The following is a 55,142-nucleotide window of genomic DNA, read 5'->3' as shown; positions in this document are numbered from 1 at the left end:
GCCTTCGTCAACGACTGGAAGACCGCCGCCAAGGACACCGTCTTCCAGACCGCGCAGAACGACGAGCGCGACCGGGTGTACTTCAACCCCTCGGTGAAGCAGGCCAAGTCCGACGGGCTGCGGGCGCTCGGCCAGTTCATCTACTACGACGCCATCGTGATGCACGGCCCCGGCAGCAGCTCCGACTCCTTCGGCGGGATCCGCGCCGCAGCCATGAAGAAGGCCAAGACGCCCGCCCAGGGCGGCGACGAGGCGACCTACCTGAACGCCTTCCTGGACGTCCGCAAGGTGATCATGAAGCAGGAGGAGGCGCACGCCGACACCAGCCGGGTCGACACCGAGCAGCGGGTGTTCCTGAACGCCAAGAACTTCGACCTCAACCCGCCGCTGAAGTGGAAGGTGTACGGCGACTCGTACCAGATCAACAGCTGATCGGGTCGTAGGGGCGGCTGTTGACGGCCCGGCTTCCGTGCGGTGCTGCGGGGGCCGGGCCGTCGGGTGCTGTCGATGGTGTTGTCGATGGTTCGTCAACACACTTAATGCGCATGGTTATTACAACTCGGACACAACTGGGACGCCGTGCCCCGGCCGGTCGGTAGCGTCGGCCTCGACCCGCGCCCGTTTCCGAGGGGGAGCCATGCGCATCCGAGCGACCGTCACCGCCACCTGCCTGGCCGTCGTTCTCGCGGCGAGCGGCTGCGCACCGGCCCGTGGCGGGCCCGGACTCGCTTACGAGATCGACCGGGGCACCGGCGACGTCGAGCTGACCGCCTGCGCCGTCGACGACGAACTGCACTGGCCCGCCGCCACCGTCCGGATCACCAATCACACCGCCACCATCAGCAACTACGTGGTGCAGATCGCCTTCCTGGACAACGCCGGCCGCCAGATCACCGAGGGCGTCGCCGCCGCCAGCTCCCTCGCCCCCGCGCAGGACGCCGTCGAGCAGGCCCAGGGAACCGCGGACCCGAAAGGCCCGGTCAGCTGCCGGGTCGTGGACATCGCCCGCTACGCCACGCCCTGAGCCGCGCACTGAAACGCCTTCGGCCGCCCCTGCCGGTTCGCAGAAGGGGCGGCCGAAGGGGGCGGTCGGAGTTATGCGGTGTAGTCGTAGAAGCCGCGGCCGGACTTGCGGCCCAGCAGGCCCGCGTCCACCATCCGCGACAGCAGCGGCGGGGCCGCGTACAGCGGCTCCTTGTATTCGTCGTACATCGACTCGGCGATCGAGACGATGGTGTCCAGGCCGATCAGGTCGCACAGGCGCAGCGGGCCCATCGGGTGGGCGCAGCCGGCCTCCATGCCCTTGTCGATGTCCGCCGCCGTGGCCACGCCGGACTCGAACATCCGCACCGCGGACAGCAGGTACGGCACCAGCAGCGCGTTGACCACGAAACCGGCCCGGTCGCGGGCGCGGATCGGCTCCTTGCCGAGCGCCTCGACGGCGAACTGCTCGGCCCGGGTGGTGGTCTCCGCCGAGGTGGTCAGCGTCGGGATGACCTCGACCAGCTTCTGCACCGGCGCCGGGTTGAAGAAGTGCAGGCCGATCACCTGCTCGGGGCGGCTGGTCGCCGCAGCAAGCTTCACGATCGGGATCGAGGAGGTGTTCGAAGCCAGGATCGCGTCCCGGCGGCTCACCACCTGGTCCAGCGTCTGGAAGATCTTGATCTTGATGTCCTCGCGCTCCGCGACCGCCTCGACCACCAGGTCCCGGTCGTGGAAGTCCGCCAGCTCGGTGGTGAATGCCAGCCGCGACAGCGCCTCGTCGCGCTGCTCCTCGGTCAGCTTGCCGCGCCGAACCGCGGTCTCCAGGGAGTTGGTCAGCCGGGTCCGGCCCAGCTCCAGCGCCTCGCCACTGGCCTCCGAGACCAGCACGTCCAGGCCCGAACGGGCGAAGACCTCGGCGATGCCCGACCCCATGAGGCCGCAGCCGACTACTCCGACACGCGCGATGTCACTCACTCAGATGCCCTTCACGTGGAGCTGGGGGTCACCCAGCCGGTGGTGTCACGGCCACCGCGCCCCGGTCGGGGCCCGGCGAGTCCGCCCGGACGACGGTACTACCTGGCTTAACGCTCGTTCACCCCGGACCTGTGCCCGGCTTCGCTCTTCCGAACGGGTGAGCATCGGCGGTGCGCCCGTTCGCGCTTCGCGGTCGGGCACCAGAATGCGAACGTTCAGCCGTAGGAGGGAGCAGGCAGATGGGAACCGGATCACTTGCCGGGCAGGTCGGGCTGGTCACTGGTGCCGGGCGCGGCATCGGACGGGAGATCGCCATCGGCCTCGCCGCCGAGGGCATGGCCGTCGGCTTGATCGGCCGCACCCAGGAGACGCTGATCGCCACGCTCAAGGAGTGCGTCCGGCACGGATCGCGCGGCGTCGCCGTCGTCGCCGATGTCAGCCACCCCGGCGCCGTCCGCGAAGCCGTCCGCGCCGTCGAACGCGACCTCGGCCCCGTCGACCTGCTGGTCAACAACGCCGGGCAGGTCGACGGCGCCGAAGTGCCGATCTGGGAGACCGACCCCGCGCAGTGGTGGCAGGTCGTCGAGACCAACCTGCGCGGCCCCTACAACCTGCTGCGCCACGTCCTGCCCGGCATGGTGGAACGCGGCCGCGGCCGGGTCGTCAACCTCAACAGCGGATTCGCGCTGCGCCCCGACGGCAACTACACCGCCTACGCCACCTCCAAGGGCGCGCTGCTGCAACTGTCCGACAACATCGCCGACTCGGTCGGGCAGCACGGCATCGTGGTGCTGGACATCAGCCCCGGCGCCGTCCGGACGGACATGACCGCTGACATGCCGATGTTCCGGGACCGGAGCGAGTGGGGCTCCATTCCCTACATGGTGGCCGTCACGGTGGACGCCGCCCGCGGGCGCTTCGACGCGCTGCACGGACGCTTCCTGCACGCCGGGCGGGACAACCTGGAGACGCTGGTCGCGTCCGCCGAGGCGATGCGGGAGGCGGACGCGCGGACGCTGCGGCTGCGGCCGTACGGGCCCGATGATCCGATGGCGTGACGGTGTGCTGAGCGTTTCAGAGGAGGACGTTTTAGAGGAGGAGTGCGGCCAGGTCGGCGTCCGGGAGTGAGCCGGCCGGGCGGCCCTCTCGGGCGAAGGCGCCGGCGAGCCGCTGGAGGGCCGCGTTGACCGGGGTCGGGATGTTGTGCAGGCGGCCGAGCAGGACGATCTCGCCGTTCAGCCAGTCCGCCTCGATGTCGCCGGTGCCGCGCATCAGGCTCTGCCAGGAGGAGCCGCCGCCGCGCTGCTCGCCGTTGAGCGGCACCAGCGTCACGCGGTCGGCGCGGGTGGCCCGCTGTTCGTCCGAGGACGGGTGGGTGATCCCGGCGGCCGCCAGCACCGCCCGGCCCTCCGCCTGGACGCGCTGCCACACCTGCTCGCGCAGGTCGCCGTCGATCGGTCCGGCCACCGCCTCCAGTGCGTTGCCGAGATTGCCCAGCAGCTTCGCGTACTTCCACTCCATCACCCGGTCGGTCACCGGCGCGTCGAAGAACGAGGCGGTGAGATCGGCGGCGATCCGGTCGGCGAGGCCGTCGGTTCCCTGCGGGTAGCGGCCCAGGTGCAGCATGCCCGAGCGCGGCGAGCCCGCCGCCGAGACCCGGCCCGGCTCCAGGTGCGTGGACGGCAGCCACACGCACATCCCGTACACCCGGGCGAAGCGGCGCAGCGCGATCCGTTCGTTCTCCACCCCGTTCTGCGCGCACACCAGCGGCAGGCGCTCGCCCGCCGTGCCGCCGCCGGCGACCGGGCGGGGCGCCCACTGGTCGAGCAGCTCCGTCGAATGCTGGGTCTTCACCGCCAGCACCAGTACGTCGTCCGGCATCAGGTCGATCTCGTCCGGCCCGCCGATCGCCGGGACGGGCAGGTGGTGCGTGCCGTCCGGGGTGGTCAGGCGCAGGCCGTCCTTGCGCAGGGCGGTGAGGTGCGGGCCGCGGGCGACCAGGACCACGTCGCGGCCGCTCTGGTGCAGACGTCCGCCGATGGTGCCGCCGACCGCGCCGGCGCCGAGGAAGAGATAGCGCATGGGGTGAGCATCGCACGGGCGGGGAGCGGGAGTTGAGGCCCGGTGCTTTTGGGGGCGTCTGCTACGAGCAGAGTTCGGAGGCTGTCACCGCGTGCAGGCCCTTGGCGTCGAGTCCGTCGAGGATGGCGGGCAGAGCCGTCACGGTGCCCTGGTGGCCCATGTGCAGGGCGACCACCGAACCGGCCGCCGCCGACTTCAGAACGCGCTGGGTGACGATGTCCGAGCCCGGGTCGGTGTAGTCCAGCGGGTCGATGTCGAAGGACAGTATGTGCTGGTAGCCGACCTGCTGCGCCTGGTCCTTCACCATCTGCGTCGCGTACTGCGCCGCGGACGGCCGGAACCAGCGGCCTATCGACCCCGTCAGGCGCTGCAGGCGCTCGGCGCACTGGGCTATCTCGTCGCGGGCCTGGTCCGGGCGCATCGCGGATATGTCCAGGTGGTTCTGGGTGTGGTTGCCCAGTTCGTGGCCGCCGTCGAGGATCCGCTGCGCCATCTGCGGCTGCTCGTCCAGCCAACTGCCCACCACCAGGACGGTCAGCCGCGCCCCGCGCTGCTCGGCCGCCGTCAGCAGCGCCGTCGCGACCGCCGGGTCGCCCTGCCCGTGGAACGTCAGGGCGAGCTGCGGGCGGCTGTGCGGCCCCGTGACCACTTCCTGCGGGGTGTCCGGAGCCAGCGGGGGGAGGGTGGGGGCCTCTTCGGTCTCGGGGTCGGCGGACGGGGACGGGGACGGGGACGGGCTCGGGTCCTCCGCGAGGTGGGAGGGCTGCGGGCGGGCCGCGACGGAGGCGGCTCCGTTGCGGTTTCCGTCGGTGCCGGCGCTGCACGTGGCGGTGAGGCCGACGGTGGCGGTGAGAGCAGCCAGCCGGGCGGAGGAACGCAGAACACTGCGGCGGTCGAGTGTCATCGCGGCCCACCCTACGCAGAGCCCTCGGGGTGTGACAGCGGCTGCCGTCCGGACGAGTGGGGTTTCGGTTTCGGGTGGCGGGTCAGGGAGTTGGGTGCTCGGGGGCCGGGTGCTGGGTGGTGGGCGAGTGCTTTGTGGTGGGCGAGTGCTTTGTGGGGCGGGGTGGGCCGAGGAGGAGTGCGGCGGTGACCAGGGTGGCGCCGAGCAGTTGGAGCGGAGTGGGGGCGGTGGCGGTGAGGACGGCGCCCGAGAGGGTGGCCGTGAGCGGGATCAGGCCGCCGAACAGGCCGGCGTGCTCCGGGGTGAGCCGGGTCAGGGCCGAGTACCAGAGCAGGAAGGCGACGCACGTCATCAGCAGCGACAGGTAGAGGAAGGCGAGCAGCTCGGTCCCGGTCGGTAGACGCGGGGAGGTGGGGGAGAGGGCGGCCGTCGCGGCGAACAGCGGGACTGCGAGGGCGACGGTGTACGCCGAGACGCGTACCGGTCCGAGACGGGGCAGGAGCGGAACGGCGAGGAGGGAGAACGCGGCCTCGCAGAGCAAGGTGCCGGTGGCGCAGAGCAGTCCGACGGTGTCGCCGGAGCCGAAACCCTGGGTGAGAGCCGCACCGACCACCACCAGGGCGGCCGCCGCGAGCAGCCGGGCGGCGGGGCGGCGGCGGGCGAGGAGCGGTCCTAGGACGCCCAGCAGCAGCGGGGTGCAGCCGACGATGCTGCCGACCACTGCCGGGTCGGTGTGGCGCAACGCGGTGACCATCAGGAGGTTGAAGGCGAAGAGGCCGGTGGCGGCGAGAGCGAGGAGGAGCGCCAGTTCGCGTGCCGTCAGCCCGCTGGTGAGGCGGCCCTGGCGGCGGGCGAGAGGGAGGAGGACGGCGGCGGCGAGGGCGTAGCGGAGGGCCTGGCCGGCGGCGAGCGGGTACGAGGAGAGGGCGGCGGTGACGCCGGTGGAGCAGCCGAGGAGGGTCATGGCGGCGGCAGCTTGGAGGGAACCCGGCAGTCGCGAGCTTGCGGTGTGCGCGGTGTGCGGGGGTGTTGCGGCTGGGGCGGTGGTGGTGGGCATGGTTGTGACGCTAGGGGCGGGGTGGTCTGGTTCCCAGGGCCACCTGTGGGCTGGTGGAGAGGACCACTTTGGCGCGGGTCGGAGACGGGGACCAGAAACTTCGGGGCCTTTTCGAGCCCCGTTGATCGCCAGCAGACTTGGGGCCTGCCGCATGATGGCGGGTATGGGTTATCTGGTGGGGTCGGGGGCGTCTTCCGGTGGGGTGCGGGAGTTGTTGGTCGAGTGGGGGGAGGGGGCGGGGGATCTGGCGGGGCGGTTGACGCGGGGGTTGCGGGCGGCGGTGCGGGACGGGCGGTTGGGGGCGGGGGAGCGGTTGCCGGCGAGTCGGGTGCTGGCGGCGGAGTTGGGGGTGTCGCGGGGGGTGGTGGTGGAGGCGTACGAGCAACTCGCGGCGGAGGGTTACCTGGTGGGGCGGCGCGGGTCGGGGACGCGGGTCGCGGCGGGGGTGGCGGCGGCCGGGCCGGGGTGGGTGGAGCGGGCGGCGCCGGTCGAGCTGCGGTTCGACCTGAAGCCCGGGACGCCCGATCTCGGGGTGTTTCCGCGGGCGGCGTGGGCGGCGGCGGTGCGGCGGGCGTTGCTGGGGGCGGCGAACAGTGAGCTGGGGTACTCGGATCCGGCCGGACTTCCGCAGCTGCGTGGGGAGTTGGCGGCGTACCTGGGCCGGGTGCGGGCGGTGGTGGCGCGGCCGGAGCGGGTGGCGGTGGTGAGCGGGGTGGGGCAGGGGCTGGCGCTGCTGTTGCAGGTGCTGGCCGCCGGCGGGCGGCGGCGGATCGCGGTGGAGGATCCCGGTTCGCCCGGCACGCTGGAGTTGCTGCGGGCGCACGGGGCGCGGCCGGTGGGCGTGCGGGTGGACCAAGAGGGTTTGGTGGTGCGGGAGTTGGCGTCCAGTGGTGCGGACGCGGTGCTGGTCACCCCGGCGCACCAGTACCCGACCGGGGTGGTGCTGTCGGCGCGTCGGCGGAGTGAACTCGCCGCGTGGGCGCGGGCCGGCGGGCTGGTGATCGAGGACGACTACGACGCGGAGTTCCGCTACGACCGTGAACCGCTGGGCGCCGTCCAGGGGTTGGCGCCGGAGCGGACGGTGTATCTGGGTTCGCTCAGCAAGACCTTGGCGCCCGGGCTGCGGCTCGGTTGGGCGGTGCTGCCGGAGTACCTGGTGGAGGAGTTCGCGGACGCCAAGCGGTACGCGGATCTCGGGACCGGTGCGATCGACCAACTCGCTTTCGCCGCCCTGCTGGAGAGCGGCGGCTACGACCGTCACCTGCGCTCCGTCCGCCCCCGCTACCGGGCCCGCCGGGATGCCTTGGCGGCCGCGCTGAGGCAGCACCTTCCGCAGGCCGAACTGCGGGGCGTCGCGGCCGGGTTGCACCTGTACGCGGATCTGCCGGACGGCGTGGAGGAGGGTGCGGTGGCGGGTGCCGCGCTGCGGCGCGGGGTGCGGGTGGCGACGGTCGCGCCGGGGCGGCTGGGGCCCGGGCGGCCGGCAATTGCGTTGGGGTATGCGGGAGTTGCGGAGCAGCGGCTGTGGGAGGCGGCGGCGCTGCTCGGGGAGGCGGCGCGGGAGGTGGGTTGACGGGGTGCCGCCGCCGGGTTGTACCTCGGCGGCAGCAAATCTGACGGGGCGTCAGGTCGTAAGCAGCTGGTAGGTGTTGGCGATGGCGGCGAAGACGAGGACGAGCAGGACGACGGTCAGCAGGACGAGTTGGACCACGCCGCGCTGGTGGCGGGGGGCGTAGGCGATGGCGGCGCCGGAGGCGAGGCCGGTGAGGAGGCCGCCGAGGTGGCCCTGCCAGGAGGTGAAGCTCGCGGAGACGGCCATCCAGATCACCATGGTGATCAGCATCTGGTTGCCGCCGAGGGGGTCGTAGCCCTGGCGGCGGCTGAGGATCCAGTAGCCGCCGGCCAGGCCGAAGATCGCGCCGGAGGCGCCGATGGCGAGGCTGTTGGGGGCGATCAGGTAGACCAGGACGTCGCCGCCGAGGGCGGAGAGCAGGTACAGGGCGGTGAAGCGGAGGGCGCCGAGGCGGTCCTCGATGACCGAGCCGAGTGACCAGAGCCAGTACATGTTGAAGACGATGTGGGCGATCGCGAACGGGCCGAAGGAGGAGTCCGCGGTCGGCGAGAGGTGCAGGAAGGCGCCGGTGAGGAGCCGGTACCACTCGCCGTGGGCCACGCCGGCCTGGTAGAACGCCGATATGTCGGTGGGGTCCTCGCCCGGGTTGCGGAGCATCAGCGCCGAGCCGAGCATGCCGAACCGCTGGATGGTCTCCGGGCGGACCAGTTCGAGGACGTACGCGGCGAGGTTGAGCGCGATCAGCACGATGGTGGCGTAGGGCCGGGAGGTGATCCGGCCGCCGAACGCGGTGCGGGCCTGGCGGACGCTCTGGTGGCCGGACTTGACGCATTCCACGCACTGGTAGCCGACCGCGGCGTCGCGTCGGCAGTCCGGGCAGACGTGGCGGTCGCAGCGGGTGCAGCGGACGTGCGACTCGCGGTCGGCGTGCCGGAAGCAGGTCGGTGACGGCGCCTCGGGAGCGGGGGCTCCCGGGGCGGGTTCTGCGGCGTCCATGAACGGGCCTCCCCTGGGCGGTGGTGCTCGGCCGCGGGGCGTCCACGGCGATGATCCACGGCGAATCGGCGCTCACCCTAGAGCACGGCCCGGACGGGTGGGAGGTCAGCCCTGCCCGGGCTCCCGGCGGGGGCGGGGGCGGGCGCGGGCGAGGGCGTTCGGGCGGGGGCGTTTCGGGTCCTAGCGGCGGGTTGCGCTAAGGATGGTGAACTTCGGACTGCCCGCCACCGTACGGCAGTTGCCGAACAGCTTGCGGAGCTTGACGTGGTAGCCCAGGTGGCGGTTGCCGACCACGCGCAGCTCGCCGCCCGGGCGCAGCACCCGGCGGGCGCCGGTGAACATCCGCCAGGCGATGGCGTCCGTGGTGGCCTGGTGGGAGTGGAACGGCGGGTTCAGTAGGACGACGTCCACCGAGGCGTCGGGGATGTCCGCGAGGGCGTCGCCGACCAGGAATTCGGCGCGGGCGTCCGGGCCGAGGGCGGTGCGGAAGGTCTCCTCGGCGGATGCCACCGCCTGGAACGACTCGTCCACGAAGAGGAGTTCGGCGTGCGGGGCGGTCAGTGCGGCCGCGGTGCCGACGATGCCGTTGCCGCAGCCGAGGTCGACGACCCGGCGGGCGTCCTGCAGGTCGGGCAGGTGCTGGAGGAAGAACCGGGTGCCGATGTCGAGGCGGTCCGCGCAGAACACGCCTGCCTGGTTGGCGACTTGGCGGCCCGAGAGCACGCCGATGCCGTCCGGCAGGTTGTAGCGCAGCGGCCACGGGTTGGCCGGGCGAGCAAGCTCCGGCTGCGGGGTGGTGTGGATCAGGCGGGCCTTGCGGACCGCCAGCGAGGTGCGGGTCGGGCCGAGGATCCGTTCGAACAGCTGGAGGGTGGAGGTGTGGATCTCGGTCACCATTCCGGTGCCGACCACCACGGTGCCCTCGTGCAGGGAGGGTGCCAGGCGGTGCAGCTGGTCCTCCAGCAGCGCCAGGCTCTTGGGCACCCGGACGAGCAGGACGTCGATGCGGGACGGGGGTGCGTCCTGGGTGGTGCGGACGTCCACCAGCGCCGGGTCCAGGCCGTTGCGGGTCAGGTTCGCGGTGATCGCCCGGCCGGACAGGTACGAGTCGGTGATCGCCGTCAGCGTTCCGGCCGTCGCGGCGAGTGCCGTGGAGACGCCGCCCCAGCGGTCGCCCAGCACCACCACCGCGCCGTCCAGCGGCACCGGGCCGCCGTTCTCCGGCCCCTCCTTCAGGTACCGCAGCAGGTACTCGTCGGCGGCGTCCCAGGCGCGCAGCTGCTCGCGCGGGTTCTCCGGGAATCGGGCCAGCTCGAAGGTGCCCCAGGCGGTGGTGAAAGAGTTGTTCATCGTGCCCCCAGGCTATCGGAGGGGGCGAGGGTCACCGGACGGTGACGGCGGGGGAGGGGACGGCAGCATGCGGCGGCGGGACAGGGTGGTCGGGGCGGTTCTCGGGTCGGCGGTCGGTGACGCTCTGGGGGCGCCGTTCGAGTTCGGGCCCGCCGGGGCGTTCGGAGCGCGTTTCCCGGATGGGGAGGGAAAGCGTTTTCCGTACACCGCATCGATGTGCGGAGGCGGCGGCTGGGACCCGGGCGAGGCCACCGACGACACGCAGATGGCCGTCCACCTCGGCGAAGCGCTGCTCGACGCGGGCGGCCTGGACCTGCCGGGGATCTTCGAGCGGTTCCGGGCATGGGCCGCCGCAGACCCCAAGGACATCGGCATCCTCACCGAATGCGTTCTCGGCAATGGCCTGCCCTGGGACCTCGCCGCGCAGATCCACTTCCAGACCGAGGGCCGGGCCGCCGGCAACGGCGCCCTGATGCGCGCCGTCACCGCCGCCGTCCGGTTCGCCCCGCTGGGCCGTGACGCCACCATGGACGCCGCGCGCCGGATCACCGCCCTCACCCACGGCGACGGCGCGGCCTGGGAAGGCACCGCGATCCTGCACGAGATGCTGCGCCGCGCGCTCGACGGCGAAGACCCGCTCGCTGCACTGCCGTTGACGCTGGCCGCCGTCCGGGCCGAGCATCGTGAACGCTGGGCGGGAGTCCTCGCCGAGGACTGGCACCCCGCCCTCGCCACCGAGAGCAACGGCGCGGTCTGGCCCTGCCTGGGGTCGGCCGTCTGGGCGCTGCGCACCACCGCCGCCTTCCCGGCCGCACTGCGAGCCGTCATCGACCTCGGCGGCGACACCGACACCACCGCCGCCGTCACCGGGGCCCTCGCAGGTGCCGTGTACGGCGAGGGAGCGATCCCCGAGGGGTGGCTGACGCCGCTGCACGTCCCGCTGCCGCCGACCGAACGGGTGCTGCGGGCAAGGGAGTTGAAGGTGCTGGCGGAGGCGCTGGACGCGGCGGGGCGGACGGAGGCGGGCTGGGCGCCTGCCTGATGACGCGTCAGGCCGTGGTGAAGATCAGGCTCGCGTTGTGGCCGCCGAAGCCGAAGGCGTTGGTGAGGGCGGCGGCGGTGGTGACGGGGCGGGCGGTGGTGGTGACCAGGTCGAGGTCGGCGGCGGGGTCGGGGGTGGTCAAGTTCCGGATGGGCGGGACGAGTTGGGTGTGGAGGGAGCGGGCGGTGGCGAGGGCGGCGAGGGCGCCGGCCGCGCCGAAGAGGTGGCCGGTCATGGACTTGGTGGCGGTGACGGCGGGGCGGTGGGGGCCGAAGACGCGGGCCAGGGTTTCGGCTTCGGTGAGGTCGCCCTTGGGGGTGGAGGTGGCGTGGGCGTGCACCATGCCGATCTGATCCGGGGCGATGCGGGCCTCGGCGAGGGCGCGGCGGATGGCGCGGCTCTGGCCGTCGGGGTGGCCGGCGGTGATGTGGTGGGCGTCGGAGGTGACGGCGGCGCCGGCGAGGGTGGCGTAGGCGTGTCGGCCGGGGCGGAGTGAGGCGCGTTCCAGGATCAGGACGGCCGCGCCCTCGCCGATGACGAAGCCGTCCCGGTCGAGGTCGAAGGGGCGGGAGGCGTGGGCCGGGTCGTCGTTGCGCAGGGAGTGTGCGCGGGCCTGGGCGAAGCCGGCCAGCGGGAGGGGGTGCAGGCAGGCCTCGGTGCCGCCGGCGATCACCACGTCGGCGCGGCCGAGGCGGATCAGGTCCAGGCCGAGTGCGACGGCCTCCGCGCCGGACGCGCAGGCGCTGACGGGGGTGTGGGCGCCGGCCTTGGCACCGAGGTCGATCGACACCCAGGCGGCCGGACCGTTGGCCATCAGCATCGGCACGGTGTGCGGCGAGACCTTGCGGACGCCGGAGCGCTCCAGCACGTCGTCCTGCTCCAGCATGGTGACCGCGCCGCCGGTGCCGGTGCCGATCACCACCGCCAGGCGTTCCCCGTCCACCTCGGGCCGGCCCGCGTCCGCCCAGGCCTCGCGGGCCGCGATCAGCGCCAACTGCTCGCTGCGGTCGAGGCGTCGAGCCTCGATGCGGTCGAGCACCTCGGACGGTTCGACGGCGAGCTGCCCGGCGATCCGGATCGGCATCTCGGCCGTCCACTCCCGCTCGATGGCCCGGATGCCGTTGCGGCCCTCCAGCATGGCCTGCCAGGTGGCGGGGGCGGTGCCGCCGAGCGGGGTGGTGGCGCCCAGGCCGGTAACCAGAACGGGGTCGGTGGCGCTGTCGGATTCCATGCGCACGGTGCAGCTCCCTTTGTAGTGAGGGCACAACAAGTTCCGCCCCGGCGGTCGGCCGGGTCGTTCGGTGATGGCCACTCTGCCAAGGGGGGATGGGGAGTTGGGGTACTGGACGGGACTGATTCGCGTCCGGCGAATTTGGAGGGATCGGACAGATTGAGTCGACGGTTCGCCGGGAAGAGTCCGAGGGCTCAGGGGAGCAGGGGAGCAGGGGAGCAGGGGCTCAGGGTGCGGGCCCGGGTGAGGAGGGCGGCGAGGGCCAGTTCGAAGGCGGTGTCGGCGCGGGACGGGCCGGCGGCGACATCCTCGAACTGGTCCGCGCCATCGAGTCCGACCGCCCCCTGCCGCTGCGGCTGCGCATCGCCCCCTGGTGCATGCCCGGCGCGAGCGCCGCCGACCTGCGCCAACTCGCCGACCTGCAAGGCGAGTCCGGCCGCAACTGGCTGGTCGGCGGGGTGAAGCTGTTCATGGACGGCACCGTCGAAGGCGGCTCCGCCTGGATGGAACGCCCCGACTGCCACGGCGAGGGCACCGCCGCGCTCTGGCTCGACTCCGCCGAATACACCGACGTGGTCCGGCAGTTGGACGCCTACGGGGTGCGCACCGCGACCCACGCGATCGGCGACGCGGGCGTGCGGCACGTCCTCGACACCATCGCCGCACTGCCGTACACCGCCCGGGGCCGGCACCGGATCGAGCACATCGAGACGCTCAGCGACGAACAGGCGCTGCGCTTCGTCGAGTTGGGCGTCCCCGCGTCCATGCAGCCCACCCACTCCGCGTACACCCGGGCCGACCACACCGACGCCTGGTCCACCCGCCTCGGCGTCGAACGCGCCGAACGCGCCTGGATCTGCCGCACCCTGCGCGACAGCGGCGCGACCCTCGCCCTCGGCTCCGACTGGCCCATCGCCCACCACGACCCGCGCGGCGTCCTCGCCTACGCGCAGCTGCGCCGCCACGTCGGCACCGACACCGCGCCCGTCGCCCCCCGCCAGGCGCTCACCCCGCTGATGGCGCTGGAGGGCTACACCACCCATGCGGCCCGCGCCGCAGGCGAGTTCGACCGCACCGGCCGCATCGTGCCCGGGCTGCGCGCCGACCTCACCGCCTTCGCGCTCGACCCGCTGACCGCGCCGGCCGATGAGTTCGCCGGTACTGCCGTGCCGCTGACCATGTCCGGCGGTGTGGTGACGAACCGTCAGATCTGGGGTTCTTGTGGGTGGTTGAGGTAGAGGCTCAGGGCGGCCGCGCCCGAGAGCAGGGCGCGGCCGCGGGCGGTGAGACGGTCCTGCCAGGCGGCGAGGGTGGGGCGGACGGCATCCGGGTGGCCCGCCGAGCGCAGGCGGTGCAGGATCTCGGCCGTCCGGGCCAACCCGTGGCCGCCGCGCCGGAGTTGCTCGGCGATCAGCAGCTCGCGGACCTGGTCCGGCGTGTACGTCCGGTAGCCCGTGCGGGCGTCGCGGGACGGGGTGACCAGCCCCGCGCGTTCCCACTCGCGCAGCGTGGCCGGGCGCAGGCCGAGGCGGTGGGCGAGCGGGCCGATGTGGGTGAATTCGCTCTCGGCGACGGCCGGTTGGGCCGGTCGGGCCGGTTCGGTGGCGGCCGGTTGGGCGACGGTTGGTTGGGCGACGGCCGGTTGGGCCGGTTCGGTGGCGGCCGGTTGGCGCGGGGGCAGGTGATCGAGTGCGGTGCGCACCGCGTCCAGGGTGCGGCGGTCCTCGGCGAGGAGGGCGTGGCTCTCGTCGATCAGCCGCAGCGCTTCCTCCGGCTCCCCGGTGTTGACGGCGCACAGGATGGCGCCGGCCGCGCGGTGGCCGTGCCCCGGCAGCAGGGCCAGGAACGCGCGGAGCGCGACGGCGTGCCGCTCCCCGTACTGCCGGTACCCGTACGGGGACCGCTCGGCGGGCGGCAGGATGCCCGCCTCCTCGTAGTTGCGCACCGCCTGGGTGGACAGGCCGTGCTCCCGGGCCAGATCGATCGGCCGCAGCGCCATGATTTGAAACTTTTCTACTGGATTCGCGGGCTGAGAGCAGAAAACTTTACAACGAGAATTCAGGGATACGGTGGAAGTCATGACTCTCTGGTCTTCGCTCCGGGACGCTTCCCGTCCCTTCTCCCCGTCCGCCGTCACCGACCTGATCCCGCCCGGCACCCGGGTGCTGGCACTGGGTGAACCCACCCACGGCGTCGAGGCGTTCCTCGACATCCGCAACGAACTCTTCCGGCACCTGGTCGCCGAACACGGCTACCGGTCGATCGCCGTGGAGAGCGACTGTCTGGCGGCGCTCGCCGTGGACGCCTACGTGGGCGGCGGCGGGGAGGGCGAGCTTGCGGACGTGGTGCGGGAGGGGTTCAGCCACGGTTTCGGCGAGTTCGCCGGGAACCTTGAACTGGTGCGCTGGATGCGGGAGTTCAACGATGGGCTGGGGGATGGGGAGGAGCGGCTGCGGTTCTACGGCGCGGACGGGCCGCTGGAGATGACGGGAGCGGCGGCGCCCGGGCCCTCGCTGGTCCGGTTGCGCGACTTCCTGGCCGCGCATCTTCCGGCCGAACTCGTGGTGTCGGAGGGCGAGTTGCGGCGGCTGTGCGGGCCGGACGAGAGGTGGACCGACCCGGCGGCGGCGTTCGAGCCCGAGCGGTCCGTCGGGCGGACGGCCGAGGCCGAGCAACTACGGCTGGTCGCCGACGATCTGGCGGCGCTGCTCGCAGCGCACGGGCCGCAGTTCGCGGCCGAGGCGGACCCCGAGACGTACTGGCGGGCGCAGTTGGACGCGCGGACCGCGAGCGGGCTGCTGCGATTCCACGCCGCGATGGCGGACACCGGGCCGGACCGGTTCAACGCGCTGATGCGGCAACGGGGGCTGATGATGGCCGACAACCTCGAAGCGATCACACGCCGCGAGGCGCGGCGCGGTCCGACACTGGTCTTCGCCCACAACCTCCACCTCCAGCGCGAGGCCGCCCGCATCCCGCTCGGCACCCACTACCTGCTCAGCTGGAGCGCCGGTTCCCTCCTCGCCGCCCGCCTCGGCGAGGGTTACGCCTTCGTCGCCACTGCCTTCGGCCACCGCGCCGCCGACGACCACCCCGCCCCCGAGACCCTCGAGGGCCACCTCGCCACCCTGCCCGAGGCCCGTTCGGTCCTGGACCCCGGGCTGCTGGCCGCCGCGACGGCCGGTCGGGTGAAGCGGGGGGTTCCGGCTGATCACACGTACTTCGGGCTGGATCCGGAGGCGCTGGAGTTGCTGGACGGGGTGGTGTTCGTGCGGGAGATCCCGCGGCAGGCAGGGGTGTTCGGGGGCGGGTGAGGCGGGACGATCGGCTTGCGGCGGGCAGGCTGCGGCTTAGCCGGGGGCGGGGCGTAATTCGCGGCGGGGTGTGGCTTGGTCGGGGGCGGGGCGTAATTCGCGGCGGGGTGCGGGCGATTCGGGGAGGATGCCGGGATGCGTCGTCATGTGTGGGCCGGGCTGGCCGAGAATCCGTTGCTGCCGGTCGAGGCGGTGGACCGGCTGTTGGCGATGGGCGAGCCGGACCTGTCGCTGGAGCTCGCGGAGCGCACTGATCTGACGGAGCGTCAGGTGGTGATCCTTGCCGAGCGGGGTGTCGCGGTCGCGGGGGGCCTCGTTGAGAGTGAGCAGTTGGCTGTGGAGCGGATCGACCCGGTGCAACAGCCGGTCGCCGCGCTCGCTCTGCTGCGGGCCGGGCTCGCGCCCGTCGAATGGGCGCACGTGCTGGTCGAACGGGCCGAGTTGCGTGAGGAGTTGGCCGGGTGCCGGGCGCTGCCGCGTGAGGTGGCGCGGCGGCTGGCGGGCGACTCCGATCCTGCCGTCCCGCTCGCGCTCGCCGAGGAGACGGACGACCCGGAGATCGCCGCGCTGCTGGCCGCGCACCCGTCGCAGCACGTCCGGGCGGAACTCGGCTTCAACCGGGACGTGCCGCCCGCCGTCCTCGCCGACCTGATCAACGACCGTCCGTCGCTGGTCAGTTGTGACGTATGCGTGCGCCACGCCGTCCCATGGGTTCATCCGCCGGACTGCCCGGACCCGGAGTGCAGCCTGCCCGGCGGGGCGGCCTGCGACGGGAGTCACCAGTACGCGCGGCACACGATTCTGCGGACCGCGCTCGGGAATCCGGCCGCGCCCGTCGCCGAGGTGATGCGGTACCTGGACGCCCCGTCGCCGTTCCTGCGCGAGCAACTCGCCTCGCGCACCGACCTCCCCGCGTCCGCGTACGCCGTGCTCGCCGCCGCTCCGGAGATCTGGGTGCGGGAGCCGCTGGCGAGCAACCCCGCGATCGGGGAGGAGCTGCTCCGGCAACTCGCCGAGGACCCGTCCGTGGAGGTGCGACGCAGCGCCGCCCAGCACCCGCTGCTCCCGTTGGACGTCCTGGGCCGGCTGTGCGCCACCGACTGGCTCGGTCCGCTGCTGCTGCCGCGGATCGCCGCCGCCACGCCCGCCGAACTGGACGCGCTCGCCGGCTCCGCCAACCCCGAACTGCGCCGCCTGACCGCACTCCGCCGCGACCTGCCCGCCCCCGTCCGCGACCGGCTCGCCGACGACGCCGTGGCCAAGGTCGCCGCCGCCGTCGCGCCCCACCCCGGCCTGGACGACGGGCAGTTGAGAGCAATGCTTCGGCGCCACGGCCGCGCCGTCGGGGCCGGAATCGCGGCCAACCCCGACGCGAGTACGGCGCTGCTGGCCGAACTCGTCCGCGCCGACCACAACGTCGCCACCCTGCGTGCCCTGGCCGACCACCCCGCCGCCGACGGCCCCACCCTCACCGCCTGCCTCCGCGACCGACGCGCCCGCCGCAAGGCCGCCGCCCATCCGGCGCTGCCGCTCGCCCAACTCCTGCCCCTGCTGGACGACTCGGACCCGGCGACCGTCCAGGGCGCCGCCGCGAATCCGGCGCTGCCGGTGGCCGAGATGCTGCGGCTGATGCCGCCGGACGGGGTGAGCTGACGGGCCCTATCAAGGGGGCCGGGTGGTTCCAAGGGGGCCGGGTGGTTCGAGGCCGGGATCTGCAACGGCGAACGTGCGGAGCGCAGTTGGCCCGTGCGTTGCACGTCGAAGCGTCGCCTGTACCTGGCCGTGGTGCGGGAAATTGCCCGAGCGCTCCGGGCTGAGCCGGGCGGTGGGGTCCGCGACGACACCGACGGCTTCACCCACGCCTACTGCGTGGGAATCGCGGACCCGGAGTGGGCCGCCGAACTCGGCCCACTGCCGGCGGCTCAGTGCTCCAGGCTTCGCGATCTCGGGTCGGAGCCGGTGGGAACGGCAGCGGCCACCGCGTGATCATCAAGATCGCGGAGTCACACTGGAGTACTAGCCTCGCCCACGTGAACCACACCGATGACCGACAGTTCCCCGCCGCTCTCGCTGCCGCGCTGGCACTCGTCCTCGACTGCGACTACGACGGTGACGGCGGGATCGACTTCGAGCCGTTCCCGGCTTTCGAGTGCGCCGACGACACCACGTCCTGGTTCCGGGCCTGGACCGGGAACGCCGAACTGGACGGTGACGAGTTCCGGGTGTTCGGCCAGGACGGCAGCGGCGGGTACGCGGCGTTCTGGCTGGTTCGGCCGGGGCGTCCGGTCGTGGAGCAGCCCGTGGTGTTCCTCGGATCCGAGGGCGAAACCGGCGTCGTGGCCCGTGATTTGGGCGCGTTCCTGTGGCTGCTGGCCGGCGGGTACGGCCCGGGCGAGGCCGTCGATCCGTCGCGGCGCCGCGAGTGGACGGCCCGGCCGAGGCCCGAACTGCTGGCTGTCGCCGAGCAGTTCGCCGGGGAGCGGCGGCAGTCGCCCACCGCGGTGATCGAGGAAGCGGCCTTGGAGTTCCCCGAGTTCGACGACACAGTGGCCGAGCTCTGCTGTTGAGGCCACGCCGCGGGCAGCAGGTTGTCAGCGGTTGTGGACCGGCGGGTCGAGCAGGCGGGTCGCCAACTGGCGGGCGTCGGACGGGTCGTGGACCGGGCGGGGGAACGGGATGCGCGGGCCCTGGAGGTGCTTGTCGGGGATGGTGCGGCCGAGGGCGGACGTCCAGTCGGGGCGGTCCAGGACGACCACGTGGGCCTCGTGGTGGGCGGCGTCGTCGTTGTCGTCGTCGTGCGGGGCCAGGTGCATGCGCAGCCGGGTGTCGTCCAGCCACTCGGCGGTGATGACCTGGCGGCCCCAGGAGTGGGCGAACATCGACCGCCGGGTGTTGTTGAAGAGTCCCACCAGGAGTAGCTGGCCCACGAAGAAGTAGCCGCCGTCGTACTCGCCGAGGCCCACCGCGAGCAGCGGGCTGCTCGGGTGGAACGCCAGCGCGCTGACGTGGTGCTCGCACTTGATCCGGCGCAGCAGCCGGGCCCGTTCGCCCGTCTCGAACAGGCCGAGCGTCAGGGCCTTGCCGTACTTGTCCGCGCACGCCACGGCGAGCAGCCGGCGGGCGGGGTCGGCGACGGCGAGGACGGGCTCGCCGAGGGCGGCGAGCTCGTGAATGGCGGTCATGCGGGTGAACTCCGTTGGCGGGCTGGGTCAGTGGGGCGGGGCGCCGGTCCAGATGACGTCCTTGCGCTCCATCCGGGTGCCGTGGGTGAACTGGAGACTGAACGGGTTGGCCGAGGCGTTCGGCAGCCCGTACGTCTCCTGCCCGGTGGCCTCCTGGCCGGGGTCGAGGTTCTGCGGGAGAGCCTTGTACTGGCTGCCGCCGTACAGCGGGTGGAGCAGAGTGCCGTGCGAGTCCTTGACGATCAGCAGGCCCGAACCGTACAGCGACAGCTGGGCGTTGGTGGTGTTGACGACGGTGACCCGGACCTGGACGAACGTCGCGTCCTCCGGGAGCGGGGCGCCGCCGCTCCGGCTCGGAGTGACGAGGGTCGGCTCGGACATGGTGACCTTCAGGCCGTCCGGGTACGTGTAGGAACCGCCGAACGACAGGCGGCGGGCCCGCTCGTCCGCGGCCTTCGTCTCCTGCTCGGTGGCGCGCTGCCTCGCCCGCTCGTCCACGAGGCGCTGCCGCTCGGTGTCGTCGCGCCGCTGCTCCTGCACGCGGCGGTGTTCCTCGCGGACGCCGGCCTGCACGGCGACGATGGCGAGTCCGCCGACGCAGAGGGAGGCCACCACGCCGATGAGGCCGAGAATGGTGCCGGTGAGCGCCATCGCCCGGTTGGTGGCGAGGCCCTTGCGCGACAGGCTCAGGCCGATGAAGCCGAAGATCACCGCGAGCAGGGCGGGCAGCCAGGCGAGCCAGAACAGGATCAGCGGCAGGCTGAGCACGAGCCCGACGATTCCGAGCACCAGGGCCGTCACGCCCATGCCGTTCCGCGGCTGCGGGGCCGGAGGCGCGTACGGCGGCCAGTACGTGCCGGTGGCGCCAGGGGCCTGGGGCGGGCCGGGGACCGGAGTCGGAGTCGGTGCCGGATACGGCGTGGGCGGTGCCGTGTTGGGGTTCGGTGCGGCCCACGGGTTGGCGGATGGCGGGGTGTCTGCGGACGGGGGTGCGGGCTCGGCCATGGCCTCGGAGGCGGGCTCGGGCATGGCCTCGGAGGCGGACTTGGGCATGGCCTCGGGCGTGGGCGCGGGCGCGGGCTCGGCCGTGGCCGCAGGCGCGGGCGCGGATTCAGGCTTCGCCATGGAGACGAGCTCGGGCTTGGCCTTGGCCTCCGGTTCGGGCGTGGAGACAGGCTCGGCCTCGGCCTCGGCCTCGGGCTCGGGCTCGGGCTCGGGCATTGCCATGGAAACGAGCTCGGACTTGGCCTTGGCCTCCGGCTCGGGCGCGGAGACAGGCTCGGCCTCGGGCTTCGCCATGGAGACGGGCTCGGGCTTGGCTTCGGCGTCCGGCTCGGGCGCGGAGACAGGCTCGGCCTCGGGCTCGGGCTTCGCCATCGAGACGGGCGCGGGCGTGGCCTCGGACACCGGCCCGGCAGCAGCTTCGGGCGCCGGCCCGGAAGCAGTTTCGGGGCGGTCGGGCGGGGTGGGGACGGTCATGCGGCAGCACCTTGGGCTTCGGGACGGCGGTGATCGGGCATGCCGATCGCGACCAGGCAGTCTCCCGTGAATCGCGGCCGGTAGGCGAACCGATTTTCGTATCGTCCCACGAGCGGCGGGAGGTCCTGAGAGAGGGTCAGGCCGGGCCGAGATACGTGTGCACCACGGCGGGCTCCCCGGCGGGCGTCAGCCAGTTCGCGGTGGCGGTGGAGACGAACTGCCAGCCGGCCCGCTCGTACAGCGCGATCGCACCCGCAGCGCCGGACTCCACCTCCAGCACCGGCCGCCGCCCGCCCTCGATCGCCGCCTGCGCCGCCCGTTCCAGCAGCGCGCCGGCCAGACCACCCCGCCGCGCCGGAACCCCGACGAACAGCCGTGCCACGGCAGCGAGTTGGTCCTCCGGGAGTCCGACCGCCGCCGCCAGGACGGGCCCGCTGTGCGTGAGGGCCACGTGGCCGAGCACCTCCGGACCGTCGGCGGCGACCCACACGCCGAGCAACTCCGTTGGCGTCAGCCAGTGTTCCGGTTCGGTCGGCCAGTAGGCCGGATACCCGTCCGACTCGTACACGCCGGCCAACGCCCGTACGCAGAAAGGCAGATCGTCGTCACGTCGCGGGCGGATCACGGGTTCGGGCATGGGCCGATCATGGCACAGGCCGGCGCGGCGGACCGGCCCGCGTCAGGTGGTGCAGGCGAGCAGGCGGCCGTCCGCGGTGCCGATCAGCAGGCGGCCGGGGCCGGGGACGGTGAGTGCCGTCGCGACCGCCGTGACCCGGCCGACGGTGAGCGGGGCGTGTCGCAGGACGGTGCCGTCGGTGGCCGAGAGGGTCACCAACTCGGCGTCGTCGTAGGCGACATGAGCGATTCCACGGTCGAAGTCGGCGTCCAGCGCGAGGGCTGGGCGGTCGGTGCGGAAGACCCAGCGCGGCGTGCCGTCGGACGGGTCACGGCGGACCACGAAGGAGCCGCCCGGTTGCAGGCCCTGGCCGTGGTGGACGGTTCCGGCGTGGAGCAGGTCGCCGTCGGGGAGTTCGACGCCGGGGCCGGGCAGGTGGGTTTCGGTCGGGTCCCAGGACAGCGGGAAGCGCTGTTCGAGCCGGCCGACCGTGCGGAAGGGCCGTTCGGCGGCGGGCAGGCGCGACGGGTCGGCCGTCGCAACCCACCGGGCGGGCCGGGGCGGGTGCGGCGAGGTGTACACCAGGCGGCTGTGCCGGATCCGCAGATCGCGGTGCCAGAACGGGGCGATCACCGGGAGGCCGTCCGCGCACGCCAACAGCCCGGTGTTGCGCCGGGGTTGATACTGCGCGAGCCGGGAGCCGTCCGCGAGGGAGAGCTCGGTGACCGACCACGGTTCGGCGCTGCGGACGAAGACCGACTGCCGCTCGGGGGCGACAGCGAACTCGCCTGCGCGGTCCACCCGTTCCGCCGACCAGGCGACGGCGTCCGATGGTGTGCGGCACTCCAGCACCCCGGGCAGCGCCACCAGCAGGCGCCCGTCCGGGAGTTCCTCGACGGCGCTGACCGGACCGCGCGGCGCCCATCCGCCGTGCAGGCCGTCCAGCAGGCGGCGGGCCGCCTCGGCGCCGTCCGGGCGGGGGACGGGAAGACGCGGTCCGGCCAGTTCGGCCGGCGTGACGGACCCGGGGGCGACGGTGCGCCAGTCGGGGCGGTGCAGTACGGCGCGGTGGCCGTCCTGCCACGCGGCGCGGTCCTGCCAGTCGTCCGGCGGGGCGAGCAGCAGCCGCAGCGACTGCCCGTCCAGCCACTCCAGGCCGAGCACCTCGCGACCCGTCCAGTCCTCGAACAGCGAGACGTGCGCGCCGGATTCGAGATCCAGCAGGAGCAGCTCGCCCTCGAAGGAGTGCCCGCCGTCGTACCGGCCGGTGCCGATCGCCAGCAGCGGCAGCTCGGGGTGGAACGCCAGCGCGTGCACGGGGTAGCCGGAGCGCAGCAGGGCGACGCAGGCCAGGTCGCCGGTGCGGTACACCGCCACCGGCGCCGGCCGCCCGTGGCGGGCCAGGCCCGCCACCGCGAGCAGGGCGCGGCGCTCGTCCGTCACCGCCACCGCAGGGTCGCCGGCCTCGGCGAACGGCCGGTCGGCGAAGCGGCGTTCGATGCGAAAAGTGCTGGTCACGGAGGTGATCCTAGAAGATCGTCCGGAGCGGGAATCTTCGTGGGGGAACGGTAGTTGGGGACTCCGGGTCGACATGCGGCCGGATGATCGAAGTGGACGGGGGAGACGGCCATGGCGTACCAGGGCGGTGCGGTGCAGGGCACGGTGGCGGCGGGCTTCGAGGGCGTGCGGGACGAATTCGCCGCCGCGCTGGGCGAGATGAACGCCTCTCCGGAGGCGCAGCTGGTGGTGCACGTCGACGGGCACCGGGTGGTCGACCTGTGGTCCGGCGACGGGACGGAGCCGGACACGCTGATGAACGTGTTCTCGATCTCGAAGGGCGCGGCGCACCTGGTCGTCGCCCTGCTGGTGCAGGACGGCGTGCTCGACCTGGACCGCGAAGTGTCCTCGTACTGGCCGGAGTTCGGCGCGCACGGCAAGGATCGGCTGACGCTGCGCGAGCTGCTCGCGCACCGCTCGGGCGTGCCCGGGGCCGACGGAGGCTTCACCGACGAGGAAATCGCCGACGACCGGGTGGTCGCGGCCCGGCTGGCGGCCCAACGGCCGTTCTGGGAGCCGGGATCGGCGTACGGCTACCACGCGTTCGTGATCGGCGCGCTGACCGGCGAGGTGGTGCGGCGGGTGACCGGCCGCTCGATCCAGCAGATCTTCGAGGAGCGGATCCGCGCACCGTACGGGCTGGACCTCTACCTCGGCCTGCCCGAGGAGTTGGAGCCGCGCCGGGCCGAGACGCTGCCGCACCTGCCGACGCCGGAGGAGGCCGAGCGGCTCGCGGCCCGCAAGCTCGACCCGAACAGCATCCTCGCCGTCGCCGGCAACCAGAACGGGCCACACAAGACGGAACTGGTGGACTTCGCCAACAACCCCACCGTGCGGGCCCTCGGGCCGGCCTCGTCCGGCGGCGTCGGCACCGCCCGCGGCGTGGCGGGCATGTACTCGGCGGCGATCGGCGAAGTGGACGGCCGGGCCCAGCTGTTGAAGCCGGAGACCATCACCGAATTCGCCCGCCCGCAGTTCCACGGCACCGACGTGATCACCGGCAACGAGGACGTCTTTGGCCTCGGCTTCGAGGAACTCACCGCCCTGTTCCGCCCGTTGGGCCCCGAAGCCTTCGGCCACAGCGGCGCCACCGGCTCCCTCGGCTTCGCCGACCCGGGCAGCGGCCTCGCCTACGCCTACACCCGCCGCCGCTTCGGCTTCCCGTCCCGCTACGGCGCGGGCCCGGAGAACCACAAGCTGATCGCGGCCGTTTACCGGGCGCTTCAGGCAAACTGACGCAGCATCAGAAGCGCAACAGGCCGGCTCCCGTGGGTGGGGCCGGCCTGTCGCGGTTGCGGGGGAGTGTCAGGAGCGACTCTCGACCTGGACGGCGGGCTCCAGCGGGGAGGCGATGTCCTGGGGCTTGCTGCGGGACGCCCAGTCGCGGATGCCCATCAGGACCATGACGAAGAAGATGCCGTAGACGATGCCGGAGAAGTACAGCTCCGAGTGGATGGCCAGCGGCACGCCGACCAGGTCCACGGCCAGCCAGACGAACCAGAACTCGATGTAGCGGCGGGCTTGGCTGTACATGGCGAGAATCGATCCGATGAAGATCCAGGCGTCGGCGAGGATCATCCACCACGGGGCGCCCGGGTAGAACGAGGCGTCCTTCCAGTTGAGCACCGCGCCGAACGCGGCAGTGCCGAGCACCATCGCGCCTATCAGCAGGGCGCGTTCGGTCCAGGTCGCCCAGCGGACGTTGATGACGCCTTCCTGCTCGCGGCTGCGCTTCCAGGTCGCCCAGCCCCAGGAGGCCGACATGATGATCACGACCTGCCGGGCGGCGTTGCCGCCGAGGTGCACGTTCAGGCTGGCGATCAACAGGAAGACCGAGCCGAGAATCTGGACGGGCCAGGCCACCAGCGAACGGCGCAGCGCCAGCCAGACGGTGGCGAGCGCGAGGATGTTGCCCAGGAAGTCGGACCAGTAGACGGGGAGTCCGAAGAAGCTGAACTGCTCGTTCAGCCAGTTGAATGCGCTCATTGCTCACACCTTTGTTCGTTCGGAGCGAGGAGGGGGAAGAGCGGCCGGGCCCTGCGAGGGAGGATGCGGGGGCGGGGCCGGCCGGGCACGCGGGCGTTGGGCGCAGACGTGGGTGTGGGGGTGCGGGTGCGTGCCGTGCAATGGGAAGGGGGGAGGGGGCGCGAGGAGGGGAAGAGCGGCCGGGCCCTGCGAGGGAGGATGCGGGGGCGGGGCCGGCCGGGCACGCGGGCGTTGGGCGCAGACGTGGGTGTGGGGGTGAGGGTGCGTGCCGTGTAATGGGAAGGGGGGTGGTCGGCCCCGCATCGGGGGAAGCGGGGGCGGGGCCGACCGGCTCGTGGGGTACGGGCCGCGAGGCCGTGCGTACCTGAAAAATAACGAAGTTGACGAAACGTCAGCTGAGCGCAGCGGCCCGAACGCGGCAGCCGTGCGCCGAGTCCAGCAGCGCCTCCGAGCGGCGGACGTCCGCCTTCACGGCGAGCAGTAGCTCGTCCACCGAGGCGAACCTGACGGTGTCCCGGATCCGGGCGACGAACCAGAGGGCGACGTGCTCGCCGTACAGGTCGTCGGAGGTGTCGTGGCAGTACACCTCGGTGTGGATCCGCGGGCCGTCCTCGAAGGTGGGGTTGGTGCCGATGCTGATCGTCGCGCGGTGCACGGCGCCGGAGGCCGGGCGGGCCAGCCAGCCGCTGTAGATGGCCGGTGGCGGGACGTCCGCGTCGGGGTCGGGGGAGATGTTGGCGGTGGGGAAGCCGAGGCCCCGGCCCCGTCCGGCACCGTGAACGACGGTGCCGGACAGGCGGGTTGGCGAGGGCGAGGGGTCAGGCATGGGGGGACAGCTCGCGGAACTGGCTGGTGTGGAAGACCAGCGGCTCCACGCCGGGGAACAGTTCGGCGGTGAGCAGCTCCATCAGGACGATCTCGTGGTCGCCGCCGTCGTACACCGCGCCGACCCGGGCGGTCAGCCACAGCGCGGCGCCCTCGATGAGCACCGCGCCGTCCGGCGTGGCCTGCCAGTTGGTGCCCTCGAAGCGGTCGCCCGAGCGGGCGGCCAGCCGGCGGCAGAGCGTGCCCTGGCCGTGGCTGAGCACGCTGAGCCCCAGCACCGGCAGGTCGGCGAGGCGCGGCCAGGTGGTCGAGGTGCGGGCCACGCTGACCGCGATCATCGGCGGTTCCAGCGATATCGACACGAACGAGCTCGCCGCGAACCCGTCCGGCGCACTGTCGCGCAGTGCGCCGATCGCGACCACGCCGGTGGGGTACGCCCCGAAGGCCTGGCGCAGCGTGGCCGCGCTCAGGTCGCCGGTCGGTCCGGGCAGCGTGGCCGCGCTCAGGTCGCCGGTCGTGCTCGGCCGAGCGGCCGTGCTCAAGTCACCGGCTGTCGTGGGGTGGTGGGCAGGAGTGGCCATGGCCGTCGTCGTCCTCTCGTCGCTAAATGGCGCGAATGGCGTGGGTGGCGTGGGTGTGCGGGCGGGGAGGGTCAGCGGCGGTAGCGGGCGGCCGGGTGGCTGGCCGGCAGGGCGCGGTCCTCGGCACCGGTCAGGCGCTCGCGCAGCGACTCGCCGTCCGTGTACTCGCCGCGGAACACGCCGCGCTTGCGCAGGATCGGCAGGACCGACTCGACGAACTCGACGGTGGAGGCCGGCTGCACGGGCGGCGACAGCAGGAAGCCGTCCAGGTCCGCGCCCTCGGCGAGCGCGCAGATCTCGTCGGCGATCTCCTCGGCGGTGCCGACCACGGGGCGGGCGCCGACGCCGTGGGTGTGCCAGTCGGCGAGCACGTCGCCGACCGTCTTGTCGGCGAACCGGGCGACCTGGGTCTGCGACATCTCGGTGGACAGCTCGCTCATCGGGGTGTCCGGCGCGTACGAGGACAGGTCCAGGCCGGTGAACATCGCGTACGAGGCGACGGTGACCTCCGGGCGCTGCGCGTCCAGGATCCGCTGCCAGCGGCGCTCGGCGTCCTGGGTGCTCGCGCCGACCACGCAGGAGAACGCCGACATGATCTTGACCTGGTCGGCGGCGCGGCCGGCCTTCACGGCCTCCTCGCGGATCGCCTTGGTGTGGCCCGCCAGCTGCGCGACGCTGCCGCTGCCGACGAACATGCACTCGCCGTGCCGCCCGCCGACCCGGCGGCCCGCCGGGGACGCGCCGGCCTGGAACAGCACCGGGGTGCCCTGCGGGGAGCGGGCGGTGTTGCCGTAGCCGTGCGAGCGGAAGTACGGGCCCTCGTGCTCGACCAGGTGCACCTTCGCCGGGTCGGCGAACCGGCCGGCCTTGTCCTTCTCCAGGGCGTCCGGCTCCCAGGAGCCCTCCCAGTACTTGTAGACCAGGTCGAGGAAGTCCTCGGCCATCGCGTACCGGTCGTCGTGCGCCACCATGTCCATCCCGAACGCCTTCACGGCGGTGTCGGCGGTGCCGGTGGTGACGATGTTCCAGCCCAGCCGGCCGCCGGACAGCTGGTCCAGGGTGGCCAGGCGGCGGGCGAACCCGTACGGCGGCTCCACCAGCACCGAACCCGTCACCACCAGGCCGAGGTCGGTGGTCGAGGCGAGCAGCGCCGAGGCGATCACGAACGGGTCCAGGCGCGGCAGGTCGAGGGTCTCCTCGGTGGCGATCGGCGGGCGCACCCCGTTGATCTCCGACCAGCCCCAGGCGTCCGCCAGGAACAGGAAGTCCAGCTTGGCGTCCTCGCAGAGCTGCGCGACCTCGCGCCAGTAGCCGAGAGTGTCGAACAGGTGTCGACGGCTGTCGGGGTGGCGCCAGGTGGCGGTGCCGCTCGCGTTGGTCTGGGCGTTCTCGAACAGTCCGAGCTTGAGGCTGCGCATGGGTGTTCTCCGTTGAACTGATGCTGCGGGTGACAGGAAAGTCTGTGGGACGTCAGTGAAATGACGGTAAATCAGGAAGGCGTGGGGGTGTCAGGGCGCAGTGGGGGAGTCGAGCTGCGCCGCGTACGGCATCGAGGACTGCGCGCCGAGCCCGGTGACGGCCAGCGAGGCCGCCCGGACGGCGCGTTCGGCTGCGGCGAGCAGGTCGGTGCCGCGGGCGAGGGAGTCGGCGAGTGCCCCGCAGAAGGTGTCGCCGGCTCCGACGGTGTCGACGGCTTCCACCTCAGGGGCGGGCAGATGGACGGCGGGCCGGCCGGGCTGCTTGACCAGCGCCCCGTCCGCGCCGAGCGTCACCACCACGGCCCCGCAAGGCAGTTCGGCGTTCTCCAGCAGTTCGCGGGCGCCGTCGGGGCCGGTCGGACGCTCGACGCCCAGCAGCGAGGCGAGTTCGCCCAGGTTGGGGACCAGGACGTCTACTGCCGCCAGCACCTCCCGCGCCACCGGGCGGGCCGGCGCCGGGTTGAGGACGACCGTGCCGCCCTGCTGTCGGGCCCGGAGCGCCGCGGCGGCGACCACCTCGGGGGCGATCTCGTGCTGGAGAAGCAGTACATCGCTTGCGGCGCTTGCCAGTTGCTCCGGCAGGTCGGCGATGGCGAGTGCCGCGTTCGCGCCCGGGTTGACCACGATGGTGTTCTCGCCCGCGCGGTCGACCACCACCGAGGCGATCCCGGTGCCGGCGTCCTCGGCCGGGAGCACCGCCGCGACGTCCACACCCTCGGCGGCCAGCGCCCGCAGGATCGGTTCCGCGTCCGCCCCGACCCGGGCCACCAGCCGCACCCGCGAACCGAGCCGGGCGGCCGCCACGGCCTGGTTGGCGCCCTTGCCGCCGACACCCTCCACGAAGCCCTCCGCGAGCACGGTCTCGCCAGGTCGCGGCAGGTCCTGAACGGTCAGCACAAGATCGCGGTTGACCGAACCGACGACGGTGATGGACGGCATCTGCGCTCCTTGGGAGCTCCTTGGGAGATCGATTTCCCACACTCTGGCCCAGCCCTCGCCGACCGTCAAGTACCCTCGTGCTGCGCATTCCGCCAGCTCGGACATACCGGTCCGCGGCCGCCCGATCCGAGACCGCGCCGACATCGTTTCGACACCGAAATCGTCGGCGCCCACCGCCGACACCATTCCCGACCGGGGAGGACCCCCACGTGACAGCGCCCCGACTCCTCGACGTGGCCGCAGCCGCCGGCGTCTCCCGCGCGACCGCGTCACGCGTCCTGGCCGGCACCCCGCGCAACGTCGACCCCGAACTCGCCCGCCGCGTCGAGGACGCCGCCCGCGAACTCGGCTACCGCACCAACCACTCCGCGAGAGCGCTGCGTACCGGCACCACCGGCACCGTCGGCGTGGTCGTCCCCTCCCTCGCCAACCCCTACTTCGTCCAGCTCGCCGACGCCATCGCCCAGCAAGTCCGCGCCGCCGGCGGGCAGTTGGTCGTCTCCGATGCCGCGAACTCGACGCAGATCGAGGCCGAACAGATCGAAACCCTGCTCGGCGGACGGGTGGACGGCCTGGTCGTCGTCCCCGTCTCGGCCGCCGCTTCCGGTCCCGCCGTCCGGGCCGCCGCCAAGCGCGCACCCCTCGTCCTGTTCGACCGCTGGGCCAGTGGCTCCGGGACGGTCGCGGTCACCCTCGACAACGCCGCCGCGATGCGCCTGCTCCTCGACCACCTCGACACCCTCGGCCGCCACCGGATCGCCCTGGTCGCCGCCGACCAGGCGTCCTCCTCCGGCGCGGAACGCCTCGCCGCCTTCACCGCCGCCCGCGGCGACGACGCCACCACCGTCCTGCTCCCCAGCTTCACCACCGACGCCGGCCGCACCGCCGGGCGGCGGATCGCCGCGCAACGGGACGGCATCGACGCCGTCGTCTGCGGCGCGGACGTCCTCGCCGTGGGCCTGGTCTCCACCCTGCAGCGCTCGGCGGTGTCGGTGCCCGGGGAGATCGCCGTCACCGGGTTCGACGACACCGAGATACTCGAACTTCTCGACCCGCCGATCACCTCGATCCGCCACCCGCTCGCCGCGATGGCCGAACGCACCCTGACCCTCCTGCAGTCCCCCGCGCGGGAACGGACCGAGACCGTGGAGCGCTTCGTTCCGCAGCTGGTCGTCCGGGCCTCCACCGACGCGAACGCCTGACGGCGCGCCGGGCGGGCCCGGCCCAGGTCAGCGGGCCGGCTCAGGTCAGCGGGCCGGGGTGGCTGAAACGGCTGGCCCTGCGGTGGAGGCGGTGGGCCTCCTGCCGGTGGCGGGGTGCGCGCGGCACCGCCACGGTGGTGGGGCGGGAGAAGAACCACCGTTTGACGCCCTCGATCAGGACGAGGTAGACGACGACCATCGTCACCAGGGCGAGGAAGAAGGCGGGCGGCAGAGCCGTGAATCCCAGCGTCGCGGCCAGGGGCGAGAGCGGGAGCGCGACGCCCAGGGCCACCACGCCGAGCGACGCGGCCAGCAGCGGGATGCTCGGGCGGCTGCGCAGGAACGGGATCCGGTGGGTGCGGATGGCGAAGATCACCAGCGTCTGGGTGGCGAGGGATTCCACGAACCAGCCGGAGCGGAACAGCTCGGGCCCGGCGTGGAAGACGCCGAGCATCACCCAGAAGGTGAGGAAGTCGAAGAGCGAGCTGACCGGGCCGAAGCACAGCATGAAGCGGCGGATGAACGAGATGTCCCAGTGCGCGGGCGCGCGCAGCTGCTCCTCGTCGAGCCGATCGGTGGGGATGGTGAGCTGGCCGGTGTCGTAGAGGAGGTTGTTGAGCAGGATCTGCGAGGGCAGCAACGGCAGCACCAGGGAGGCGCCGGCGGCGCTGAACATGTTGCCGAAGTTGCTGGAGGTGCCCATCAGCACGTACTTGATCGTGTTGGCGAAGATCCGCCGGCCCTCGGCGAGCACGCCGAGGTCCTTCTCCAGCAGGACGGCGTCGGCGGCGTCCTTGGCCACGTCGGTGGCGCTGTCCACGGAGACGCCGATGTCGGCGGCGTGCAGGGCCAGCGCGTCGTTGACGCCGTCGCGGAGGAAGCCCACGGCCCGGCCGCTGCCGCGCAGGGCGCGCACGACGCGGGCCTTGTCGTCCGGGGAGACCCGGGCGAAGACGGTGGCCCCGGCGGCGGCGTCCTGCTGCCCGGCAGCCGGACGCACCGGGCCCGGCCGGGTGAGGGTCCGGTGCGTCCGGCTGGAACTCCTGCCAGCCGGGGCTGCGGGTCAGTGACCGGCGGTCGGCACGTCGGCGTGCTCGGCGCGGGCGGTGTCCCGGTGCTCGGTGTCGCGGGCGGTGTCCTGGTACTCGGTGTCCCGGACGACGACGACCGGGCAGGTGGCGTGGTGGACGCAGTGCTGGCCGACCGAGCCGAGCATCGCCCCGGTGAAGCCTCCGTGGCCCCGGCTGCCGATGACCAGGAGTTCGGCGCCCTTGGCGGCGTCCAGCAGGACGCGGGCCGCGTTGCCGCGCTCCACCCGGCGGCTGATCTCGACCGGGTGGGCCGGGTCCTTCTCCTCCTCGGTGACCTGGGCGAGCGTCTGCTCGGCGGCCGTGGTGAAGTCCGCGTCGGTCAGCGTCATTCCCCAGCCGTAGATGGCCGGGAACTCCCAGGTGATCACCGCTTCCACGGCGGCACCCGTCAGGGCCGCCTGCCGTACCGCCCAGCGCAGGGCGGCCCGGGACGACTCCGAGCCGTCCACTCCCACCACGATGCGCCGCTGCGCCGTGCTGCCGGTCCCGTTCATGCTGGTGTCCTTCCGATCGGTGGGTTGTCGGGTTGCGTGGTTGCGCGGTGCGGTTCAGCCGCGCAGGTCGAAGACGAGGCGGGCGGCGACCTTGCCGTCCAGGACCTCGGTGATGCAGGCGTTGACGTCCTCCAGGCGGCGGCTCTCCCGGATCACCCGGGTGCGGCCGAGGGCGTGCAGGGCGAACACCTCGGCGAGGTCCTGGCGGGTGCCGACGATGGACCCGACCACCTTGGTGCCGTTCAGCACCGTCTCGAACACCGGCAGGGTCAGCTCGCCCTCGGCGGGCAGCGCGACCAGGACGAGGGTGCCACCGCGCCGCAGCGCGCCGTACGCGGCGCGGAAGGAGTCGTTGCTGACGGCGAGGGCGATCGCCGCGTCCGCCCCGCCGAGCCGCTGCACCTCGGCGGCGACGTCCTGGACCCGGGCGTCGATCACGTGGTCGGCGCCGAGCTCGCGGGCGAGGGCCAGCTTGTCGTCGGTGACGTCGACCGCGACGGTCTCGGCGCCGAAGATCCGGGCGTACTGCAGCGCCAGGTGGCCGAGGCCGCCGATGCCGGAGACCAGGACGCGCGTGCCGGGCCGGGCGCCGGAGACCTTGAGCGCCTTGTAGGTGGTGACGCCGGCGCAGGTGAGCGGAGCGGCGTCCAGCGGGTCGACCCCGTCGGGGACGGGGACGACGTAGTCACCGTGGGCGACGGCGTACTCGGCGTAGCCACCGTCCACCGAGTACCCGCTGTTCTGCTGGCGGGTGCAGAGGGTCTCCCAGCCGTCCACGCAGTGGTCGCAGCGGCCGCAGGCCTCGGCGAGCCAGGGGATGGCGACCCGCTCGCCGACCCGGACGTGCCGGACGTCCGCGCCGGTCGCCTCGACGATGCCGACTCCCTCGTGCCCGGGGACGAACGGCGGGTTCGGCTTGACCGGCCAGTCGCCGCGGGCGGCGTGGATGTCGGTGTGGCACAGCCCACAGGCCTCCAGCCGGACCAGCACCTGGTGCGGTGCCGGGGCCGGCACCGGCCGGTCCTCGATGACGAGCGGTGCGGTGAAGTCGCGGACGACGGCGGCCTTCATGGTGTTCCTGCCCTTCGTACGGAACGGCGGCGGTTTCCGGTCCGCGCCGGTTCTGCTGTGTCTCCATCCCACCGCCCGGGCCCGCCGTTCACAGGGGTCGAGCGGTGCACTCGCGGCGGGCTGAAGGTCCCGGGCCGCCGAGGGCCGCTGGTCACCGGGGCTACGCCGGGTCGTGCGGGACGACCGCCACCGGGCCGTGGGCGTGGTGGACGACCGCGTGTGCCAGATGCCCCAGGTGCGGCGCGGCCAGCGGATGCGCGGGGGCGCGCCGGCCCAGCACCACCAGGGCCGCGCCGCGCGAGGCCTCCAGCAGGGCCCGGGACGCGCCCCAGCCGGTCACCTCCGCCACCGTGCGCACCTCGGGGAACTTCTCCTGCCAGGGGGCCAGCGCGTCCTGCAGGCGGACGGTCTTCGCCTCCACCAGCGACCGCCGGATCTCCGCCGGTTCGATCGGGGCGTCGGTCCGCAGCGGCCCGTGCGGCTCGGCCCCGCCCTCCAGGGCCCGCAGCACGGCCCCGCGCCGGGCGGCCTCCTCGAAGGCGAACCCGAGGACGGCGCCGGACGGCTGCTCGCCCCGCATGCCGACCACGACCTCGCCGGGGCCGTCCGGGTCCGCGGCGCCTCCCGGCACCAGGACGACCGGGCACCGCGCCTCCGCGGCCGTGCGCAGCGCGACGGAACCGAGGAGCCGCCCGGCGAGCCGGCCCGATCCCCGGGAACCGAGCACCAGCAGCCACTGCTTCTCACCGGCGGCGGCCAGCACGGACCACGGCTCGCCGGGGACCGCCTCGCAGGAGACGTCCAGCCCCGGCAGGGCGTGCACGAGCTCGGCCCGGAGCGTCGTCGCGAACTCCGGCAGCGCGTGCCCGGCCGGTTCGCGGTGCCCGAAGGCGCTGCCCGACGGTGACGCCACGTACAGCAGCCGGAGGGCGACGCCGCGCCGGAGCGCGTCGGCCGCCGCCCAGCGGGCCGCTGCGGCGCTCTCGGCAGAGCCGTCGACACCGGCCACGACGGAATCGCACATGGGAGGACCTCCAGGGGGTGCGGATGGTCCGGGCGGCGGTCCGCCCGGCCTCGTGCTCCCGTCAGCGTCGCCGCGGCCCCGGCCGTCCGGACAGGGGTCGGAAGCCCCCGGCGGGTCCCGAAGGTCCCGCAGGCCGTCGCCCGTCCGGGACGGCCTCGCCGGACCGCCCGCACCGGCCCCCGACCGGGCGGGACCATGGGCCCGGCCCGGGGGCCGGGCAGGCACTGGACTCGGAGGGTGCACCTCGGCCAGGATGATCATGGACCCCCGGCGACCACGCCCGGGGCCGCCCCGAGCAACGGAGAGCAGGGACACCGCCATGGGCACGTTCGTTCTGGCCGGCACCGACGGTTCGGCCGAGAGCACCGCCGCAGCGCACTGGGCGGCCGACGAGGCGCTGCGCCGCGGCCTCGCCCTGCGCCTCGTTCACGCCTGGACCTGGGAGGACGACCTGCACACCGACCCCAGCCAGCCGGAGTCCGTGCGCACCCTGGCGGAGCGGATGCTGGCCGACACCGCGCAGCAGGTGCGCGAGGCCCACCCGGGGCTGGAACTGCACACCGGCCTGCTGACCGGCGGCGAGCCCGCCGCCGACCTGGCCGCCGCGGCGGCCGAGGCGGAGCTGCTCGCCGTCGGTTCGCTGGGCCTGGGCCGCTTCGAGGGCCTGCTGGTGGGGTCGATCGGCCTCGACGTCGCGGCGCGCTGCGAGGTGCCGGTCGTGCTGGTACGGGCCGCGCAGCCGCAGCCGGGCGAGGCCCCCGGCGAGGTGGTCGTCGGGATCGACACCCACGCCCCGGCGGACGCCGTCGTCGAATTCGCCTTCCGCGCGGCCGAGGCCCGCGGCGCGGTGCTGCGCGCCGTCCACGGCTGGACTCCGCCCCCGGTCTGGGGCTACGCGGGCGGGGTGGCGCCGGCGACCGAGGCCGAGCAGTTCCGCGTCCTCGAGGCGGAGCTGCTCACCCAGGCGCTCGGCGTGTGGCGGGCCAAGTACCCGCAGGTCACGGTGGTCGAGGACAGCCGGATCGGCAGCGGTGCCGGGGCAGTGGTGGACGCCTCCGCCGGCGCCGCCCTGGTGGTGGTCGGCCGCCGCCGCCACCGCCTGGGCCGGGTCGCCCACGCGGTCAGCCACCACGCCAAGTCGCCGGTCGCCATCGTCCCCCACGACTGACCCGCCCCACCCGCCCGGCGGGTGTCCGGACAGCAGAACGCCCCGCTCGGCCAACCGCCGTGCGGGGCGCTTTCGCTGCCCGGCCGCCGGTCGGGCCCGGGCCTCGTCGACGATGCCCGTTATCAGCGTAACTGCCTGACGGAGCGTCAACTTGCTGTCCCCTGGCCCTGGTTGAATCACACCACCGACGGTCGGCGCGGGTCCGTCGGGTCGATCGCGTGCTCGTCGAAGAGCTGCTCCAGCGCCTCGTGCCCGTGCGCGCGACGGAAGGCGATCTCGGCGGACGTCACCGGCAGCAGCCACAGCACGCGGGCCTCGCCGCCACCCGGCAGCGGGCAGTGCTCCAGGGCCGGGCCGTGCAGGTACGGGAGGCTCAGCAGCAGGTGGTCGCAGGCCGAACCGGGCAGCCACGGCTCACCGATCGGGAAGCTGTGCTCGATGCCCAGACGGTGCGACGCGTGGTAGGACGCCACCATGGTGAGCAGCTCGGCGAAGCGCGGGTCTTTCCCCGCCGCGGTCAACACGAACTCCAGCCCGCGGCCGTCGCCCAGCAAGTCCGCGCCGCCGGCGGGCAGTTGGTCGTCTCCGACGCCGCGAACTCGACGCAGATCGAGGCCGAACAGATCGAAACCCTGCTCGGCGGACGGGTGGACGGCCTGGTCGTCGTCCCCGTCTCGGCCGCCGCCTCCGGTCCCGCCGTCCGGGCCGCCGCCAAACGCGCACCCCTCGTCCTGTTCGACCGCTGGGCCGGCGGCTCCGGGACGGTCGCGGTCACCCTCGACAACGCCGCCGCGATGCGCCTGCTCCTCGACCACCTCGACACCCTCGGCCGCCACCGCATCGCCCTGGTCGCCGCCGACCAGGCCTCCTCCTCCGGCGCGGAACGCCTCGCCGCCTTCACCGCCGCCCGGGGCGCCGGCACCACCACCGTCCTGCTGCCCAGCTTCACCACCGACGCCGGCCGCACCGCCGGGCGGCGGATCGCCGAGCAGCGCGACGGCATCGACGCCGTCGTCTGCGGCGCGGACGTCCTCGCCGTCGGCCTGGTCTCCACCCTGCAGCGCTCGGCCGTGTCGGTGCCCGGGGAGATCGCCGTCACCGGCTTCAACGACACCGAGATACTCGAACTCCTCGACCCGCCGATCACCTCGATCCGCCACCCGCTCGCCGCGATGGCCGAACGCACCCTGACCCTCCTGCAGTCCCCCGCGAGGGAACGGACCGAGGACGTCGAGCGCTTCGCCCCCCAACTGGTCGTCCGGGCCTCCACCGACGCGAACGCCTGACGGCCTGCTCCGGCCCTGGGCAGGGGACTTGAGTATCCGTACTCAGGCAGGGCCGGTCGGGGGCGGACGAAACTGTTCGGGCACGTCGGGATTTCGGAACCCGACGGTCTCGGAGGGGAAAATCATGAAGCGTACGACTTTCGCGTGGGTCGCTGCAGTGGCGGCACTCGTGGTGGCGGCGGGCCCGGCGGCCGCCGGACAGGACGGGGAGCCCGACCACGGCATGCCCGGCACGGGCGAGATCCTGCCGCACCCGGGGCCCGACGGCCTGATCTGGATCCCGGACTGGATCGGCAACGGTGGAGCCGTCACCGGCGGCGCCAGCCCCAACGGCCTGCCGGTCGTCGTCACGGTCGGCTGCCAGGGTGGCAGCGACGGCGCGGGTGAAGTGCGGGTCACCTACCGGCCGGAGTATGGCGACACCACCCCCGTGAAGTTCACCGTGCCCTGCCCCGCCGACACCGTCGGCCGCGGCTCGGCCGTGGTCACGGCCGAACAAGGCCGGGCCTTCTACGTCGGGGTCTTGACCTCGGCCCCCGACGTGCACTGGGGGCTGACGGTCGCGCAGCCGGAGTCCTGACCCGGCAACCCGGGCCGCACCGAACTCCGGCTTCGGCGCGGCCCGGCGCCCGGGCCGTCTGCTCCCGGCCACCGGATCGCCGGGCCGACCGTCAACCGGCGTGCAGCGAGCCGATGTGACGGTGCGTCAGTTATGCACCCTCGTCCGGCCGGCGGATCGGGCTCATGGCCGCATCGGGGCGGCGGGGGCGGCCTCGGTCACCACGTCCAGGGACTCGGCGTCCCAGCCGGCGGTGCCGTCGGTGAACACGAGGTTCTCCTCCAACTCCCCTTCCGGCGAGGCCTCTTCCGTCCCCGCCAGGAACACCGCGACGTCGTCGTTCGGAGCGGGCGCGGCGCCGACGGGGTGCACTGACAGGAGTGCCAACTCACCGTTCGCGCGAGCGACCAGCAGTTCACCGCTCGCGGTGGCGGCCAGCGCGGACACCGGGACGCCGTCCGGGTGCGGGTGTTCGGTGGACTCCCGTGCCTCGACGTCGAGTTCGAGCAGCGAACCGGTGGGCGTGCCGATCCACAGCACACCGGGCCGGGCGTCCCAGGCGAGGTTGTGGTGCGGCCACGCCTCGGACGGGTCCTCGGCGAGCGTCGTCGTCAGGACGTTCCGCAGCGAGGGGAACGCGAACACGTCCAGCGACTCGACGTACGCGTTGCCCCGGACGGCGAGATGCCGCCCGTCCGCGCTGAACAGCGGCGTGTCGTAGCCGTCGACGTGCAGGATCAGCGCGTGCCGCTGCACCCGCATGCCGCCGTCGGTGCCGCCGGGCCGGGCGAACAGGCAGAAGGTGGCGGACTGGTCGCTGACCAGCGTGACGAGGAGCTCCCCGGACGGGTGCGCGCCGACCCCGGTGTCCCAGTACGGGCCCTTGGCGGTGGCGCCGGTGGCGAGATCGAGAACGTCCGAGGTGTCGCCGGACGGTTTCGCCCACAGAGTGCGGCCGTCCGGGCTGAACGCCAGGTGGTGGTAGACGGCCGTGACCTGCTCGGGTGCCGACGGCCCGTCGGGCGTCCAGCGCGTCAGGGTGGAGCCGTCGGCGACGACGAGCAGCGGCTGCTCGGGATGCCACGCCAGCGGGGGAGGGACGTTGGCGCGCCACCGGTCGGCCGGGTCGAGTTCGGGCGCCAACCCGAGGTCCACCGGGGTGAGTTCACGCAACCGCCCGCCGTCACAGTCCCAGATCCGGACCAGCCGGCTCTCCCGGGCAGTACCGGCCACCAGTGGGAGCCGGGGGTGGCGGGCGAGCTGCTCGACGGGGCGCCGGCCGTCGGCCGACAGGTGGGCCAGCAGGGCGAGTTGGGTCATAGCGGCACCGTAGTGGCCGGGCGTGACACCAACACGGCGTGCTACGCGGGAAGGTCATGGCCCATCGCCCGCAGGACATCGGCGAGCCACACCAAGTGGTGCCCCGTCGCGCGATCCTGGTCCGCCAGCAGGGCCGTCAGATGCTGCCATGACTCCGAGAGCTGCCCGATCGTCAGGATCTCCGGATCCCTGGCGACGTCGTACAGCGCGTCCGAGGGGACGGACCAGAAGTACTCCTTGTCCAGGAGGACGGAATCACCCGCCGCGGCGGCTTCCACGCGGCTCAGCAGCACGTCGAACGACTTGCGCAGGTCGGCGAGGGAGATGGACAAGGGCTCACCAGTCATGAGCGCCATTATGGCGGACCGGCGTCAGAGCGCCGCGGTCGGCCGGGTCGAACTCGGGCGCCAACCCGTCCTCCACGGGAGTGAGTTCGCCCAACCGCCCGCCGCCGCCGGTTCAAATTTTCCGGGCGCTCTGACCGGGCCGTCTGTCATCCTCGGGCGCGTGCCAGCCCGTAACCGCCGCCTGCCGCGGCACCTGTCGTGGCCGCTCACCTCGACGGACGTCTGCTCCGCCCTCGGTGAGACGCCGTCCAACGCCCTCATGCTCCACTTCGACAACGTTCCCCGGACGGATGGAACCCTCCTCCGGGCGTCGTGGATGCCACCGATCGGCTCGAACTACGGCACCGGCCTGTGCCCCGACATGTGGTCGAGCGTCTGGATCACCATCGCCACCGTCCCGAGCGGAGAACGGGCCGCCGCCCGCCGGATCCTGCGCGAGCAGGTACTCCCCGCACTCCGGGAGTGGGTGGACAAGGCCCGGCACGGGTCCGAAGCCTGGGCGCTGAGCAGGCACAGCATCTCCTGGCGGCTCGTCGACCAGTCCCTTCACCTGAGCCGTGATCAACAGCCGTACCAACCGGTCGAGCTTCCCTGAGACCGCCGTCCTCAGGGCGTCTGTGCGCCCCGGAACTGGTTCATGTTGGCCTGGATCTGGAGCCAGGTCGGGTCGGCGGGAGAGGCCTCGGTGACGGTGGTGAGGTCGTCGTCGGTCCAGGTGCGGGTGCCGTCGGTGAGGAGCAGGTCGCTGTCCTCGGGGGCCTCCTCGGTCGCGGCGAGGAAGCTTGCGGCGTCCTCGGCCGCGGACCCGGTGGCGGGCGCCGGGTCGTGGTGCGCCGACAGGAGGACCAGTTCGCCGCTGTCGAGGGCGAGCAGCAGTTCGCCGTTCGCGGTGGCGGCCAACGCGGTGAGCGGGGCGCCGAGTCGCAGGTCGTGTTCGACGTCCGACCGGGCCTCGACGTCCAGTTCGAGCAGCGTCCCGTTGGGGGTGCCGATCCACAGCAGGCCCGGAGCGGCGCCGAAGGCGAGATTGTGGCGCGACCACTCGCCGCCGCCCTCGGGCTCCTGGAAGGAGGTGCGCAGCACGCGGCGCAGGGACGGGAAGGCGAAGACGTCGACCGATTCGGTGTACGCGTTGCCGCGGATCGCGAACAGCCGCCCGTCGGGGCTGAACAGCGGGGTGCCGTAGCCGTCGCAGTCCAGGACCAGCGTGTGCCGTTGCACCCGCATCGCACCGCCGTCCGGCTGGGCGAACAGGCAGAAGGTGGCGCCCTGGTCGCTGGCCAGGGTGGCGACGAGCGCGCCGGAGGGGTGGGTGGCGACGCCGGTGTCCCAGGGCCGGGCGGGGCCGGTCACCGCGCCGGTCGCGGGGTCGAGGACGTCCGAGCCCGCCCACTCGTCCTCGGCGGACGGCGTGGCCCACAGGTGTCGACCGTCCGGGCTGAACGCCAGCACCTCGTACGCGGTCGCGGCCGGAAGGCGCACCGGATCGGACGGGCCGTCAGGGCTCCACCGCAGCAGCGACTCCCCGTCGGCCACCAGCAGCAGCGGCTCCTCCGGATGCCAGGCCACCGCCGGCGGCGCGTCGTCCCCCCAGGGGGTGCTGCCCGGCTCGACGTCGAGCGAGGCGAGCTCACGCAGCTGCCCCTCGCCGCAGTCGTAGACGCGCACGGTGCGGCCCTCGGTCGCCGTACCGACCGCCAGCGGCAGGCGCGGGTGGCAGGTCAGCCGTTCCACCGGGTGGTCGGCGTCGTCCGACAGGCGGGCCAGTACTGCGAGTTCGGTCATGACGGCAGGTTAGGCCGCGCATCCGACAGCCGGCGCCGAAGAAATGCGCTGGCCCCACCGACGCGCCGTGGGTCAAGGTGGGGCCCGATGACGACCGGCAACGCTCCCACGGGTGAGGGCGCCCCCGAACCCGACTGGTACAACGACGACGAGCCGGGCCGGCGCTACGCGCACCCCGACGACCTGCTGGGCTCCCTGCAGAACGGGCACGGCGCCGGGGCCATCCGCTGGGTGAGGGCGCCCCCGAACCCGACTGGTACAACGACGACGAGCCGGGCCGGCGCTACGCGCACCCCGACGACCTGTTGGGTTCCCTCCAGAACGGGCACGGCGCCGGGGCCATCCGCGCCATGACGGAGCCCGGCGCCGCCGCGCCATGACGGAGCCCGGCGCCGCCGAGCCGTGGCGGACCTGGGCGCCGGACCCACCTGCGGACGGTGCGCAGGCCACCGGCCCGATCCGCCCGGTCTGCGCCCCGCCGACGGCCGAGGTGGGCGCGCTGCCGGCCGGCCCGGGTGACGCGCCGCTGCCCGATCTGCTGGCCGCGTGGAGGCGCAAGTGGGAGGCCGACGAGTGGTGCGGCTTCGCCCCGCTGGCCGATGCGATCGCCCGGTACGGGCTGGCGGCGGCCGAAGCGCTGCCCGCTCTGGGCGCGCTGTGGAAGTGGACCCCGCACTCGGCCGAACGCACCGCCGTCCTGCGGGCCGTCGTCGCCGTCGCCCCGGTGGCCAGTCGGCGGGCGTTGACGCAGGGGCTGTGGGACTGCGAGTCCGGCGTCCGCCTGCTGGCCGCCACCCGGGTGCCGCTGGGCCGGCGGGCGGTCGCTCGGGTGAAAGCGCTGCGTGACGACCTCTTGGAGACCGCCGAGGTCCGCCGTGTGGCGGCCGCCAGGCTGACCGCGGCGGGCGAGTGCCGGCGAGAAGGGCAGTAGGCGGCACACCGTTCGGAGCGGCAGCTGCAACCATCACCCACGGCCTGGTACGACAGTAAGCATTGTTGCATGATTTTGCTGCGCTGCGTATATTCATGCTGGGCTTCAGGAGGGAATGCCATGGTATTGCGAGTTGCCGTCGCCGGAGCGAGCGGGTATGCGGGCGGTGAGGTGCTGCGCCTGCTGCAAGGGCATCCGGAGGTGGAGATCGGGGCGCTGACCGGCGGCTCCAACGCGGGTCAGCGCTTCGGCGCGCTGCAGCCGCACCTGATCGGGCTGGCCGACCGGGTGCTGGAGCCGACGAACGCGCAGACGCTGGCGGGGCACGACATCGTGTTCCTCGGTCTGCCGCACGGGCAGTCCGCCGGGATCGCTGCCCAGCTCGGCGAGGACGTCCTGGTGGTCGACCTCGGCGCCGATCACCGGCTGAGGTCGTCGGCCGACTGGGAGCAGTTCTACGGTTCCCCGCACGCCGGCACCTGGCCCTACGGCCTGCCCGAACTGCCGGGCCACCGTGACGCGTTGAAGGGCAGCAAGCGGATCGCGGTCCCGGGTTGCTACCCGACCGCAGTGACGCTCGCGATGTTCCCGATGTTCGCCGCGGGCCTGGCCGAGCCGGAGGCGGTGATCACCGCCGCGTCCGGTACGTCCGGCGCGGGCAAGGCCACCAAGACGCACCTGCTGGGCAGCGAGGTGATGGGCTCGATGAGCCCCTACGGCGTCGGCGGCGGCCACCGGCACACCCCGGAGATGGCGCAGAACCTGACGCCGCTCGCGGGCGAGCCGGTCACCGTCTCCTTCACGCCGACGCTCGCGCCGATGCCGCGCGGCATCCTCGCCACCTGCTCCGCCAAGGCGAAGCCCGGCACCACCGCCGCGAAAATCAAAGCCGCGTACCAGGAGGCGTACGGCGACGAGCCGTTCGTCCACCTGCTGCCCGAGGGGCAGTGGCCGCACACCTCGTCCGTGTACGGGTCGAACGCGGCCGTGCTGCAGGTCGTGCTGGACGAACACGCCGGGCGGATCATCGCGATCAGCGCGATCGACAACCTGGTGAAGGGCACCGCCGGCGGCGCGGTGCAGAGCATGAACATCGCCCTCGGCCTCCCCGAGGAGCTCGGCCTCCCGCTGAACGGAGTCGCACCATGACGGACACCCAGAACATCGGCGTCACCGCGGCGAAGGGCTTCCGCGCGGCGGGCGTCACCGCCGGCATCAAGGCGTCCGGCACCCCGGACCTGGCGCTGGTCGTCAACGACGGCCCGCTGCACGCCGCCGCGGGCGTGTTCACCTCGAACCGGGTGCACGCCGCGCCGGTGAAGTGGTCGCGGCAGGTCCTGAAGGACGGCGAGCTGACCGCCGTCGTCCTCAACTCCGGTGGCGCGAACGCCTGCACCGGCCCGGAGGGCTTCCAGGACACCCACGCCACCGCCGAGAAGGTCGCCGCCGAACTCGGCGTCGGCGCGATCGAGGTCGCGGTCTGCTCCACCGGCCTGATCGGCGTCCGGCTGCCGATGGACAAGCTGCTGCCCGGCATCGAGCAGGCCGCCGAGGCGCTCAGCTCCACCGGCGGCGAGAGCGCCGCGATCGCCATCAAGACCACCGACACCGTGCACAAGACCGCCCAGGTCACCAGCCCGGCCGGCTGGACGGTCGGCGGCATGGCCAAGGGCGCGGGCATGCTCGCCCCGGGCCTGGCCACCATGCTGGTCGTGGTCACCACCGACGCGGTGGTAGATGCGGAGGCCTTGGACGCCGCGCTGCGCGACGCCACCCGCACCACCTTCGACCGGGTCGACTCCGACGGCTGCATGTCCACCAACGACACGGTGTTGCTGCTCGCCTCCGGCGCCAGTGAACTCGCCCCGGAGCAGGCCGAGTTCGCCGAGGCCGTGCGCACCGTCTGCGCCGACCTGGCCCGCCAGCTGATCGGCGACGCCGAGGGCGCGTCCAAGGACATCCGGATCGACATCGTGAACGCCGCCACCGAGGACGAGGCCGTCGACGTCGCCCGCACCATCTCCCGCAGCAACCTGCTCAAGTGCGCCATCCACGGCGAGGACCCGAACTGGGGCCGGGTGCTGTCCGCGATCGGCACCACCTCCGCCGCCTTCGACCCGGACCAGCTGGACGTCGCCATCAACGGCGTCTGGGTGTGCCGGGGCGGCGGCGTCGGCGAGGACCGCGACCTGGTCTCGATGAAGGGCCGCGAGGTCGTCATCACCGCCGACCTGAAGGCCGGTCAGGCCTCCGCCAGCATCTGGACCAACGACCTGACCGCCGAATACGTGCACGAGAACAGCGCCTACTCCAGCTGACCCGGGGGAATCGACACACGCCATGCAGATCGCACCCAAGGGCGAACAGGCCCGCAGCAACGCCGCCCTGCCCAAGGCCCGCACCCTGATCGAGGCGCTGCCCTGGCTGGAGCGCTTCCACGGCAAGACCGTCGTCATCAAGTTCGGCGGCAACGCCATGGTCGACGAGGACCTGAAGGCCGCCTTCGCCCAGGACGTGGTCTTCCTCCGCTACGCCGGCCTGCACCCCGTCGTGGTGCACGGCGGCGGCCCGCAGATCAGCGCCCAGCTCGACAAGCTCGGCCTGGAGTCCTCGTTCACCGCCGGCCTGCGTGTCACCACCCCCGAGACCATGGACGTGGTCCGGATGGTGCTCGCCGGGCAGGTCCAGCGCGAACTGGTCGGTCTGCTCAACGCGCACGGCCCGTTCGCCGTCGGCATGACCGGCGAGGACGCCCACACCATGACCGCGGTCAAGCGCTACGCCGTGGTCGACGGCGAACAGGTCGACATCGGCCTGGTCGGCGACATCGTCAACATCGAGGCCGGCGCGGTCAAGGCACTGATCGCCGACGGCCGCATCCCGGTGATCTCCTCGATCGCCCGCGGCGCCGACGGCCACATCTACAACATCAACGCCGACACCGCCGCCGCCGCGATGGCCGTCGCGCTCGGCGCCGAAATGCTGGTCGTGCTCACCGATGTCGAGGGCCTCTACAAGGACTGGCCGAACTCCGACGACGTGATCAGCCAGCTCAACGCCTCCGAACTGGAGGAGATGCTGCCGACCCTGGCCAGCGGCATGCTCCCCAAGATGGAGGGCTGCCTGCGCGCCGTCCGCTCCGGCGTGGGCACCGCCCGCGTCCTGGACGGACGGGTCCAGCACAGCCTGCTGCTGGAGATCTTCACCGACGAGGGCATCGGCACCATGGTCGTGCCCGACGACGACACCACCGTCCTGGGGGGCCTGGCATGAGCGAGCACGAAGCCATCAGCAACGCGTCGATCACCGAGCGGTACCGGCACACCCTGATGCACAACTACGGCACCCCGCGCATCCCGCTGGTCCGCGGCGAGGGCGCCCTGCTGTGGGACGCCGACGGCAACGAGTACCTCGACCTGGTCGGCGGCATCGCCGTCAACGCGCTCGGCACCGCGCACCCCGCGATCGTCACCGCCGTCACCGAGCAGATCGCCACCCTCGGCCACGTCTCCAACCTGTTCATGGCCGAGCCGACCATCCAACTCGCCGAGAAGCTCGTCGAGTTGGCCGGCCGCCCGGCCCGGGTGTTCTTCTGCAACTCCGGCGCCGAGGCCAACGAGGCCGCGTTCAAGATCTCCCGGCTGACCGGCCGCACCCACCTGGTCTCCGTCCAGGGCGCCTTCCACGGCCGCACCATGGGCGCCCTCGCGCTCACCGCCCAGCCCGCCAAGCAGGAACCCTTCAAGCCGCTGCCCGGCGACGTCACGCACGTCCCGCTCGGCGACATCGAAGCCCTGCGCCAGGCCGTCACCACCGAGACCGCCGCCGTCTTCCTGGAGCCCATCCAGGGCGAGAACGGCGCCGTCCCGCTGCCCGACGGCTACCTGAAGGCCGCCCGCGATATCACCCGCGCCACCGGCACCCTGCTGGTCATGGACGAGATCCAGACCGGCATCGGCCGCACCGGCCACTGGTACGCCCACCAGGCCGAGGACGGCGCCGACCCGGACATCGTCACCCTCGCCAAGGGCCTCGGCGGCGGCCTGCCGATCGGCGCCGTGCTCGCCTTCGGCGACACCGCCGAACTGCTCGCCCCCGGCCAGCACGGCACCACCTTCGGCGGCAACCCCGTGGTCGCCGCCGCCGGCCTCGCCGTGCTGCGCACCATCGAGGAGCAGGGCCTGCTGGAGCACGTCACCAAGATCGGCGAGCGGCTGCGCCACGGCATCGAGGCGATCGGCGATCCGCTGGTCGCACAGGTGCGCGGGAAGGGCCTGCTGCTGGGTATCGTGCTCACGCAGCCCGTCGCCGCCCAGGTCCAGGCCGCCGCGCAGGACGCCGGTTTCCTGGTCAACGCGGCCGTCGCGGACGCCGTACGGCTGGTTCCGCCGCTGATCCTGACCGAGGAGCAGGCCGACCGGTTCCTTGCCGCACTGCCCGCGATCCTCCGAACGGTCCGCGAAACGGCCCCCGACGCGAACAGCTGAGCGTCTTTCAGGAGAATCTTCAGTTATGACCGAACCCCGCCCCGAGTCGACCACGGCGCCCACGCCGCAGGTCCCGCAGACCCGCACCGCGCGCCACCGCCGGATCGTGGACCTGCTGACCCGTCAGCCCGTCCGCTCGCAGAGCCAGCTGGCCAAGCTGCTCGCCGACGACGGCCTGGTGGTCACCCAGGCCACCCTCTCCCGGGACCTGGACGAACTCGGAGCGGTGAAGATCCGCAACCGGGACGGCGCGCTCATCTACGCCGTCCCGGCCGAGGGCGGCGACCGCACCCCGCGCGCCCCCATGGGCGAGTCCGCCAGCGAGGCCCGGATGGCCCGGCTGGCGGGCGAGCTGATGGTCTCCGCGACCGCCTCCGGCAACCTGGTCGTGCTGCGCACCCCGCCCGGTGCCGCCCAGTTCCTGGCCTCCGCGATCGACACCGCCGAGGTGTTCGAGATCATCGGCACCATCGCCGGCGACGACACCGTCCTGCTGATCAGCCGCGACGCGGCCGGCGGCCAGGCGCTCGCCGACCACCTGATGCAGCTCGCCCAGGCCAAGTCGCAGTAGCCCTCCACCCCTTATCCGTCTCACTGAGTGCCACCGGTTTGGCAATGCATACGCACTCGTGCATACTTATGCCTAACGCCGCATGAAACCTGTACTGAAGGAGAAAGCCGTGACTGAGCGCGTCGTACTCGCCTACTCGGGCGGTCTGGACACGTCCGTCTGCATCGGCTGGATCGCCGAGGAGACCGGCGCCGAGGTCATCGCCGTCGCGGTCGACGTCGGCCAGGGCGGCGAGGACCTGGAGGTCATCCGCCAGCGCGCGCTCGACTGCGGCGCCGTCGAGGCCGAGGTCGCCGACGCCCGCGACGAGTTCGCGAACGAGTACTGCCTGCCTGCTCTCAAGGCCAACGCCCTGTACCAGGGCCAGTACCCGCTGGTCTCCGCGCTGTCCCGCCCGGTCATCGTCAAGCACCTGGTCGCCGCCGCGCAGAAGCACGGCGCCACCACCGTCGCCCACGGCTGCACCGGCAAGGGCAACGACCAGGTCCGCTTCGAGGTCGGCATCCAGTCGCTGGCCCCGAACCTGAAGTGCATCGCCCCGGTCCGCGACTACGCGATGACCCGCGACAAGGCGATCGCCTTCGCCGAGGCCAAGAACCTCCCGATCGTCACCACCAAGAAGAACCCGTACTCGATCGACCAGAACGTCTTCGGCCGCGCCGTCGAGACCGGCTTCCTCGAGGACATCTGGAACGCCCCGATCGAGGACGTCTACGAGTACACCCAGAACCCGGCCACCCCGCGCGAGGCCGACGAGGTCGTCATCACCTTCGAGGCGGGCGTCCCGGTCGCCATCGACGGCCGCAAGGTCACCGTCCTGCAGGCCATCGAGGAGCTGAACAAGCGGGCCGGCGCCCAGGGCATCGGCCGCCTCGACATGGTCGAGGACCGCCTGGTCGGCATCAAGTCCCGCGAGATCTACGAGGCCCCCGGCGCGATCGCCCTGATCACCGCCCACCAGGCCCTGGAGAACGTCACCGTCGAGCGCGAACTCGCCCGCTACAAGCGGCAGGTCGAGCAGCGCTGGGCCGAGCTGGTCTACGACGGCCTGTGGTTCTCCCCGCTCAAGCGCGCCCTGGACGGCTTCGTCAACGAGGCCAACCAGGCCGTCTCCGGCGAGATCCGGATGGTCCTGCACGGCGGCCGCGCCGTCGTCAACGGCCGCAAGTCGGACCAGTCGCTGTACGACTTCAACCTCGCCACCTACGACACCGGCGACACCTTCGACCAGTCCATGTCCAAGGGCTTCATCGAGATCTTCGGCATGTCCTCGAAGATCGCCGCCCGCCGCGACCTGGCCTGATCCACCCGCAGTACCTGCCCCGGCCCGCCGTATCCGCCACGGCGGCCGGGGCATCTCCACACTCAGACCCACCCTCGAAGGAGTCCACGCGATGACCGCAAACCAGCCCGCAGACGTCCGCCTCTGGGGCGCGCGCTTCGCCGACGGCCCCTCCGAGGCCCTCGCCAAGCTCTCCGCCTCCGTCCACTTCGACTGGCGGCTCGCCCCCTATGACATCGCCGGCTCCAAGGCCCACGCCCGGGTCCTGCACAAGGCGGGCCTGCTCAGCGACGACGAGCTCACCGGCATGCTCGGCGGGCTGGACCAGCTGCTGGCCGACGTCGAGTCCGGCGCGTTCGTCGGCACCGTCGCCGACGAGGACGTGCACACCGCCCTCGAGCGCGGCCTGCTGGAGCGCCTCGGCGCCGACCTCGGCGGCAAGCTGCGGGCCGGCCGCTCGCGCAACGACCAGATCGCCACCCTGTTCCGGATGTACCTGCGCGACCACGCCAAGACCATCGGCGCGCTGATCCTCGACCTCCAGCACGCCCTGGTGGGCCTCGCCGAGGCGCACCCGAACACCGCGATGCCCGGCCGCACCCACCTCCAGCACGCCCAGCCCGTGCTGTTCGCCCACCACGTGCTCGCCCACGTCCAGTCGCTGGGCCGGGACGCCGAGCGGCTGCGCCAGTGGGACACCCGAACGGCCATTTCGCCGTACGGCTCGGGCGCGCTGGCCGGTTCCTCGCTGGGCCTCGACCCGCAGGCCGTCGCCGCCGAACTCGGCTTCGAGCGCGGCTCGGTGGGCAACTCCATCGACGGCACCGCGTCCCGCGACTTCGTCGCCGAGTTCGCCTTCGTCACCGCGATGATCGGCATCAACCTCTCGCGGATCGCGGAGGAGATCATCATCTGGAACACCAAGGAGTTCGGCTTCATCACGCTGCACGACGCCTTCTCCACTGGGTCGTCGATCATGCCGCAGAAGAAGAACCCCGACATCGCGGAGCTCGCCCGCGGCAAGTCCGGCCGCCTGATCGGCAACCTGACCGGCCTGCTCGCCACCCTCAAGGCGCTGCCGCTGGCCTACAACCGCGACCTCCAGGAGGACAAGGAGCCGGTCTTCGACTCCTGCGACACCCTCGAGGTCCTGCTCCCCGCCTTCACCGGCATGATCGCCACCCTTACCGTGCACCGCGAGCGCCTCGAGGAGCTCGCCCCGGCCGGCTTCTCGCTCGCCACCGACATCGCCGAGTGGCTGGTCAAGCAGGGCGTCCCGTTCCGCGTCGCGCACGAGGTGGCCGGCGCCTGCGTCAAGGTCTGCGAGGCCGAGGGCATCGAACTGTCCGACCTGACGGACGAGCAGTTCGCCGCCATCTCCTCCCACCTGACGCCGGACGTCCGCACCGTCCTGTCCGTCCACGGCGCGATCGCCTCCCGCAACGGCCGCGGCGGCACCGCCCCCTCGGCCGTCGCCGTGCAGCTCGCCGAGATCAAGCAGGACCTGGCCGTTCAGCAGGCCTGGATCGGCTGAGACCGCAATCGACGGGGGCCGGACGAACTGTCCGGCCCCCGTTCTCGTCAGCGGCTCGCGTCGGCGACGACGTCCTCGCCAGTGAGCGCGTCAACGGTGTACGGCACCCCTGGCCCGGCGGGGTCGACCATAACGGTGACCGCCCAGCACGCCCGCCAGCTGTCCCGGGTCCGCGCGGCCAGAAGGAACGCGTCCTTGACGGCCCCGGAGTGGCGGGACGTCACCGCCGCGATCGCCGCGTCCTTGGTGACCGTCACGGCGGGCAGCTCCGGGTCGGCGACGATGCGTGAATTGACCTGCGCGACCCGGCCGCCCGGGTCCACGTCGATGTCCAGGCGCATCGGCAGCAGCAGCCCGTCGGCCCGGAAGCGCCGGTACTGCACGGTACGCCGGGCCGTCGACGGGTTCGCCTGGTAGACGTCCACGTTGGCACCGCTCGTGACACCGGGGAACCACGTAGCGGCGAACGCATCCGCCGCCGCCCGGGCCTCCTCGTCGCTGCCGCCGGTCGCGGGGGCGAACGGGATCAGCGACCCGTAGACGAGCCGGCCCGACGGCCACTCCAGATGGAACGAACCGTCGCCGGCGGTGACGTAGAGCTGCTCCGGCGTCTCGCCCATCGCCGCCGAGTGCTTCACGCTGATCACCGCCGTGCCAGGTCCGAACAGCAACTCCGCGTTGCGGCGGGCGGCTTCGAGCTGGTCACTGTCGTGGGCGGGGGACAGCGCGGCGTCATTCCAAGTCGGCGTCACCGCCGCCCGCTGCACGACGGCCACCGGCACCACCAGGACCAGCAGCACGACCGTGCCCACCGACCACTCCCGCCTCCCCGGCCACGCCCGCCGCAGCGCCACCGCCAGCGCCACGCCCAGCAGCGCCCCGGCGGAGTTGGCCACCAAGTCGCCGGAGTCGCAGGCCCGGCCGATCCCCGGCGTCAGCGACTGCACGGTCTCGGTGACGGCCGACCACCCCACGCACCCCGCGAGCACCGGCACCGGCCGCCGCGTCGCGTGCGCCGCGAAGAACGCCAACGGCACGAACAGCGCGACGTTCATCAGCCCCTGCTGGGTCTCGAACGCCGCCGCGAAGTCCCGGCTGTACAGGCACATCTGCGAGGCCGCCCGCGCCCCGCCGGTCGGGTACAGCGTGGCCGTCAGCACCCCGGCCAGCGACACCCCGCCCATGACCGCCGACCAGCGCGGCAGCCCGCGGGCCTTCCCGAGGAAGAACGACAGCGCCCCGAGCAGCAGGGCGGTGACCAGGAACGCGGGCAGCAGGCCGGGGTTCCCGTTGAAGATCGCGCGAATCATCGGTTCCGATCATGCCGTCCGCCCGCGTCCGGCGGCCGGAATCGGCGGGAACTGCCGGTGACGTGCGTCACCCGATGGCCGGTCCGCGCCGGAGCGGGCGGCGGTCAGCCCGCCTACGCTGGATCCATGGCCGACGCAGCCGTGGCGCTTGCCGAAGGGTTCCGGGGCGAGATCGTGGTGCCCGGGGACGTGGACTACGACCGGGCGCGGGGGGTGTGGAACGCGGCGGTGGACCGCCGGCCCGAGGTGATCGCCCGCTGCACCGGGGTCGCGGACGTGCTGCAGGCCGTCGCGGTGGCCCGCGAGCACGGCCTGCCGGTGGCCGTCCGCGGCGCCGGGCACAGCCTGGCGGGGCTCGGGACGGGCGAGGGCGCGATGCTGATCGACCTGTCCGGCCTGACGGGGGTGCGGGTGAACCCGGAGCGGCGGACCGCCCGGGCGCAGCCGGGCGCGACCTGGGGCGGCTTCGACCACGAGACACAGGCGTTCGGCCTGGCCACGCCGGGCGCGCCGTACTCGGGGGCGGGCATCGCCGGGACGACGCTCGGTGGCGGCATCGGCTGGCTGACCCGGGCGTACGGGCTGACCTGCGACAACCTGGTCGAGGCGGACGTGGTGACCGCCGAGGGCCGGCTGCTGACGGCGAGCGCGGCCTCGCACCCGGAGCTGTTCGCGGGGCTGCGCGGCGGCGGCGGGAACTTCGGGGTGGTCACCTCGTTCACGTACCGGCTGCACCGGGTGGGCCCGCACGTGCTGTGCGGGGCGCTGTACCTGCCGGGGGAGGCGCTGGCGGAGACGGTGGCGGCGGTGCGGGACTTCATGGCGCAGGCCCCGGACGGGCTGACGGTGGCGTGCGAGTTCGGCCACCCGCGCGGGGTGCCGGAGCTGCCGGCGGGGGCGGCGGTGCGGATCGGCCTGTGCTGGGCCGGCCGGGCCGATCGGGGCCGGGAGGTGCTGGCGCCGTTGCGTGCTCTGCCGGGCGTGGTGGCGGATACCGTGCAGACCCGCCCGTACACGCTGTGGCAGCAGATGCTGGACACCGGCCGGGGCCCGGGTGCGGGCGTGTTCGGCCGGTCGGAGTTCCTGTCGGTGCTGGACGACGCGGCGATCGGCTGCCTGGCGGAGCAGACGGCCGCGCTGCCCTCGCCGGACGCGCACGCCCAACTGGCGTTCCTGGGCGGCGCGGTGGCGCGGGTGGGCGCGGAGGACAGCGCGTACACCTACCGGCAGGCCCCGTACCTGCTGAGCGCGGTGGGCCGGTGGACCACCGGCCCGGCGGAGCCGCAGGTGGCGTGGGTGCGGGGGTGCCTGGAGGCGATGCGGCCGTTCTCCTCGGGCGGGGCGTACGTGAACCTGATGGGCGTGGAGGGCCAGGGGCGGGTGGTGGAGGCGTACGGGCTGGCGAAGTACGAGCGGCTGGTGGCGCTGAAGGACCGCTACGACCCGGGGAACCTGTTCCGGGTGAACCAGAACATCCGTCCGAACGGGTGACGGCCGGGGTTGGCGTGACGCTCGCCACGTCGGGCGTCCGGGAGGTTGAGAACAGTGGTCGGCTGGGTAGAGCGGTGGCGAACGTCTCTCTTGACCGTAGTCCGACCGTCCGGATACTGAGCGTGAGCGCGTCAGTTCCGGCCCGTCGGGCCACCGTCCGGCGGGACGTGTCGCGCTTTTCCCGGGCCGGGCCGATCCCCGTCCGGGCACACCTCGGACAAGGCCGGTGCCAGACCCTCACTCGTGCGCGCCGGGCGATTGACGATGGAGGCCCCCGCACATGGGCATGAGTGTGATCATCGCAGCGGCACGACCTGATGAAGCGGAGCAGATCCTCAAGCTCCAGTACCTCGGCTACCAGAGCGAGGCGGAGCTGTACAGCGACTGGACCCTCGAGCCGCTGACCCAGAGCCTGGAGAGCCTGAAGGCCGAACTCGCCGGGCACCGCGTCCTGGTGGCCCGCCTGGGCGACGAGGTGGTCGGCTCGGTGCGCGGCTCGGTGGACGAGACCGGCACCGGCCGGATCGGCAAGCTGGTGGTGCACCCGCGGATGCAGCGGCACGGCCTCGGCCGCCGCCTGCTGACCGCCCTGGAGGCGCAGCTCACCGAGGACGGCGCCACCGGCTTCGAACTGTTCAGCGGCCACCGCAGCCTCGGCAACCTGCGGCTCTACCAGAGCCTCGGCTACCGCGAGACCGAGGTGCGCGAGGTCTCCCGCCGGCTGTCGATCGTCACCCTGGCCAAGCCCGGCGCGGCCTCGCTGGCGGCCTGAACCACCCACTGCGGCACCCGAACCGGACGCCGGTCGGGTGCCGCAGTGCTTGTCCCGCAAGGGGCGTGTCCGCATGTTGGACAGTGAGTCCTGGAAGTTGGGACGTTCACCAATTGTCTGATTTACTGGGTTCCATGACCGCGACGACGACATGCATCCCCACCGGCGCGACGCCGGCAGGTGAGCGACGCATGTGCCGTCGAATGTGTTGTCGCTGAGAGCTCTGCCCAGCGCCCGCTGACGTTCCGTCCTCCGATGTCCCGACAGGCCGCGCCCGTGCGCGGTCCGTCCGGCCGGCGGCCGTGATCGACAAGACGTCAGCCCCCGATCTTCCTCCCGGCACCAGGTGCCGTTCCATTGGCGCGGATGCCCCAAAGGTCGTCCGCTGACGAACAAACGGAAGCAGCTGTGATCACCACCAAGGACCTGACCAAGGTCTACCGTTCCCGGGGCCGTGACGTCCTGGCGCTGGACAGCGTCGACCTGCACGTGCGGCAGGGCGAGGTGTTCGGAGTCGTCGGCACCAGCGGCGCCGGCAAGTCCACCCTGATCCGGTGCGTCAACCTGCTGGAGCGGCCCACCTCCGGCACCGTCACCGTGGACGGCGTCGAGCTGACCGCGCTGGCCGGCAGCGAACACCGGGCCGGCCGCGAACTGCGCGAGGCCCGCCGCCGGATCGGCATGGTGTTCCAGCACTTCAACCTGCTGTCCTCGCGCACCGTGCAGCAGAACGTCGAACTCCCGCTGGAGATCATCGGCCTCGACCGGCACGACCGCCGCCGCAAGGCCGCCGAACTGCTCGACCTGGTCGGCCTCGCCGACAAGGCGCGCAGCTACCCCGGCCAGCTCTCCGGCGGCCAGAAGCAGCGCGTCGGCATCGCCCGCGCCCTGGCCGGCGACCCCAAGGTGCTGCTCTCCGACGAGGCCACCAGCGCCCTCGACCCGGAGACCACCCGCTCGATCCTGGCCCTGCTGCGCGACCTCAACCAGCAGCTCGGCCTCACCGTGCTGCTGATCACCCACGAGATGGACGTCATCAAGTCGGTCTGCGACTCCGCGGCCCTGATGCGCGGCGGCAAGGTCGTGGAGAGCGGACAGCTCACCGACCTGCTCGCCGACGGCCACTCGCGGATCGCCCGCGACCTGTTCCCGCTCGGCGACTTCGGCTCTGGCAACCCTGACCGCACCGTCCTGGAGATCACCTTCCAGGGCGACGCACCCGCCCAGCCGTTCGTCTCCCAGCTGGCCCGCACCTACCAGATCGACATCAACATCCTCGGCGCCGCCGTGGAGACCATCGCCGGCCGCCTGGTCGGCCGCATGCGGGTCGAACTGCCCGGCAGCCACACCGACAACGTGGTGCCGATCGGCTACCTGCGCCAACAGGGACTCCAGGTGGACGTCCTCGACCTGTCGAACGGAGTGGCGGCATGACCTGGGACCGGATGCAGGAACTGATGTGGCCCGCCACCTGGGAGACCCTCAGCATGGTCGGCCTCGCCGGCCTCGCCACCCTGGTGGTCGGACTGCCGATCGGGCTGCTGCTGGTGCTCACCGACAAGGGCGGCCTGCTGCAGAACCGCGCCGTCAGCCGGGTGCTCGGGGCGATCGTCAACGTCGGGCGCTCCATCCCGTTCGTCATCCTGATCGTCGCGGTGATCCCGTTCACCAAGGTGGTCGCGGGCGGCACCTCGCTCGGCTGGCAGGCCGCCACCGTCCCGCTCGCCAGCGGCGCGATCCCGTTCTTCGCCCGCCTGGTGGAGACCGCCGTGCGCGAGGTGAACGGCGGACTGGTCGAGGCGCTCAAGGCGATGGGCGCCGGCACCGGCACCATCGTCCGCAAGACCCTGCTGCCGGAGAGCCTGCCCTCGCTGGTCTCCGCCTTCACCACCACACTGATCGCCCTGATCGGATACTCCGCGATGGCCGGCGTGGTCGGCGGCGGCGGACTCGGCGACCTCGCCATCCGCTACGGCTACCAGCGCTTCGAGACCACCTTCATGTGGGTCATCGTCGCCGAAATCGTGATCATCGTCACCGCGCTGCAACTGCTCGGCGACCTGATCGCCCGCCGGCTCGGCCACCGCGGCAACTACCGCAGCGGACTGAGCCTGCTGCGCGCCGCGAAGGCCACGAAGGCCGCGCCGCGCGCCCAGAAGACCGCCGAGGCGGTCGAAGAGGACCTCGTCTCCTCCCACTGACCACCGCTCCCCACCCGGAGCGGTCCCCGGCCCACCCGGGCCGTTCGCACCCGCAGAAAGGCACTTTTCGTGCGTAAGTTTCTGAAGACCACCGTCCTGACCGCCACCGCCGCCGGACTCGTCGTCGGCCTCACCGCCTGCTCCAGCGGCGGCGGCTCCGACTCCGGCGCCTCGGCCGACCCCAACAAGCCCCTGGTGGTCGCCGCCAGCGCCACCCCGCACGCGCAGATCCTCAAGTTCGTGCAGGACAACCTGGCGGCCCAGGCCGGCCTCAAGCTGGACGTCAAGGAGGTCAGCGACTACGTGACCCCCAACACCACGGTCCAGGACGGATCCGCGGACGCGAACTTCTTCCAGCACCAGCCGTACCTCGACGACTTCAACAAGAAGAACGGCACCGACCTGGTCTCCGTCGGGACCGTCCACCTCGAGCCGCTCGGCGTCTACTCCAAGAAGGTCAAGAACCTCGCGGACCTCAAGGACGGCGCCGTGGTCTCCGTCCCCAGCGACGCCACCAACGAGGGCCGCGCGCTCAAGCTGCTGGCCGACAACAACATCATCACCCTCAAGGACGGCGCCGGAACCACCGCCACCGCCGACGACATCGCCTCCAACCCCAAGCACCTGAAGATCAAGGAGCTGGAGGCCGCCCAGCTGCCGCGCTCGCTCGACGACGTCGACGCCTCCGTCATCAACGGCAACTACGCGCTCGGCGCCGGCCTCAAGCCGTCCAGCGACGCGCTGCTGGTCGAGAAGGCCCAGGGCAACCCGTACGCCAACATCCTGGTCGTCAAGAAGGGCCACGAGAGCGACCCGCGGGTCAAGAAGCTCGCCGAGCTGCTGCACTCCGACGCCGTCAAGAAGTACATCGACGACAACTTCCAGGGCGCCGTCATCCCCGCGTTCTGAACCACCCGCTGACCCGATCGGCTCCCGCGGTGGGCCCCCCCCCCCCCCCCGGGGCCCCCCCCCCCCCCCCCGGGACGGGGGGGCCACGGACCCGGACAACCCCCCCAACCGCCGGGCGGTCGGGGTGTGCCCCAACCCGCCCGGGGAGACCGGCAG

Annotated in this window: 53 protein-coding genes and 1 pseudogene (1 of these 54 running past the window's edge); 28 read left to right on the top strand and 26 right to left on the bottom strand. The window is 72.9% G+C overall.

Annotated elements, in window-relative coordinates; genetic code table 11:
- Together ACFYST_RS35940 and ACFYST_RS35935 are read left to right on the top strand one after the other, a co-directional pair.
- A protein-coding gene (locus ACFYST_RS35940; protein WP_387643005.1) for a chitosanase crosses the window boundary here: on the top strand, positions 1–432 show its 3' portion. Its footprint begins 393 nt before the window's first position; 432 of the gene's 825 nt are visible here — the last part of the coding sequence; its start codon lies off the left edge, out of view; it ends in the stop codon at positions 430–432.
- 205 nt (positions 433–637) lie between these two features.
- Positions 638–1,024, top strand: coding sequence for a hypothetical protein (locus tag ACFYST_RS35935; protein WP_387643004.1), 387 nt, complete (start codon positions 638–640; stop codon positions 1,022–1,024).
- Between the two features lie 71 nt (positions 1,025–1,095).
- Here ACFYST_RS35935 and ACFYST_RS35930 read toward each other — a convergent pair whose 3' ends face one another.
- Positions 1,096–1,959: a 3-hydroxybutyryl-CoA dehydrogenase gene (locus ACFYST_RS35930; protein WP_387643003.1), complete on the bottom strand. Its 864-nt coding sequence runs from the start codon at positions 1,957–1,959 to the stop codon at positions 1,096–1,098.
- Between the two features lie 239 nt (positions 1,960–2,198).
- Between ACFYST_RS35930 and ACFYST_RS35925 the strand changes: the two genes are divergently transcribed.
- A complete protein-coding gene (locus ACFYST_RS35925) occupies positions 2,199–3,017 on the top strand; it encodes an SDR family NAD(P)-dependent oxidoreductase (protein ID WP_387868614.1) in 819 nt (272 codons plus the stop codon).
- Positions 3,018–3,048: 31 nt separating this feature from the next.
- On the opposite strand, the gene ACFYST_RS35920 is transcribed toward ACFYST_RS35925, so the two are convergent.
- The 3 genes from ACFYST_RS35920 to ACFYST_RS35910 all read right to left on the bottom strand — a co-directional run bounded on the left by ACFYST_RS35920 (position 3,049) and on the right by ACFYST_RS35910 (position 6,002).
- Entirely contained in the window at positions 3,049–4,041 is a 993-nt protein-coding gene (locus tag ACFYST_RS35920; RefSeq protein WP_387868612.1) for a ketopantoate reductase family protein, read from the bottom strand.
- A gap of 61 nt (positions 4,042–4,102) precedes the next feature.
- The gene (locus ACFYST_RS35915; RefSeq protein WP_387643000.1) at positions 4,103–4,945 is read right to left on the bottom strand and encodes a polysaccharide deacetylase family protein; all 843 of its coding nucleotides are present in this window, start codon (positions 4,943–4,945) and stop codon (positions 4,103–4,105) included.
- 82 nt (positions 4,946–5,027) lie between these two features.
- Complete coding sequence (locus ACFYST_RS35910; RefSeq protein ID WP_387868609.1) at positions 5,028–6,002, bottom strand: EamA family transporter; 975 nt, start codon at positions 6,000–6,002, stop codon at positions 5,028–5,030.
- A gap of 163 nt (positions 6,003–6,165) precedes the next feature.
- Here ACFYST_RS35910 and ACFYST_RS35905 point away from each other — a divergent pair, with 163 nt between their 5' ends.
- A complete protein-coding gene (locus tag ACFYST_RS35905) occupies positions 6,166–7,575 on the top strand; it encodes a PLP-dependent aminotransferase family protein (RefSeq protein WP_387868606.1) in 1,410 nt (469 codons plus the stop codon).
- Positions 7,576–7,626: 51 nt separating this feature from the next.
- Here the strand turns inward: ACFYST_RS35905 and ACFYST_RS35900 are convergent, their stop codons facing one another.
- Both ACFYST_RS35900 and ACFYST_RS35895 read right to left on the bottom strand, forming a co-directional pair.
- Positions 7,627–8,571: a rhomboid family intramembrane serine protease gene (locus ACFYST_RS35900; protein ID WP_387868605.1), complete on the bottom strand. Its 945-nt coding sequence runs from the start codon at positions 8,569–8,571 to the stop codon at positions 7,627–7,629.
- Between the two features lie 180 nt (positions 8,572–8,751).
- Positions 8,752–9,921 carry a methyltransferase gene (locus ACFYST_RS35895; RefSeq protein ID WP_387868603.1) on the bottom strand — a complete coding sequence of 390 codons (1,170 nt, stop codon included), beginning with the start codon at positions 9,919–9,921 and terminating at the stop codon, positions 8,752–8,754.
- Between the two features lie 67 nt (positions 9,922–9,988).
- Between ACFYST_RS35895 and ACFYST_RS35890 the strand changes: the two genes are divergently transcribed.
- Complete coding sequence (locus tag ACFYST_RS35890) at positions 9,989–10,963, top strand: ADP-ribosylglycohydrolase family protein (RefSeq protein ID WP_387868600.1); 975 nt, start codon at positions 9,989–9,991, stop codon at positions 10,961–10,963.
- A 7-nt stretch (positions 10,964–10,970) separates the two neighbouring features.
- Here ACFYST_RS35890 and ACFYST_RS35885 read toward each other — a convergent pair whose 3' ends face one another.
- Positions 10,971–12,194 carry a beta-ketoacyl-[acyl-carrier-protein] synthase family protein gene (locus tag ACFYST_RS35885; protein WP_387868617.1) on the bottom strand — a complete coding sequence of 408 codons (1,224 nt, stop codon included), beginning with the start codon at positions 12,192–12,194 and terminating at the stop codon, positions 10,971–10,973.
- 299 nt (positions 12,195–12,493) lie between these two features.
- Here ACFYST_RS35885 and ACFYST_RS35880 point away from each other — a divergent pair.
- Positions 12,494–13,432, top strand: a pseudogene (locus ACFYST_RS35880) (amidohydrolase); the annotation flags it as partial.
- Here ACFYST_RS35880 and ACFYST_RS35875 read toward each other — a convergent pair.
- Positions 13,399–14,193, bottom strand: coding sequence for a MerR family transcriptional regulator (locus tag ACFYST_RS35875; RefSeq protein WP_387868598.1), 795 nt, complete (start codon positions 14,191–14,193; stop codon positions 13,399–13,401). The pseudogene ACFYST_RS35880 and the gene ACFYST_RS35875 overlap by 34 nt on opposite strands.
- A gap of 79 nt (positions 14,194–14,272) precedes the next feature.
- Between ACFYST_RS35875 and ACFYST_RS35870 the strand changes: the two genes are divergently transcribed.
- From ACFYST_RS35870 to ACFYST_RS35860, 3 genes are all read left to right on the top strand, one after another.
- Entirely contained in the window at positions 14,273–15,508 is a 1,236-nt protein-coding gene (locus tag ACFYST_RS35870; RefSeq protein WP_387868596.1) for an erythromycin esterase family protein, read from the top strand.
- A 135-nt stretch (positions 15,509–15,643) separates the two neighbouring features.
- Positions 15,644–17,161, top strand: a complete 1,518-nt coding sequence (locus ACFYST_RS35865) for a hypothetical protein (RefSeq protein WP_387868594.1) — start codon at positions 15,644–15,646, stop codon at positions 17,159–17,161.
- A gap of 377 nt (positions 17,162–17,538) precedes the next feature.
- Positions 17,539–18,075 carry an SMI1/KNR4 family protein gene (locus ACFYST_RS35860; protein WP_387868592.1) on the top strand — a complete coding sequence of 179 codons (537 nt, stop codon included), beginning with the start codon at positions 17,539–17,541 and terminating at the stop codon, positions 18,073–18,075.
- 24 nt (positions 18,076–18,099) lie between these two features.
- Here the strand turns inward: ACFYST_RS35860 and ACFYST_RS35855 are convergent, their stop codons facing one another.
- The 4 genes from ACFYST_RS35855 to ACFYST_RS35840 form a co-directional block, all read right to left on the bottom strand.
- Entirely contained in the window at positions 18,100–18,690 is a 591-nt protein-coding gene (locus ACFYST_RS35855; protein ID WP_387868590.1) for a hypothetical protein, read from the bottom strand.
- Positions 18,691–18,717: 27 nt separating this feature from the next.
- Positions 18,718–20,169, bottom strand: coding sequence for a hypothetical protein (locus ACFYST_RS35850; RefSeq protein WP_387868588.1), 1,452 nt, complete (start codon positions 20,167–20,169; stop codon positions 18,718–18,720).
- A gap of 136 nt (positions 20,170–20,305) precedes the next feature.
- Entirely contained in the window at positions 20,306–20,806 is a 501-nt protein-coding gene (locus ACFYST_RS35845; RefSeq protein WP_387868586.1) for a GNAT family N-acetyltransferase, read from the bottom strand.
- A gap of 42 nt (positions 20,807–20,848) precedes the next feature.
- Positions 20,849–22,303 (bottom strand): hypothetical protein, encoded by a 1,455-nt coding sequence (locus tag ACFYST_RS35840; protein ID WP_387868584.1) that lies wholly within the window; start codon positions 22,301–22,303, stop codon positions 20,849–20,851.
- A gap of 111 nt (positions 22,304–22,414) precedes the next feature.
- On the opposite strand from ACFYST_RS35840, the gene ACFYST_RS35835 reads away from it, so the two are divergent.
- The gene (locus tag ACFYST_RS35835) at positions 22,415–23,578 is read left to right on the top strand and encodes a serine hydrolase domain-containing protein (protein ID WP_387868581.1); all 1,164 of its coding nucleotides are present in this window, start codon (positions 22,415–22,417) and stop codon (positions 23,576–23,578) included.
- A 69-nt stretch (positions 23,579–23,647) separates the two neighbouring features.
- Here the strand turns inward: ACFYST_RS35835 and ACFYST_RS35830 are convergent, their stop codons facing one another.
- From ACFYST_RS35830 to ACFYST_RS35810, 5 genes are all read right to left on the bottom strand, one after another.
- Complete coding sequence (locus ACFYST_RS35830) at positions 23,648–24,328, bottom strand: nicotinamide riboside transporter PnuC (RefSeq protein WP_387642985.1); 681 nt, start codon at positions 24,326–24,328, stop codon at positions 23,648–23,650.
- Between the two features lie 391 nt (positions 24,329–24,719).
- Positions 24,720–25,154 carry a riboflavin kinase gene (locus tag ACFYST_RS35825; RefSeq protein ID WP_387642984.1) on the bottom strand — a complete coding sequence of 145 codons (435 nt, stop codon included), beginning with the start codon at positions 25,152–25,154 and terminating at the stop codon, positions 24,720–24,722.
- Positions 25,147–25,695 carry a flavin reductase family protein gene (locus ACFYST_RS35820; RefSeq protein ID WP_387868579.1) on the bottom strand — a complete coding sequence of 183 codons (549 nt, stop codon included), beginning with the start codon at positions 25,693–25,695 and terminating at the stop codon, positions 25,147–25,149. Before ACFYST_RS35820 ends, ACFYST_RS35825 begins: the two co-directional genes overlap by 8 nt.
- A gap of 110 nt (positions 25,696–25,805) precedes the next feature.
- Positions 25,806–27,152 carry an NtaA/DmoA family FMN-dependent monooxygenase gene (locus tag ACFYST_RS35815; RefSeq protein WP_387642982.1) on the bottom strand — a complete coding sequence of 449 codons (1,347 nt, stop codon included), beginning with the start codon at positions 27,150–27,152 and terminating at the stop codon, positions 25,806–25,808.
- Positions 27,153–27,242: 90 nt separating this feature from the next.
- Entirely contained in the window at positions 27,243–28,151 is a 909-nt protein-coding gene (locus tag ACFYST_RS35810) for a ribokinase (RefSeq protein ID WP_387868577.1), read from the bottom strand.
- 209 nt (positions 28,152–28,360) lie between these two features.
- Between ACFYST_RS35810 and ACFYST_RS35805 the strand changes: the two genes are divergently transcribed.
- On the top strand, positions 28,361–29,353 hold the full coding sequence (locus ACFYST_RS35805; RefSeq protein WP_387868575.1) for a LacI family DNA-binding transcriptional regulator: 993 nt from the start codon (positions 28,361–28,363) through the stop codon (positions 29,351–29,353).
- 40 nt (positions 29,354–29,393) lie between these two features.
- Here the strand turns inward: ACFYST_RS35805 and ACFYST_RS35800 are convergent, their stop codons facing one another.
- The 4 genes from ACFYST_RS35800 to ACFYST_RS35785 all read right to left on the bottom strand — a co-directional run bounded on the left by ACFYST_RS35800 (position 29,394) and on the right by ACFYST_RS35785 (position 33,033).
- Positions 29,394–30,353, bottom strand: coding sequence for an HAD-IC family P-type ATPase (locus ACFYST_RS35800; RefSeq protein ID WP_387868572.1), 960 nt, complete (start codon positions 30,351–30,353; stop codon positions 29,394–29,396).
- Positions 30,354–30,416: 63 nt separating this feature from the next.
- On the bottom strand, positions 30,417–30,938 hold the full coding sequence (locus tag ACFYST_RS35795; protein WP_387868571.1) for a universal stress protein: 522 nt from the start codon (positions 30,936–30,938) through the stop codon (positions 30,417–30,419).
- 54 nt (positions 30,939–30,992) lie between these two features.
- The gene (adhP, locus tag ACFYST_RS35790; RefSeq protein ID WP_387642978.1) at positions 30,993–32,009 is read right to left on the bottom strand and encodes an alcohol dehydrogenase AdhP; all 1,017 of its coding nucleotides are present in this window, start codon (positions 32,007–32,009) and stop codon (positions 30,993–30,995) included.
- A gap of 160 nt (positions 32,010–32,169) precedes the next feature.
- Complete coding sequence (locus tag ACFYST_RS35785) at positions 32,170–33,033, bottom strand: universal stress protein (RefSeq protein ID WP_387868568.1); 864 nt, start codon at positions 33,031–33,033, stop codon at positions 32,170–32,172.
- 319 nt (positions 33,034–33,352) lie between these two features.
- Here ACFYST_RS35785 and ACFYST_RS35780 point away from each other — a divergent pair, with 319 nt between their 5' ends.
- A complete protein-coding gene (locus ACFYST_RS35780; RefSeq protein WP_387868566.1) occupies positions 33,353–34,201 on the top strand; it encodes a universal stress protein in 849 nt (282 codons plus the stop codon).
- A 176-nt stretch (positions 34,202–34,377) separates the two neighbouring features.
- Here ACFYST_RS35780 and ACFYST_RS35775 read toward each other — a convergent pair whose 3' ends face one another.
- Positions 34,378–34,722, bottom strand: coding sequence for a suppressor of fused domain protein (locus tag ACFYST_RS35775; RefSeq protein ID WP_387868564.1), 345 nt, complete (start codon positions 34,720–34,722; stop codon positions 34,378–34,380).
- Between the two features lie 54 nt (positions 34,723–34,776).
- Between ACFYST_RS35775 and ACFYST_RS35770 the strand changes: the two genes are divergently transcribed.
- Positions 34,777–35,487, top strand: coding sequence for a LacI family DNA-binding transcriptional regulator (locus tag ACFYST_RS35770; protein ID WP_387868561.1), 711 nt, complete (start codon positions 34,777–34,779; stop codon positions 35,485–35,487).
- A 124-nt stretch (positions 35,488–35,611) separates the two neighbouring features.
- The gene (locus ACFYST_RS35765) at positions 35,612–36,067 is read left to right on the top strand and encodes a hypothetical protein (RefSeq protein WP_387868558.1); all 456 of its coding nucleotides are present in this window, start codon (positions 35,612–35,614) and stop codon (positions 36,065–36,067) included.
- Between the two features lie 162 nt (positions 36,068–36,229).
- Here ACFYST_RS35765 and ACFYST_RS35760 read toward each other — a convergent pair whose 3' ends face one another.
- Positions 36,230–37,366: a hypothetical protein gene (locus tag ACFYST_RS35760; RefSeq protein ID WP_387868556.1), complete on the bottom strand. Its 1,137-nt coding sequence runs from the start codon at positions 37,364–37,366 to the stop codon at positions 36,230–36,232.
- A 41-nt stretch (positions 37,367–37,407) separates the two neighbouring features.
- Positions 37,408–37,713, bottom strand: a complete 306-nt coding sequence (locus ACFYST_RS35755; protein ID WP_387642973.1) for a hypothetical protein — start codon at positions 37,711–37,713, stop codon at positions 37,408–37,410.
- Positions 37,714–37,873: 160 nt separating this feature from the next.
- On the opposite strand from ACFYST_RS35755, the gene ACFYST_RS35750 reads away from it, so the two are divergent.
- On the top strand, positions 37,874–38,308 hold the full coding sequence (locus ACFYST_RS35750) for a hypothetical protein (RefSeq protein ID WP_387868553.1): 435 nt from the start codon (positions 37,874–37,876) through the stop codon (positions 38,306–38,308).
- Positions 38,309–38,319: 11 nt separating this feature from the next.
- Here the strand turns inward: ACFYST_RS35750 and ACFYST_RS35745 are convergent, their stop codons facing one another.
- Positions 38,320–39,498, bottom strand: a complete 1,179-nt coding sequence (locus ACFYST_RS35745; RefSeq protein ID WP_387868551.1) for a hypothetical protein — start codon at positions 39,496–39,498, stop codon at positions 38,320–38,322.
- Positions 39,499–39,874: 376 nt separating this feature from the next.
- On the opposite strand from ACFYST_RS35745, the gene ACFYST_RS35740 reads away from it, so the two are divergent.
- From ACFYST_RS35740 to argH, 8 genes are all read left to right on the top strand, one after another.
- A complete protein-coding gene (locus tag ACFYST_RS35740) occupies positions 39,875–40,429 on the top strand; it encodes a hypothetical protein (RefSeq protein ID WP_387868549.1) in 555 nt (184 codons plus the stop codon).
- A 120-nt stretch (positions 40,430–40,549) separates the two neighbouring features.
- On the top strand, positions 40,550–41,578 hold the full coding sequence (gene argC / locus ACFYST_RS35735) for an N-acetyl-gamma-glutamyl-phosphate reductase (RefSeq protein WP_387642969.1): 1,029 nt from the start codon (positions 40,550–40,552) through the stop codon (positions 41,576–41,578).
- Between the two features lie 14 nt (positions 41,579–41,592).
- Entirely contained in the window at positions 41,593–42,747 is a 1,155-nt protein-coding gene (gene argJ / locus ACFYST_RS35730; RefSeq protein WP_387643043.1) for a bifunctional glutamate N-acetyltransferase/amino-acid acetyltransferase ArgJ, read from the top strand.
- Positions 42,748–42,769: 22 nt separating this feature from the next.
- The gene (gene argB / locus ACFYST_RS35725; RefSeq protein ID WP_387868546.1) at positions 42,770–43,702 is read left to right on the top strand and encodes an acetylglutamate kinase; all 933 of its coding nucleotides are present in this window, start codon (positions 42,770–42,772) and stop codon (positions 43,700–43,702) included.
- Positions 43,699–44,916 (top strand): acetylornithine transaminase, encoded by a 1,218-nt coding sequence (locus ACFYST_RS35720; protein WP_387868543.1) that lies wholly within the window; start codon positions 43,699–43,701, stop codon positions 44,914–44,916. Before argB ends, ACFYST_RS35720 begins: the two co-directional genes overlap by 4 nt.
- A gap of 25 nt (positions 44,917–44,941) precedes the next feature.
- The gene (locus ACFYST_RS35715) at positions 44,942–45,487 is read left to right on the top strand and encodes an arginine repressor (protein ID WP_387642966.1); all 546 of its coding nucleotides are present in this window, start codon (positions 44,942–44,944) and stop codon (positions 45,485–45,487) included.
- A gap of 109 nt (positions 45,488–45,596) precedes the next feature.
- Positions 45,597–46,790 carry an argininosuccinate synthase gene (locus ACFYST_RS35710; protein WP_387868540.1) on the top strand — a complete coding sequence of 398 codons (1,194 nt, stop codon included), beginning with the start codon at positions 45,597–45,599 and terminating at the stop codon, positions 46,788–46,790.
- A 91-nt stretch (positions 46,791–46,881) separates the two neighbouring features.
- Positions 46,882–48,303, top strand: coding sequence for an argininosuccinate lyase (gene argH, locus ACFYST_RS35705; RefSeq protein ID WP_387642964.1), 1,422 nt, complete (start codon positions 46,882–46,884; stop codon positions 48,301–48,303).
- Positions 48,304–48,350: 47 nt separating this feature from the next.
- Here the strand turns inward: argH and ACFYST_RS35700 are convergent, their stop codons facing one another.
- Positions 48,351–49,613: a VanZ family protein gene (locus ACFYST_RS35700; RefSeq protein ID WP_387868538.1), complete on the bottom strand. Its 1,263-nt coding sequence runs from the start codon at positions 49,611–49,613 to the stop codon at positions 48,351–48,353.
- A gap of 126 nt (positions 49,614–49,739) precedes the next feature.
- Here ACFYST_RS35700 and ACFYST_RS35695 point away from each other — a divergent pair, with 126 nt between their 5' ends.
- The 5 genes from ACFYST_RS35695 to ACFYST_RS35675 all read left to right on the top strand — a co-directional run bounded on the left by ACFYST_RS35695 (position 49,740) and on the right by ACFYST_RS35675 (position 54,986).
- Positions 49,740–51,104 (top strand): FAD-binding oxidoreductase, encoded by a 1,365-nt coding sequence (locus tag ACFYST_RS35695; protein ID WP_387868535.1) that lies wholly within the window; start codon positions 49,740–49,742, stop codon positions 51,102–51,104.
- A 280-nt stretch (positions 51,105–51,384) separates the two neighbouring features.
- Positions 51,385–51,876: a GNAT family N-acetyltransferase gene (locus ACFYST_RS35690; RefSeq protein ID WP_387642961.1), complete on the top strand. Its 492-nt coding sequence runs from the start codon at positions 51,385–51,387 to the stop codon at positions 51,874–51,876.
- A 408-nt stretch (positions 51,877–52,284) separates the two neighbouring features.
- Entirely contained in the window at positions 52,285–53,310 is a 1,026-nt protein-coding gene (locus tag ACFYST_RS35685; RefSeq protein WP_387642960.1) for a methionine ABC transporter ATP-binding protein, read from the top strand.
- A complete protein-coding gene (locus ACFYST_RS35680; RefSeq protein ID WP_387868532.1) occupies positions 53,307–54,077 on the top strand; it encodes a methionine ABC transporter permease in 771 nt (256 codons plus the stop codon). The genes ACFYST_RS35685 and ACFYST_RS35680 overlap by 4 nt, the downstream gene beginning before the upstream one ends.
- A gap of 69 nt (positions 54,078–54,146) precedes the next feature.
- Positions 54,147–54,986 carry a MetQ/NlpA family ABC transporter substrate-binding protein gene (locus ACFYST_RS35675; RefSeq protein ID WP_387642958.1) on the top strand — a complete coding sequence of 280 codons (840 nt, stop codon included), beginning with the start codon at positions 54,147–54,149 and terminating at the stop codon, positions 54,984–54,986.
- The last annotated feature ends 156 nt before the right edge of the window (positions 54,987–55,142 follow it).

This window comes from Kitasatospora sp. NPDC004614, assembly GCF_042873675.1.
Taxonomy (GTDB): Bacteria; Actinomycetota; Actinomycetes; order Streptomycetales; family Streptomycetaceae; genus Kitasatospora.
The sequence above is the reverse complement of the archived record's forward strand: the minus strand, read 5'-3'. Positions and strand labels throughout refer to the sequence as shown.

Bases quoted from the DNA above. Each gene is read 5' to 3' on its own strand.
- ACFYST_RS35935 (WP_387643004.1), top strand. From the start codon at position 638: ATGCGCATCCGAGCGACCGTCACCGCCACCTGCCTGGCCGTCGTTCTC.
- ACFYST_RS35925 (WP_387868614.1), top strand. From the start codon at position 2,199: ATGGGAACCGGATCACTTGCCGGGCAGGTCGGGCTGGTCACTGGTGCC.
- ACFYST_RS35920 (WP_387868612.1), bottom strand. From the start codon at position 4,041: ATGCGCTATCTCTTCCTCGGCGCCGGCGCGGTCGGCGGCACCATCGGC.
- ACFYST_RS35915 (WP_387643000.1), bottom strand. From the start codon at position 4,945: ATGACACTCGACCGCCGCAGTGTTCTGCGTTCCTCCGCCCGGCTGGCT.
- ACFYST_RS35910 (WP_387868609.1), bottom strand. From the start codon at position 6,002: ATGCCCACCACCACCGCCCCAGCCGCAACACCCCCGCACACCGCGCAC.
- ACFYST_RS35905 (WP_387868606.1), top strand. From the start codon at position 6,166: ATGGGTTATCTGGTGGGGTCGGGGGCGTCTTCCGGTGGGGTGCGGGAG.
- ACFYST_RS35900 (WP_387868605.1), bottom strand. From the start codon at position 8,571: ATGGACGCCGCAGAACCCGCCCCGGGAGCCCCCGCTCCCGAGGCGCCG.
- ACFYST_RS35895 (WP_387868603.1), bottom strand. From the start codon at position 9,921: ATGAACAACTCTTTCACCACCGCCTGGGGCACCTTCGAGCTGGCCCGA.
- ACFYST_RS35890 (WP_387868600.1), top strand. From the start codon at position 9,989: ATGCGGCGGCGGGACAGGGTGGTCGGGGCGGTTCTCGGGTCGGCGGTC.
- ACFYST_RS35885 (WP_387868617.1), bottom strand. From the start codon at position 12,194: ATGGAATCCGACAGCGCCACCGACCCCGTTCTGGTTACCGGCCTGGGC.
- ACFYST_RS35875 (WP_387868598.1), bottom strand. From the start codon at position 14,193: ATGGCGCTGCGGCCGATCGATCTGGCCCGGGAGCACGGCCTGTCCACC.
- ACFYST_RS35870 (WP_387868596.1), top strand. From the start codon at position 14,273: ATGACTCTCTGGTCTTCGCTCCGGGACGCTTCCCGTCCCTTCTCCCCG.
- ACFYST_RS35865 (WP_387868594.1), top strand. From the start codon at position 15,644: ATGCGTCGTCATGTGTGGGCCGGGCTGGCCGAGAATCCGTTGCTGCCG.
- ACFYST_RS35855 (WP_387868590.1), bottom strand. From the start codon at position 18,690: ATGACCGCCATTCACGAGCTCGCCGCCCTCGGCGAGCCCGTCCTCGCC.
- ACFYST_RS35850 (WP_387868588.1), bottom strand. From the start codon at position 20,169: ATGACCGTCCCCACCCCGCCCGACCGCCCCGAAACTGCTTCCGGGCCG.
- ACFYST_RS35845 (WP_387868586.1), bottom strand. From the start codon at position 20,806: ATGCCCGAACCCGTGATCCGCCCGCGACGTGACGACGATCTGCCTTTC.
- ACFYST_RS35835 (WP_387868581.1), top strand. From the start codon at position 22,415: ATGGCGTACCAGGGCGGTGCGGTGCAGGGCACGGTGGCGGCGGGCTTC.
- ACFYST_RS35830 (WP_387642985.1), bottom strand. From the start codon at position 24,328: ATGAGCGCATTCAACTGGCTGAACGAGCAGTTCAGCTTCTTCGGACTC.
- ACFYST_RS35825 (WP_387642984.1), bottom strand. From the start codon at position 25,154: ATGCCTGACCCCTCGCCCTCGCCAACCCGCCTGTCCGGCACCGTCGTT.
- ACFYST_RS35815 (WP_387642982.1), bottom strand. From the start codon at position 27,152: ATGCGCAGCCTCAAGCTCGGACTGTTCGAGAACGCCCAGACCAACGCG.
- ACFYST_RS35810 (WP_387868577.1), bottom strand. From the start codon at position 28,151: ATGCCGTCCATCACCGTCGTCGGTTCGGTCAACCGCGATCTTGTGCTG.
- ACFYST_RS35795 (WP_387868571.1), bottom strand. From the start codon at position 30,938: ATGAACGGGACCGGCAGCACGGCGCAGCGGCGCATCGTGGTGGGAGTG.
- adhP (WP_387642978.1), bottom strand. From the start codon at position 32,009: ATGAAGGCCGCCGTCGTCCGCGACTTCACCGCACCGCTCGTCATCGAG.
- ACFYST_RS35785 (WP_387868568.1), bottom strand. From the start codon at position 33,033: ATGTGCGATTCCGTCGTGGCCGGTGTCGACGGCTCTGCCGAGAGCGCC.
- ACFYST_RS35780 (WP_387868566.1), top strand. From the start codon at position 33,353: ATGGGCACGTTCGTTCTGGCCGGCACCGACGGTTCGGCCGAGAGCACC.
- ACFYST_RS35765 (WP_387868558.1), top strand. From the start codon at position 35,612: ATGAAGCGTACGACTTTCGCGTGGGTCGCTGCAGTGGCGGCACTCGTG.
- ACFYST_RS35760 (WP_387868556.1), bottom strand. From the start codon at position 37,366: ATGACCCAACTCGCCCTGCTGGCCCACCTGTCGGCCGACGGCCGGCGC.
- ACFYST_RS35755 (WP_387642973.1), bottom strand. From the start codon at position 37,713: ATGACTGGTGAGCCCTTGTCCATCTCCCTCGCCGACCTGCGCAAGTCG.
- ACFYST_RS35745 (WP_387868551.1), bottom strand. From the start codon at position 39,498: ATGACCGAACTCGCAGTACTGGCCCGCCTGTCGGACGACGCCGACCAC.
- ACFYST_RS35740 (WP_387868549.1), top strand. From the start codon at position 39,875: ATGACGGAGCCCGGCGCCGCCGAGCCGTGGCGGACCTGGGCGCCGGAC.
- argC (WP_387642969.1), top strand. From the start codon at position 40,550: ATGGTATTGCGAGTTGCCGTCGCCGGAGCGAGCGGGTATGCGGGCGGT.
- argB (WP_387868546.1), top strand. From the start codon at position 42,770: ATGCAGATCGCACCCAAGGGCGAACAGGCCCGCAGCAACGCCGCCCTG.
- ACFYST_RS35720 (WP_387868543.1), top strand. From the start codon at position 43,699: ATGAGCGAGCACGAAGCCATCAGCAACGCGTCGATCACCGAGCGGTAC.
- ACFYST_RS35715 (WP_387642966.1), top strand. From the start codon at position 44,942: ATGACCGAACCCCGCCCCGAGTCGACCACGGCGCCCACGCCGCAGGTC.
- argH (WP_387642964.1), top strand. From the start codon at position 46,882: ATGACCGCAAACCAGCCCGCAGACGTCCGCCTCTGGGGCGCGCGCTTC.
- ACFYST_RS35700 (WP_387868538.1), bottom strand. From the start codon at position 49,613: ATGATTCGCGCGATCTTCAACGGGAACCCCGGCCTGCTGCCCGCGTTC.
- ACFYST_RS35695 (WP_387868535.1), top strand. From the start codon at position 49,740: ATGGCCGACGCAGCCGTGGCGCTTGCCGAAGGGTTCCGGGGCGAGATC.
- ACFYST_RS35690 (WP_387642961.1), top strand. From the start codon at position 51,385: ATGGGCATGAGTGTGATCATCGCAGCGGCACGACCTGATGAAGCGGAG.
- ACFYST_RS35680 (WP_387868532.1), top strand. From the start codon at position 53,307: ATGACCTGGGACCGGATGCAGGAACTGATGTGGCCCGCCACCTGGGAG.